This is a genomic window from Sphaerimonospora mesophila (assembly GCF_001417795.1).
Classification (GTDB): Bacteria; Actinomycetota; Actinomycetes; order Streptosporangiales; family Streptosporangiaceae; genus Sphaerimonospora; species Sphaerimonospora mesophila.
Map to the genome: position 1 here is coordinate 22026 of NZ_BCBX01000054.1, position 41242 is coordinate 63267.

Consider the following 41242-nt stretch of genomic DNA (forward strand, 5'->3'; position numbering starts at 1 on the left):
GAGCCTCCAGGCCGCTGCCGGTCACCGGGTCGGGGTCCCAGAACGGCACGAACTCGAGCACCCGGTGCGGGTCGCCGAGTTCCTTCTCCAGCCGGTTGATCGCCATCCAGCTGTAGGGGCTGCGGAAGGAGAAGTGCACCCGTGGCCCGCGCTTCACGACGGCGCTCCGGTGAGCGCCGCGAGCACCGGCGGGTCGAGCTCGGCGAGGCGGCCCGCCTCGGGACCCCGGCTGACCGCGTAGCCGTGCAGGATGCGGGCGGTCGCCACGTGCACCAGCCGGTCGCCGCGGCGGACGTGACAGTCCATCCGCGCGTCGTAGCTGACGCCGCCGAGCACCTCCTCGACCCGGAACGTGGTCAGCAGGGTCTCCTCCATGTGCGCGTCGGCCAGCAGCGTGACGCGCGACCTGGAGACCACCGGGATCCAGCCGCGTTCCACGAGCATCCGGCCGACCGAGATGCCACGGTCGGCGAGGAACCGGTCCACGGTCTCCTCCAGCGTCCGCAGATATCCGGAGTAGGCGACCCGGTCGGAGAAGTGGCAGTGGAAGTACGGCACCCGCCGCGACCAGCCGAAGGCGGCGGGGTCCCGGCCGAGCAGCGTCTCCATCGGGTCGGCCCCCGGCGGCAGCGCGAGGTCGGCGGCCTCCCCGCCCGCGCCGGCCACCCCGTCGGTCACCATCGCCGCCACCGGGCCGTCCGGGAGGGGGGCCTCGCCCGGCGCGTCCCGCTCACGCACGAGTACGACGGTCGCCTTCGCCCGGCAGATCGTCACCTCCTCGCCCGGCTCTCCTCGCCGGACGGACAGTCGTACGGCGAAGCGGCCCGGTCTGACCTCTTTCGCCGTGGCGGTCACCTCGTCGTCGACGTCGAGCACGGCGGGCAGCAGCATCGAGCAGTCGGCGATCTCCAGCCCGAGGCCGAACTCGTGGTAGAGCCGGCCCGGCCCCAGGCCGCGGTCGCGGAACCACTGCAGGACGGCGGCCTCGACGAGATAGCCGAAGTGCTTGAAACCGACCCAGGTGCGGATGTTCGCCCCTTCGTAGCCGGGCCGGCCGCGCAGCGTGCTCGTCCGGTCGGCCCCGACGGTCACCGTCACCGGTTCTCCTCTCTGGTCGGCACGCCCGGCGGGGCCGGGACGCGCACTCGCTCGGCGAACGACCGCACGTGCGCGGCCACCGCCTCGGCCTGGTTCACCTGGCAGAAATGGCCGAAGTCCGGCTCCACGGCGATTTCGCCGTACGGCAGACGCCGGCCGAGCGCGGCGGCCCGCCCGCCGTCGAGCGCGGGGTCGAGCCCGCCGGCGATGACCAGCGACGGCACGGTCACGGCGGCGAGATCGAGCTCGGCAGTGGCGAGGAACTGGTCGAACAGCACGGTGAAGCCCACCGGGCCGATCCGGTCGATCATCTTGGCGAGCATCGACTCGGCCACGTCGGGATCGATCCGGCCGAGGCGGCGGCCGAGGCGCAGTTCGAGCCCCTCGCGGATGATCTGCTCGAAGTCCCGCAGAGCGCGTTCGAAGACCGGCCAGGAGATCTCCAGTTCGGGCGGGCAGTAGAACGGCGTCACCAGCACCGCGCGTGCGGCCGCCGGGGACGGCCCGCCCGTGAGCGCCTCCAGCACGGCGTTGGCCCCGAGCGAGTGCCCGATCAGCAGGTCGGCCGGGGCGTCCAGCGATGCCAGGGCGGCGCGCAGCCAGCCGCCGGGGGTGCCGTACCTGCGCCAGGCGTGGTCGGAGCCCGCCTTCCACGGCATCTCCGCCGCGTAGAGCCGCCAGCCGGGGTCGAGCAGCCCGGCGAGCGCGGTCCAGCCGCGCCACTCGTCCTCCATGCCGTGGACGAGCACGACCACGTCGCCGCCGTCGTCGCCGCGAGTGAGCGGATGCAGCCGCGGCCACGCGGGCGGCGTACCGGGCGGTGTTCCACCTGGCGCTCCCGGCGGCGTTCCCGGCGGTTGGGACAGCGGTGACCTGGGCGGCGCGGTCATCGCGGCCTCACCAGCAGCTCGCGCCGGCCGTCCTCGGGGTCGCCGCAGATCACCCGGGTGGGGCCGCCGCCGCCTTCGACGTCGGCGACGGCGAGCCCGGTGAGCAGCACGCCCGCCGCGCCGTAGGTGTCGCCCAGGTCGCCGGCCAGCTCGCCCGGCGTCCACGCGGCCGGCGCGTCCTCCCGGCCGGCGAAGCGGCCGAGCTCGATCACGGGGGCGCGGGCCGCTTCGGCGGGTTCGAGCACGAGGCAGGCGGCGGCCGCCCGCAGCGGGACGCCCGGCGGCGCGCCGGCCCTGGCGGCGTGCAGCAGCGCGGCGTCGGCGTCGTCCGGCTCGACGCCGACGACCACGACCCGCCGGGCCCGTCCCGCCCGCAGCAGCAGGCAGGCCAGCCGGACGGCGTCGAGTCCCGCCGTCGCGCCCGAGCAGACGGTCAGGTTGGGCCCGCCGAGCCTGAACCAGACGGCGATCGCCCCGGCGATCACGTTGCTCGACGCGCCGGGCGCGTCCATCGGGCTGACCGCGCGCGGCCCCTGGTCCAGGGTCTCCCTGGCGATTTTGGCGACGGTCGCCACGTTGCCCAGGTTCGAGCTCACCACGACGGCGGCGCCGGGGTCGGCCGGGCCGGTCGGGCGCGGGGCGCGCGGCGGCCGGCCGAGCGCCCGGTGCACCGCGCACAGCGCCAGCCGGGTGGCCTGGTCCTTGGCCAGCAGGCCCTTGCGCCCGAGCAGCTCGGCCGCCTCCGGTCCGTCGCAGGCGGGCCCGCGCAGCGCGGCGGGCAGCGTGCCGGGCTTGTCCCCCGGCACGTGCAGGGCGTAGGCGGTGACCGCGGCCGACATTACGGGCGGCGCGGGCGCGGGGGACGGCGCCGCCATCTCAGGCCGCCTCGATCAGGGCGACCGCGTTCACACCGCCGAAGCCGAAGGCGTCGATCTGCACGGTCGACGCCGCGGTGCGCATCGGGGCGTCGCGCACGAGCCGCAGCCCCGCCGCCTCGGGCAGCGGCCGTCGCAGCCCGCTCACCGGGGGCACCACCCCCGCCTCCAGGCCGTGTACGGCCATCGCCAGGCTGAGCAGCGCCGATCCGCCCGAGGTGTGGCCGACCGCGCCCTTGACGGCGGTGACGAGCGGGCCGGGGTCGCACTCGCCGAAGAGCTCGGCGAGCGCCCTCGCCTCGGCCGGGTCGTTGAGCGCGGTGCCCGTGCCGTGCGCGTAGACCACGCCGACGTCGCCGGGGGTCCGCCCGGCCCGGTCGAACGCGTCGCGCATGGCGCGCAGGATGCCGGTGTGGTCGGGCGCCGTCTCGTGCCAGGCGTCGCAGGACAGGCCGGTGCCGAGCAGCCGCACGTGGCCCGCCCGCCCGGCCGCCCCGGCGGATCCGGCGGGGTCGTCGGGGACCAGCACGACGGCGACGGCGCCCTCTCCCAGGAGGACGCCGTGGTCGTCGGCGTCGAAGGGCCGCACGCGGGTCGTCGGCGTCTCGGCCACCCGGCCGATCATCGCCAGCATCGAGACCGTCATCGCGTCGGTGCCGCCGACGAGCACGGCGTCGGCCTCGCCGAGCTCGATCAGGTCCTGGGCCAGCGCCAGCGCGTGCCCGCCCGCGCTGCACGCCCCGGCCAGCGTGTGGACCTCGCCGATCCCGGGGGCTGCGCCCGCGAGCGCCGCGCCGAAGTGCAGCGACTCGGTGTGGAAGCGTGCCTCGCCCACGGCCATGGCCTCGACGGCGGGCAGCTCGCGCAGGCCGGTGCCCACGATGGCGGTCGTACGGCGGGCCGCCGGGTCGACTCCGGCCGCGGCGAGCGCCTCCCGCGCGCAGTCGGCCAGCCAGGCGCTCGCCCGGAACGGACCGGGCGTGGGGTCGTGGATCTCGTAGCCGTACTCGACGCCCGACCGGGCGGGGTCCTGGTGGCGCAGCGGACGGGCGCCGCACTCGGCGCGCAGCAGCGCGGCGAAGGTGGCCGGGCCGTCCCCGAAGCAGCTGCGCACTGCGCTACCCGCGATGCGTACCGGCATCCCGCCATCCCCTCACCAGGGCGGCGGTGACCGCCCCGTCGGCGCCGCGGCCCGTGATCACGGTGAGCCCGCCGTCCGGCGCGTCGCCGCACCTGTGCTCGGCCAGCACCCGGGCCAGGGCCACGGCCTGGGTGGCGGCGCGGCAGTCGCCGAGCGCGTCGCCGACGCCGAGGTGCGCCACCGGGCGGCCGAGCACGGTGGTCACCGCGTCAGACTCGGCGGTCTCCCCCGGCAGGTCGCCGGTGGCCATCGCGCCGACCTCGTCAGCGCTGACGTTCGCCCGGGCGAGGGCCCGGCGGACGCATCCGGCCAGCGTCTCGGTGACCGACGGCCCGCCGGTGGGGCTGAAGCCGGTCGTGACGGCCAGGACCTCGCCGAGGGCCGGGCCGCCGGCCCGGGCGTGGCGGTCGAGCACGAACACGGCGGCCGCCTCGCCCGCCGGCCGTGCCCCCGCCAGCTCGGCGGCCCACGCCGCCTGCGGGGTGAACTCCTCGACCGCGCCGACCAGGATCGTGTCGGCGAAGCCGCGGTCGAGCGCGTTCATCGCGTAGCGCAGCGACTGGAGGAACGCCAGCGGCCCGCCGGCCACGGTGGCGTTGACCCCCTTGAAGCCGTACCAGATCGCGGCCTGGCCGCTGGCGCAGTTCATCACGGTGTTGGGGAAGAGCACGGGGTTCACGAGATAGGGCCGGTCCTGGACGAGCGTCTCCCGGGAGTAGTCCATGGTGGAGCCGAGGCTGCCCGTCGTGGTGCCGAGCACCAGGCCGATCCGCGCCGGGTCGGCGGTCTCGAGGTCGAGCCCGGCGTCCCGTACGGCATGGCCGCACGCCACGATCGCCAGGGCGGTCGCCCGGTCGAAGAAGCTGGTGCCCTTGCGGCCCAGGGTCGCCCGCACGTCGAAGCCGGCGATCGCCGAGGCGGTCGGGCGGGGCAGGTCCTCGTACAGCCCGGTCACGTCCACGCGCACCGCCGGGGCGCCGGCGGCGGCCACGGCCGGCGCGGCGAGCGCGGCCGGTCCCTCGCCCGCGGCGGTGAGCACCCCGCACCCCGTGATCGGCACCCCGGTCATCGCACCGCTCCGAACATCGTGATCGCGTTGTTGCCCCCGAAGGCGAACCCGTTGTTCTGCGCGACCCGCACCTCGGCCGGCCTGGCCGTGTTGGGCACGGGATCGACCCAGGGCATCCCGGGATCGGGGGTGGTCCAGTTGATCGTGGGCGGCAGGAAGCCCTCGGCGATGGCCAGCGCGGTGGCGATCGCGCCGAATCCGCTGGCCGCGCCCATCGTGTGCCCGAGCATCGACTTGATCGAGCTGATCGGCGGCGCGCCGTCGCCGAAGACCTGGCGTACGGCCCTGGCCTCCACCAGGTCGTTGGCCGGCGTGCCGGTCCCGTGCGCGCTGATGTAGTCCACGTCCTGCGGGCGGATCCCGGCGTTGCCGTGCGCGATGCGCATGCAGGCCGCGATGCTGTCCTCGTCCGGCGCGACCATGTGTCCCGCGTCGCAGTTGACGCCGTAGCCGAGGACCTCGGCGTAGACGCGCGCGCCGCGTGCCGCAGCGTGGTCGGCGTTCTCCAGCACCAGCACGGCGCCGCCCTCGGCCGTGAGGATGCCGCTGCGGCCCGCGTCGAAGGGACGGCACTCGCGTTCGGTGAGCGCGCCGAGCCGGTAGAAGCCGGCGTGCGCCCAGCGGCACACCGAGTCGGCGCCGCCGGCCAGCATCACGTCGGCCTCGCCACCGGCCACGCAGTCGTAGGCGTAGCCGATGGCGTAGTTGCCCGCCGAGCAGGCCGTGGCCAGGGTGAGCGCCTCGCCGGTCAGGCCGAGCTCCTCGGCGACCGCGTAGGCCAGCCGCTCGGCGGGCAGCCGCCTGATCGCCTCGGGGTCCATCCCGGCGAAGCCGTCCGCGAGCTGCTGGGCGACCAGCAGCTCGACGACCTGCGACTCGCCGCTCGTGGTGCCGATGACCGCGCCGGCGCCGCCCGTCCACGAGCCGCCCGGGTCGAGCCCGGCGTCCCGTACGGCGAGGCGTGCGGCGGCCGCGGCGAGCTGCGAGGAACGCCCCCACGCCTCGGGCTTGAGCCGCCGCAGCACGGCCTCCGGCCGGAAGTCCTTCGTCTCCCCCGCGTGCCGGTGCGGGAAACCCGACGCGTCGAAGCTCTCGATCGGGGAGACGCCGGAACGCCCGGCGCGCAGCCCGCCGAGGAATGCGGTCACCCCGATCCCGATGCTCGACACGGGACCGAGGCCGGTGACCACGACCCGGCTCATCCGATCATTCCCCCCAGCCCGCGTACCGGGCGACGACGTCGTAGACGGCCTTGAGGTTGCGCATCTCGTTCAGCTCCGACTGCGGGATCTCGACCTTGTACCTCTTCTCGATGCGGGCCAGGATCTCGATCGCCCGCAGCGAGTCGGCCTCGTACTCCTCGACGAAGTCGCCGCCGTCGGCGACCTCCTCCGGCTCCAGTTCGAGGACCTCGGCGACGATCTCGCGCAGTTCCTCCAGGTGTCCGGCGGGCTGGCTCATCTGCTGCTCCTTCTGTCGTGAGGGTTGTCGCCGTCGGCCGCCCCTGCGGCGAGCACGACGTCCGTGGGCCGGATGACCGCCATCAGCGAGGCGTAGGACGCCACCCGGGAGGAGCCGACCCTGCTCTCCCCGCCGGCGAAGGCGGCGCCGTCGACCACCTGCTCCAGGCGGACCAGATGGCGCACCACGTCTCCGGGGTGGACGGGACGCTCGATCACACAGTCGCGGGCCGCCGCGAACATCGGCACCGATGGCGGAGCCGGCTCGGCGCGCGGCACCGACAGCAGCCACAACAGCGCTGCGGCCTGCCCGAACGACTCGATGAGCAGGCTGGCCGGATAGGCGTGTCCCGCGGGCCCGGCGTCCTCGGGCAGGGACCGGTAGCAGGGCTCGCAGGCGCTGATCGCCTTGACCGCCACCAGCGACTCGCCCGGCACGAACGTCTCGACCCGGTCCACGAGCAGCATCGGATGGCGGTGCGGCAGCAGGTCGCGGATGGCCGCGTGGTCGAGCCTCCGGGACAGGTCAACGGCCATCGGCCACCTCCGGTGCGAACCGCACGCGTACCGTCGCGACGAGACTCCCGTCGTCCCGCTCGCAGCGGGCGTCCACCTCGAAGCCGTCGTCGCCCGGCGTGATCACGGCGGTCAGCCGGAACGCGTCACCGTCCAGCAGGGGGGACAGGAAGCGGACCGACCGCAGCCGGGTCAGCCGCAGCGGGCCGCCGAGCGCGGCGGCGGCCGCCTGCTCGACACTCTCCAGGATGAACACGCCGGGATAGACGGTCAGCCCGGGGAAGTGCCCGGTCATGTACGGATCCGCCGACGTCACGGTCTTTCCGGCCCGGACCGTCAGCCTCCCGTCGGGCTCGCGGTCCCACTCGACGTGTTCCACGGCGGTCAGCGGCGGCGCCGTCACAGGACCATCCCCCCGTCCACCTGGATGACCTGGCCGGTGATGTAGGAGGCGCGATCGGACAGCAGGAAGGCCACCAGCTCGGCGACGTCGGCCGGCTCGCCGAACCGGCCGAGCGGGATCTTCTCCAGGGCCTGGGCGCGGAGCCTGCCGGAAAGCTCCTCGGTCATGTCGGTCTCGACGAAACCGGGCGCGACCACGTTGACCCTGATGCCGAACCTGGCGACCTCCCGCGCCAGCGACTTGCTGAGCCCGATGATCCCGGCCTTGCTCGCCGCGTAGTTCGACTGCCCGGCGTTGCCGTGCACACCGGCGATCGACGACAGGTTGACGATCGCCCCGGCCTTCCGCTTCACGAAGCGGAAGGCGACCGCGCGGCACAGGTGCCAGGTGCCGGTGAGGTTGGTGCCGAGGACCGTGTGCCAGTCCTCCGGCGACATCAGCACGGTCGGCCGGTCGCGGGTGACCCCGGCGTTGTTGACCAGCGCGGTGAGCGGCCCGACCGCCGCCTCCGCCTGCCGTACGAACTCCTCGACCGCCTCGTCGTCGCGCACGTCGCAGGCCGCGAAGTAGCCGCGGGTCCCGAAGGACTCGATCTCCGCGCATGCCTTGCGCGCCGCCTCCGTGTCGGTGCTGAAGCAGCCGGCGACGCGGTAGCCCTCGGCCGCGAGCCGTACGGCCACGGCCCTGCCGATGCCGCGCGACACCCCGGTCACCAGTACGGATCCCGATTCCCGGGCCTCCGTGACGGTCTCGCTCAATCAGATCGCCCCCAGATCGCGTAGCCGGGCGCGGGCCGCGCCGTCGAGGCCGAGACCGTCCAGGATCTCGGCGGTGTGCGCCCCCGGCTCCGGCGCGCCGGCCCGCACCCGGGACGGGGTGCGGGAGAACTTCACGGCCGGGCCGGTCAGGGGGGCGGCAGAGCCGTTGCTCAGCCGGGTCTCCTGCAGCATCTCCCGCTCGGCGACGTGCGGGTCCTTGGCGACCTCGGCGAACGATCGCACCCGCTGCGCGGTCAGGCCGCGACGGGTCAGCGCGGCCTCGACCTGCTCTGCCGTACGGCCCGCGCACCAGTCGCCCACCAGGGCGTCGACCGCCTCGCGGTTGGCGACACGCTCGGCATTGGTGGCGAACCCCGCGGCCCGGCCGAGCTCGGGCCGGCCGAGCTCCTCGGCGAAGGCGCGCCACTCCTTGTCCAGCCCGATCGCGATGTAGACGTGGCCATCGGCGCACCCGTAGGCGCCGGCCGGCACGACGAAGCCGGCCGCGTTGCCGGTGCGCTCCAGGCGGGCGCCGGTGGCGGCCAGGGTGAGGTTTCCGTCGCTGGTGGCGAGCATCGCGTCCAGCATCGACACGTCCACGTGCTGCCCCTCGCCGGTCGCGTCGCGGTGGCGCAGCGCGGCGAGGGCGCCGATGACCGCGTGCAGCCCGGCGAGGTCGTCGGCGAGGAACGTGGGCGCCTTCAGCGGGCCCCCGTCCGGCTCGCCGTTCAGCGACATCCAGCCGGCGGCCGCCTGCACGGCCGGGTCGTAGCCGGGGCGGCGGGAGTGCGGGCCGTACTGCCCGAAGCCGGAGACGGAGACGAACACCAGGTCGGGCCGGACCGCGCGGCACTGCTCGTACCCCACCCCCCAGGCCGCCAGCGTGCCGGGCTTGTAGTTCTCCAGCAGCACGTCGGCGCTGGCCACGAGCCGCAGGAACACCTCGGCCGCCCCCTGTTTGCGCAGGTCGAGGCCGATGCTGCGCTTGCCGCGGTGCACGATCTGGCGCCACCAGGGCAGCCCGGTGCCGGGCAGCTCGGGCAGCGCCTGCCCCTCCCGGTTGCCGGGCATCTCCACCCTGATGACGTCGGCGCCGAGGTCGGCGAGGATGCTGGACGCGTACGGACCGGACCAGACCTTGGTCAGGTCGAGCACGCGCACGCCGTGCAGCGGCCCGGGCAGGTCGCCGCGCGCGTCTCGGTAGAAGGTCTCGCGGTCCACGGCTAGACCCTGGCCAGGATCGAGGCGGTGCCCAGCGAGCCGCCGCAGCACATCGTGGCCAGCGCGGTCTCCCCGCCGGTGCGTTCCAGCTCGTGCAGCGCGGTCACCAGCAGGCGCGTCCCCGAGCAGCCGAGGGGATGACCGAGCGCGATCGCGCCGCCGTTGACGTTGACGGTCTCCAGGTCCGCCTTGTCGTACGCGGCGGCCCAGGCCAGCACGACGGCGGCGAACGCCTCGTTCACCTCGAACAGGTCGATGTCGCCGACGTCCATGCCGGCCCGGTCGAGGATCTTGCGGGTGGCGACCAGCGGTCCGTCGAGCAGATAGTAGGGATCGGCGCCGGTGACCACCTGATGCAGCAGCCTGGCCCGCGGCCGCAGGCCGAGCGCGTCGGCCCGCTCGCGCGACATCCACAGGATCGCGGCCGCGCCGTCGGAGATCTGGGAGGTGGTGCCGGGCGTGTGCAGGCCGCCCTCGACGTTCGTGCGCAGCCCGGCCAGTGCCTCGGCCGAGGTGTCCCTGAGCCCCTCGTCGGCGGTCACGCCGTCGATCGGGACGACCTCGCGGTCGAAGCGTCCCGCGTCCCACGCGGCACGCGCGCGCCGCTGGGACAGCAGGCCGTACTCGTCGAGCTCGCGCCTGGTGAAGCCCTCGCGCGCCGCGATGCGCTCGGCCCCGCCGAACTGCGCCTCCGGCGGGTCGTCCCAGGGATAGTCGGGGGTCTTGTAGTGGCCGGGGCCCTGGTAGAGGTTGGTGCCGATGGGGACACGGCTCATCGACTCCACGCCGCAGGCGATGCCGACGTCGATGACGCCGGCGGCGATGAGTGCGGCGACCAGGTGGTTGGCATGCTGGGCGGAGCCGCACGAGACGTCCACGGTGGTGCAGGCCACCTCGTAGTCGAGGCCGGTGTTCAGCCAGGCGTTCCTGGTGACGTTCAGACTCTGCTCTCCCGACTGGGTGACGCAGCCGCCGATGATCTGCTCCACCTGCCCCGCTTCGAGGCCGGCCCGGCGGATCACCTCGACCAGCACGTGGCGGAGCAGTTCGACCGCCTTGCGACCGGCCAGCGCTCCGCCGCGCCTTCCCATCGGGGTGCGGACCGCCTCCACGATCACCGGTTGTCCCACAGGCACTCTCCGATCCGATGGAGTATCTGCTATTCCGATACCCGCTTCGCCACACTAACCCGACCTCGCCAGCGCGAACAAGGTGCGTTTCTTGTGTTCTCGGCCATTGCCTAAAACGAAGATAGAAGACAATACTTGGGGCATGTCCACAGCCGTGTCCGGCCTTCCGCCCAGGTTCGACGCGCTCGATCCCGAGGTGGCCGCCGACCCCTACCCGGTCTACCGGGAGCTCAGGCGGGCGGGCCCGCTGTGCCGGATGGGGCCCGGGAGCTTCGGGGTGACCCGGTACGACGACGTGGTCCGTCTGATGCGCGATCCCCGTCTGGGCAGCCGGTTCCCCGAGAGCTACCACCGCATGTCGGCCGGTGACGGCGCCGCCGGAGCGTTCTTCGGGCGGATCGTGCTCTATCGCGACCCGCCCGAGCACACCCGGCTGCGCCGCCTGATCGGCAAGGCGTTCAGCCCCTCCCTGGTGCGGGCCTTCCGCCCCGACCTGGAGCGCATGGTCGACCGGCTGCTCGACCCCGTGGCCGCGCGCGGCTCCTTCGACGCCGTGGCCGACCTGGCCTTCCCGCTGCCCGTGATGGCGGTCTGCGCGCTGATGGGCATCCCCGAGGCGGACCACGAGCTGATCCGGCCGCACGCGGTCGACCTGGGCAAGGCGTTCGCCGCCATCGTGCCGGACGCCGATCGGCCGGCCGCCGACGCGGCCGTCGCCTGGCTGCGCGGCTACCTCGGCGAGATGCTGGACCGGCGCCGTTCCTCCCCCGGCGACGACCTGCTCACCCGCATGCTCCAGGCCGAGGAGGGCGGCGACCGCCTCAGCCACGAGGAGATCGTGGACAACGCGGTCTTCTCCTTCTTCGCCGGCTTCGAGACGACCACCAACCTCATCGCCACCGGCTGCGCCGCGCTGCTCGACCACCCCGGCCAGCAGCGGCTGCTGCGCGCCGATCCCGGCCTCGTGCCCCGTGCCGTCGAGGAGTTCCTGCGCTACGACTCCCCGATCCAGGGGATCGCCCGCATGGTCCGCGAACCGGTCGAGGTAGGCGGCCGTACGATCCGGGCCGGCCGCGTGCTGATCCTGCTGCTCGGCAGCGCCAACCGCGACCCGTCCCGCTTCGACGACCCGGACGAGCTGCTGGTCGCCCGGGACCCCAATCCGCATCTGGCCTTCGGCGGCGGCACGCACACCTGCCTCGGCGCCGCGCTCGCGCGGGTCGAGGCCGACGTGGTGTTCCGCGCGCTGCTGCGCCGTTTCCGCGTCCTCGCCCCCGCCGCTCCCGCCACCCGGCGGGACGGCACGTTCCGGGCGTACGCCCGGGTGCCGATCGAGGTCGAGGCCGCCGACTCATGACCGGGACCGTACGGTCCGGAAAGGCAGGGATCATGGCGACCGCGGACGGGCAGCCACAGGCGCCCGAGTCCGGCGAGGGCACCGGGCCGGACCGGGGAGCCCGGTCGGTGGAGGCCCGGCCCACCGGCGCCCGATCTCCGGGGGCGCCGAGCCGGGCGCCCAGGTTCAACGCGCTGGACCCCGATGTGATCGCCGACCCCTATCCCGCGTACGCGGAACTGCGGGCCGCCGGACGGGTGTGCCGGGTGCACCCGGCGAGCTGGGGCGTCACCCGGCACGCCGACGTGGCCGCGCTGCTGCGCGACCGCAGGCTGGGCAACGAGTTCCCCGCCGACGACCCGCAGTTCCGGATGGCGGAGAACCTCGCGCGCGACGTGTTCCGACGGATCATCCCCACCCGCGACGCCGCCGACCACGGGCGGCTCCACCACCTCGTCATCAAGGCGTTCAGCCCGGGGGTGGCCCGGCGGATGCGCGCCCGCATCGTCGAGATGGTCGACGAGCTGATCGCCCCCTCGCTGGACACCGGCCGCCTCGACGCCGTGGCCGACCTGGCCTTTCCGCTCGCCGCCACCGTGGTCCTCGAGCTCATCGGCATTCCGCGGGAGGCGCGGGCGGAGATCTGGCCCCGCTCCACCGCCCTGGCGAAGGCGTTCACCCCGTTCCTGCCCGAGGGCGACCGCAAGGAGGCCGACGAGGCCCTGGAGTGGCTGCGCGCGTACGTGCACGAGCTGGCCGGGCGACGCCGCCCCGACCCCGACGGCGACCTGCTCGGCCGGCTGCTCGCCGCCGGAGCGGACGACCCCGGCTCCTACAGCCGCGACGAGATCGTCGACAACGTGCTGTTCCTCTGCTTCACCGGCTACGAGACGACGATGAACATGGTGTGCACCGGCTGCTCGGCCCTGGCCGCCAACCCGGGCGAGTGGCTGCGGCTGCGAGAGACTCCGCGGCTGGCCACGACCGCCGCCGAGGAGTTCGTCCGCTACGACGCGCCGATCCAGTACACCGCGCGGCTCGCCCTGGAGCCCATCCGGATCGGCGACCGGCTCATCCGCAAGGGGAGGTCGGTCTTCCTGCTGCTGGGCTGCGCCAACCACGACGAGGAGGTCTTCGAGCGCCCCGACCGGCTCGACATCGGCAGGAGCCCCAACCCGCACGTGGGGTTCGGCGGCGGAGTGCGCGGCTGCCTCGGGTCGGCGCTGGCCCGCGTCGAGGGCGGCGTCGTCTTCGAACGGCTCGCCGCCCACGTGGCCACCATGGAGGCGGCGCGCCCGCCGGTGCGGGTGCCGAGCACCCTGTTCCGGTCCTACTCCAGCATTCCGCTCGCCGTCACCCCCGCCTGACCACGCGGACCCGACGTGATCGAACACCTGCTCCCGCCCGGCGTCGCCGGCGCCCACCTGCGCGACTTCTCCACCGCCGGGCCGCTGCCCGCGGCGGAGGAGACGTCGCTCGGCCCGGTCGGCCCCGCCCGGGCCGGGGAGTTCGCCGCGGGCAGGCACTGCGCGCGTGCGGCGCTGTCCGCACTCGGCCGGCCGGGGGCCGAGCTGCCCCGCCGGGGCGACCGCGCGCCCGGCTGGCCGGCCGGCACCGTCGGCTCCATCACCCACTGCCGCGGCTACTGCGCGGCCGCCGCCGGTCCGACCGTGTCGTACCTGTCCATCGGCATCGACGCGGAACCGAACGAGCCGCTGCCCGCCGTGGTGCTGCCCCGGATCTCCAGCGCGGCCGAGCGGCGCTGGATCGGCGCCGCGCCCGGCGGCGTGCACTGGGACAGGCTGCTGTTCTCCGCCAAGGAGAGCGTGTACAAGACCTGGGCGCCGCTGACCGGCGCCTGGCTGGGGTTCCTCGACGCGACCGTCACCGTCGAGCCCGCCGAGATCACCGAGGTCGCGGGCGCGCACGTGACCGGCCGGTTCCGCGTCGCCCTGCACGTGCCGCCACCGCGTATGAACGGCGTGCCGCCGCGCGGCTTCGACGGCCGCTTCCTGGCGCTGCCCGACCTGCTGCTGACCGCGATCGTGTTGCCGCGACCCGGGGCTCCCGGCGTCCGGGAAGGAATGTCATGAGCCTGATCGGACGGTCCGTCCGGCGTACGGAAGACCGGAAGCTGCTGACCACGGGCGGCGTCTACACCGACGACATCGTGCTGGCGGGCTGCCTGCACCTGGTGCCGGTGCGCTCGACGGCGGCACACGCCCGGATCGAGGCGATCCGCACCGAGGCCGCGGCAGCCGTCCCCGGCGTGGTGGCCGTGCTGACCGCGGCCGACGTCGACCTGCCCCCGCTGCTCCCCCCGGCGAGCACGCTGCGCCAGGACATGCCCCAGCCGCTGCTCGCCGGTCCGGTCACCCGCTATGTGGGGGAGGCGGTGGCGGCGGTCGTCGCGGAGAGCCGGGCGGCGGCGGAGACGGCCGCGGCGCTGGTCGCGGTGGACCTCACTGCGCTGCCGCCGCTCGTCGACCCGGAGGAGGCGGCGGCCGACACGCTGCTCCTCCATCCGGAGGCCGGCACCAACACCGCGCTCAAGCTGGCCTTCGCCCGCCCGCCCGGCCGCGCCGACATCTTCTCCGGCTGCGAGATCGTGGTGCGCCAGCGCATGGTCAACCAGCGAGTCGCCGCCTGCCCGCTGGAGACCCGCGGCGGCATCGCCCGATGGGAGGACGGGCGGCTCGTCTACCAGGCCGGCGGGCAGGCCCCGCATCTGTGGCGGGACGCCCTCGCCGCCGCCCTCGGCGTCGAACCCTCCGCCGTGCGGGTCGTCACCCCCGATGTGGGCGGGGCGTTCGGCTCCAAGGCCTTCCCCGCGACCGAGGACGTGCTGGTCTGCTGGGCCGCCCGGCGGCTGGACCGGCCGGTGCGCTGGCGCGAGAGCCGTACGGAGAACCTGACCGTGGGCGGACACGGCCGGGGCCAGGTGCAGGAGGCCGAGCTGGGCGGCACCCGCGACGGCCGCATCCTGGCCTACCGGCTGTCGGTCGTCCAGGACGCCGGGGCCTATCCGCGCATCGGGGCCGTGCTGCCGTTCTGGACCAGGACGATGCTGACGGGTCCGTACGTCATCCCGAAGGCGCGGTTCACCTCCTCCAGCGTGGTCACCACGACCGCGCCGGTCGGCTCCTACCGCGGCGCCGGTCAGCCGGAGGCGGTGGCGGCGCTGGAGCGGATGGTGGACCGCTTCGCCGCCGAGATCGGCATGGACCCGGCCGAGGTGCGGCGCCGCAACCTCATCCCCCGCGACCGGTTCCCCTGGACCACGCTCACCCGGGCCACCTACGACAGCGGCGACCACCACGCGGCGCTGGAGCGGCTGCTCGCCGCGGCAGGCTACCCCGCCCTGCGGGCCGAGCAGCTCCGCAGGCGAGAGCGGGGCGACACGCTGCAGCTCGGTCTGGGCCTGTCGGTGTTCGCCGAGCTGACCGGCGCCGACATGCGGCCCGAGCACGCCGAGGTGACGCTCGGGGTGGACGGCCGTTTCGTGGCGACCGTCGGGACCTGCGGCCACGGCCAGGGGCATCCGACCGCATGGGCCGTGCTCGCCGCCGAGGCGCTCGGCGTCGAGCCCGGCCAGGTGGAGGTGCGGCAGGGCGACACGGACGCGCTGCCGGAAGGCGGCGGCACCGGCGGCTCGCGCTCGCTGCAGACGGGCGGCCTCGCCGTACACCAGGCCGCGCTCGCGCTGGTGGAGGAGGCCCGCATGCGCGCGGGAAAGCGTCTCGGCGTCGACGCCGAGCTGGTCGCCTTCGACGGCGGGCGCTTCCTCACGCCGGGGCAGGACGGGGCCGAGCCGGGCCGGGAGGAGCTGAGCTGGGCGGAGCTGGCGACGGACGGGCCGATCCGCGGCTCGGCCGTCTATCGGCCCGGCGGCGGGACCTGCTCGTCCGGCGCGCATCTGGCGGTGGTCGAGGTCGACGTCGAGACCGGGAGGACCCGCCTGGTCAGGCTGGTCGCCGTCGACGACGCCGGCGTGCTGCTCAACCCGCTCCTCGCCGAGGGCCAGGTGCACGGCGGTCTCGCCCAGGGCATCGGACAGGCCCTGTTCGAAGAGGCGGGATTCGGCCCCGACGGCACACCGCTCCACCCTGACCTGCACCACTACGCCTTCGTCTCGGCGGCGGAGCTCCCGTTCTTCGAGACGCTGGCCATGCAGACCCCCGCGCCGGGCAACGCCCTCGGCGTGAAGGGGATCGGCGAGTCCGGGGCCGTCGGCGTGCCGCCCGCGGTGCAGAACGCCGTGGTGGACGCGCTCTCCCACCTGGGCGTCACCCACATCGACATGCCCGCGACTCCCGAACGCGTCTGGCAGGCGCTCCAGAACGCCACCCCCACCCCATAGAGCATCGGTCACGTAATGTCACCGGTATCCGGCGGCTTCGGTCCCTCCACCCACGAAAATTCCTCGCAGGCTCGGAATTTCCGCGGGGCCCGGGATGCGCCGGGAGGAAGCTCCGGTCCGCTGCGAAACCCGCCGGTCGCGGGTTTCGCGTGCGGTCCTCGCTCCCTACCCCCGGATATCGGTTACCTGGCGGGAGTTCTAGACGTTCTCCGTCCGCGACCTGATCGGGCAGACGCTCCCGCCGGGTTCGCCGGGATACCGTTGATCGCTGTCCCGACCGCTGCGGGCAGGCGGATCGGCTCGTCCACGGCGAACTCTTCCAGGAGACCGGCGGTCTCGCTGCATGTCTGGGAGGACGGGCGGCTGACGACCCACACGCGGGCGCTCCCGGTCTGACCTCCACCTATCGGCGCCCCTGGCCGACTCGGGGATCACCCGGTCGTTCGAGGGGAGAGCGGGGGTGGTCAGTCGGAGGCGACCGACAGGGCCTGCTTGGGGCAGCGTCCGACGGCGGTGCGCACCCGGTCGGCCACCGCCCCCTCGACCTGCTCGGTCAGCAGGTGGACGCGGTCGTCCTCGCCCACCTCGAACACCTCGGGCACGAGGCTCTCGCAGACCGAGTGCCCCTCGCACAGCGCCCGGTTCGTGATCACACGCATCTCGCAGACCTCCTACGGGCCGCCGCCGCTCAGACGGGACGGATCTCCAGAATCGGGAACATCATGGTGGGCACGGTCCGCTCCAGCCGCAGGCCGGCCTGTGCCAGCATCTCCTCGATCCGCTCCTGCGACCGGGCGCCGCCGCCGACCATGCACAGCAGCAGCAGGTCGTACAGCTTGCCGACGTCGAACTCGTTGCCGGGCCGTACGACCGGTTCGAGGATGAGCAGCCTGCTGTCCTCGCGCATCGCCCTGCGCACCGTGCGGAGCAGGACGAGCGCCTGCTCGTCGTCCCAGCCGTACAGGATCCGCTTCAGCATGTAGCCGTCGGCCCCGGCGGGGACCTCCTCCAGGAAGCTGCCGCCGCGCACCTCGCACCGGTCGGCCACGCCGTACTCCGCCAGCCGCTCATGGGCGCCGGCGACCACGTGCGGCAGGTCGAAGACGGTGCCGTGCAGATCGGGGAAACGGGCGAGGATGCCGCCGAGGAAGGCGCCGTTGCCGCCGCCGACGTCGACCAGCGTCCGCATGGACCCCCATTCGTAGGCGGGCAGCGCGGTCCGCAGCTCCAGCCGGGTGGCGGCCTGCTGGGACGCGTCGAACCTCGCGCTGTCCTCGGGGTGCTGCTCCATGTACTCCCAGTAGCCCTGGCCGTACACCTGGTCGAAGGCCGCCTTGCCGGTACGGACGCTGTGGTCGAAGGCCGCCCACGCCTCGATGTCGGGCACCAGGAGGGGATAGGCGGCGCGCAGCGACACGGGATGGTCGGAGCGCAGCGGCTGGGCGAGCGGGGTGAGGTCGAAGACGCCGTGCGTCACCTCGGTGAAGATGCCCTTGGCGGCCAGCGCCCGCAGCGCACGGTGCAGCGACGGCGCGTGGGAGCCGGTCGCCTCGGCCAGCTCCTCGACCGGGCGCGGCCCCTCGGTGAGGTGGTCGGCCACACCGAGGTCGCAGATGGCGCGGATGGTGAACGGGACGATGTAGTCGGCCAGCTCGGTCAGCCGGAAGACGGACTGGATGTCAATGCGCGGGCGGGTCTTCACGGTCATCCCGTCATCTCTCTTCCTGTCGAGGGGTGGGGCACGTGCCGTTCGGGCGCGCCTCCAGGAGCGTGAGCGTCGGAGTCGGGACCGCCCGCAGCAGCTCCAGGCCGGCCCGGGCGAGCAGCCGGCCGAGCTCGTGCCTGTCCCGGTGCCTGCCGCCGGTGAGCACCATGGTGTGCACGTCCACCAGCTTCGCCACGTCGAAGCCGTCGCCGTCCGGGATGATCGCCTCGAGGAGGACGAGCCTGCTGTCCCGGCGCATCGCGGCGCGCACGTTGCGCAGGATCCGCTCGGCCGGTTCGTCGGGCCAGCCGGGCAGCACGGTCTTGAGCACGTAGAGGTCGGCCCCTGTGGGCACCGAGTCGAAGAAGCTGCCCGGCACGACCTCGCACCGGCCGGCCAGGCCCGCCTCGGACAGCAGCGCGGGCGCCGCGGCGACCACGTGCGGCAGGTCGAGCAGTACGCCACGGGCGTCGCGGTGGCGGGACAGCAGACCGGCCAGGAACGCTCCGTTGCCGCCGCCCACGTCGACGACCGTGCGCGCACCCGACCAGTCGTAGGCGGACAGGACCGTGCGCAGATGCAGCCGGTTCAGGCTCTCCATCCACCGGTCGACGGCCGCGCCCTCCTCCGGGTTGGCGCCGAGATAGGCCCAGTAGTCCCGGCCGTACAGCAGGTCGAAGGCGGCCTCGCCGGTCCTGAGGGTGTGGCCGGTACGGCCCAGGGCCCTGATGTCGGCGGGCAGCAGCGGGTAGGCGTCCCGCAGCGACAGCGGATGGTCCGACCGCAGCGGCTCGGCCAGCGGGGTGAGTCCGAAGACGCCCGGCGCCACCTCGGCGAACACCCGCGTGCTCGCCAGCGCGCGCAGCAGGCGGTGCAGCGACGGCGGATGCGTGCCCGTCTCCTCGGCGAGCTCGGCCACCGGGCGCGGGCCGTCCGTCAGCAGGTCGGCCAGGCCGAGGTCGCAGGCGGTGCGGATCGCGAACGGCACGATGTAGTCGGCCAACCGGAGCAACTCGGCGATCGCGTCGCCGTCGGCTGCCTCAGCCGGCCGTACCGTCATCGCACCCCCGTCCTCGCCTCGGACCATACTCGTATCTTGTCTTTGAATCCAAGAAAACACTAGCGTGTGAGTGTCCGTCCTGTCATCGAGTATCTGTGGCTCTTTTCCTGCGAGAGGTCGGAGGTAACCATGCTGCAGGGGTGCGTGCCGTGGCCCGAGGAGGCGGCCGCCCGCTATCGCGCCGCCGGCTACTGGCGGGGCGAGGTGCTCGGCGGCCTGACCGCCGAGACGGCCAAGAGCGATCCCGGCAGGATCGCGATCGTCGCCGGGGGCCGGCGGCACACCTACGCAGAGGTGAACGAGCGGGCGGACCGGCTCGCCGCGGGACTGCACGCGCTCGGCGTGCGGGCCGGCGACCGAGTGGTGGTGCAGTTGCCCAACTCCGTCGAGTTCGTGGTGCTCTGCCTCGCTCTGTTCCGCCTCGGCGCCCCTCCCGTGCTGGCCCTTCCCGCCCATCGGCGCAGCGAGATCGGCTACCTCTGCTCGCTCACCGAGGCCGTCGCCTACGTCTGCCCCGACGTGGTGCAGGGTTTCGACTACCGCGAGATGGCCAGGGAGATCGGGCGGGACGCGCCGGGCCTGCGGCACGTGCTCGTGGCGGGCGACCCCGCCGGGTTCCGCTCGCTCGACGAGGTGGCCGAGGCCGTCCCCGCCGAGTTGCCCGCCCCGGATCCGGGCGAGGTGGCGTTCTTCCTGCTGTCCGGGGGCACGACCGGCCTGCCCAAGCTGATCCCGCGCACCCACGACGACTATGCGTTCCAGATCCGCGCCACCGCCGAGGCCATGGGATTCGACGAGAACGGGGTCTATCTGGCCGCGCTGCCGATCGCGCACAACGCCGCGCTCGGCTGTCCCGGCGTCCTCGGCGCGCTGCGCGCGGGTGGTACGGCCGTGCTCGCGGGCAGTCCCAGCCCGGACGAGGTGTTCCCGCTGATCGCCCGCGAGGGGGTCACGCTGACCACGCTGATGCCCGCGTTCCTGCCGCTCTGGCTCGACCTGGCCGACCTGTTCGACGTCGACCTGTCCAACCTGGTGATCGAGGTGGGCGGGGCGAAGCTACAGCCGGAGATCGCCGCGCGCGTCCGGCCCGAGCTGGGCGCCACGCTCACGCACTGGTTCGGCATGGCCGAGGGACTGCTGTGCTTCACCCGCCCGCAGGACCCGCCGGAGGCGCCCGTGCACACCCAGGGGCGGCCGCTGTGCCCGGACGACGAGATGCGCGTCGTGGACGAGGACGGCCGGGACGTGCCCGCGGGCGCCGTGGGCGAGCTGATCGCGCGCGGGCCGTGTCTGCTGCGCGGCTACTACCGCGCGCCGGAGTACAACGAGCGGGCGTTCACCCCCGACGGCTACCTGCGCACCGGAGACCTGGTCAGCCTCACCGAGCGGGGCGAGCTGGTCGTCGAGGGCAGGATCAAGGACGTGGTCAACCGGGGCGGAGAGAAGGTGCCGGCCGAGGAGGTGGAGGAGCACCTGCTCGCCCATCCGGCGGTGCGGGACGTCGCGGTCGTCGCCGTCCCCGACCGGGCGCTGGGCGAGAAGACCTGCGCCGTCGTCGTCGCCGCGGCGGGCGCCGAGCCGCCCACCCTGGGCGGGCTGCGCGACTTCGTCCAGGCCCGGGGGCTGGCGGAGTACAAACTGCCGGACCGGCTGCGGTTCGTGGACGCCCTGCCGCGCACGAGCATCGGCAAGATCGACAAGGTGACGCTGCGGCGGCGGTTCGCCGACCGGGCGGATCCCGCGCAGAGACGCTGAGACCGGCCGCGACGTCGTCGCGTACGGCTCCCGTACGTCCTCCGGCTCGAAGCCGAAGAGCCGGAGGACGTACGGGAAGACCTATGGGTGGACGTCGGCCTGGTCCAGGAGCCGGTAGAGCCGGTGGAAGCGGTCCCCCACGGGCAGTTCCCGCACGTCGCCGAACCCCGCCTCGCGGGCGAGCGATCGGACCGCATCGGGGCGCAGCACCGTGCCCGTGCCGCCCGCCCTCGAGTCCGTACGGCTGACGGGCAGGCAGTGCAGCACGCTCGTCGCGTACTGGAACCGCTCGATCTCGTCGCCCGGCGCGGTGAACCGTTCCGCCACCCGGGCGTCGAGGACGAGCACGACGCCGTCCGGCGCGCGCAGCTTTCCGCAGGCGCGCAGCACCTCGACCGGCCTGCTCATCTCGTGCAGGGTGTCGAACACGCACACCAGGTCGTAGCCCTCGCCCGGATCCACGGCCGCCGCGTCCGCCACGTGGAAGGCGGCCCGGTCCCGCACCCCGGCCTCGGCCGCGTTGGCCGTGGCGGCGGCCACCGTCTCCGGGTCGAGGTCGAACCCGTCGACGGCGACCCACGGGTAGGTCTTCGCGAGCGTGACGGCCGCCCAGCCCGCGCCGCAGCCGACGTCGGCCACGCGGGCCGGTCCCGCCCGGAGGCGGGCGTGCAGTTCGGGCAGGGCCGTACGGATCCATCCCGGCAGGGCGTGCGTGAACAGCGCCCGGTTGGCCCCGGAGTGCCCGTCGCGCCAGTCGTCGCCGTACGCCGAGTCGGGCACGCCGGCCCCGGTCCTGAAGGCGTCGAGCAGCCGCGGCAGCGCGGCGGCGACCCCGCCCAGCGGCAGCATGGTCAGCGAGACCATGGACAGCGGGCTGTCGGAGGCGAGCAGCACCTCGGCGTGCTCGGGCGGCAGCCGATAGCTGCGCGCCTCCGGGTCGGCCGACGGACCGCCGGACGGCGCAGCCGGCGGGTCGGCCGCCTCGATGAACCCGGCGACGGCCTGCTGCTCCAGCCACTCCCGGGCGTACCGTCGCGACACCCCGGCGCGGGCGGCCAGTTCGGCCGGCGTGGCCGGAGCCTGCGCGAGCGCCTGATAGAGGCCGAGCCGCACGCCCAGGTAACCCGACAGCAGTTCCTGGGTGTGCAGCATCGCCATGAACAGCCGGACGTTCAGGGCCCGGGCCCGGCCGCCGGGCGGCGGTGCGGTCAAGTCACTCCGCCAGTTCGCCGCGGGCGCGCAGGTTCGACACCACGTGCCCGGCCACCGCGTCGATCGTGGTGATCTGCCGGGCGGTGTTCTCGTCGATCGGCGGCAGGTCGAACTCGTCTTCCAGGGTGAAGGCCAGCTCCAGGAGCGCCAGCGAGTGGAAGCCGAGGTCCTCGACGAGGCGGCTGCCGGCCCTGGCCTCCGCCTGATCCGGGTTGGGCGCGAGCTCAAGGACGATCTCGCTGACGTACGCGCGCACGTCCTGCTCTGAGCGGCCCTCGACGGCGGTCGACTGATCAGTCATCTCTGCCTCCTGCTTGAGCTGTGATCACGGTTCCCGGCAGGCGTTCGTCGATGAACGCCTGCCACAGCTGGCGACGCTTGGGCTTGCCACTGGAGGTCCTGGCGATCGCCCCGCGCGGCGCGCTGACGAGCACGACCTCGGCCCCTTCCGTGCGCATGGACAGCAGCCGGGAGGCGGCCTCGACCCAGGACTGCTGCGCCTGCTCGAACATCGCCACCACGGTGGCGGTGCCCGATCTGTATCCGAGCAGCGCGGCCATGCGCTGCTCCGGGATGCCGGCGTGGTTCATGGCCAGTTCGAGGTCCTCGGCGAACAGCGCCCGGCCGCGCAGCTTGAGGCTGTCGCCCAGCCTGCCGAGGACGTAGAGCTGGCCGTCGTGCCGGAATCCGACGTCGCCGGTGCGCAGCACGCCGTCCTCGATCGAGGTGAGCGAGCCCGACCCTGCGGCGCACCCCGCCACATATCCCGGCGTCACCGACTCGCCGCGCACGACGATCTCGCCGACCACGCCGTCGGGCAGCGGCGCGCCGTCCTCGTCCACCACGCTCACCTGTACGCCGTCGAGCGGTCTGCCGCACCCGACGACCGGCTGCGCTCCGCCGGGGTCGGCCGCGCCACGCGGATCGGCGTCGGCGTCGGCGTCGGCGTGGGCGTCGGCGTGGGCGTCGGCGTCGGCGATCGCGGCGCCCAGGTTGAGGCTGGACGGCCGCACCCGCAGCATGCTCCAGCCCTCCCCCAGCGGCAGCCCGGTCACGGCCAGGGTCGCCTCGGCCAGGCCGTACGCCGGGAGGATGGCGCGGCGGTCGAAGCCGTACGGCTCGAGCAGCGCGCAGAAGCGCTCGAGCACCTGGGGGTCGACGCGCTCCGCCCCGACGATCACGGCGCGCAGCGCGGACAGGTCGAGGCCCGCCAGCGCGGCCGGCCTCGCCCTGCGCACGATGTAGCCCAGCCCGAAGCTCGGCATCGAGGTCAGCACGGCCTGAGGTTCGCCGAGGTCACCGGTTCCGGCGTCGAAACAGCGCAGGAAGCGGATGGGGTCGCGGACGAACTCCTCGGGCGGGAGCTGCCACAGATCGCCGCCGCCCACGACCGGTGTGATCAGACAGCCGATCAGCCCCATGTCGTGGTGGACGGGCAGCCACGACGCGGTGGCGTCGCCGGGGGTCATGCGCAGCCACGCGCGGATCGCCGCCACGTTGGCGGCCAGCGCGTGGTACGGCACGGCGACCCCACGCGCGTGGCCGCTCGATCCGGAGGTGAACTGGAGCAGGGCCACCTCTCCCGGGTCGGCCCGCACCGGCCCGTCACCGGCCGCGATCACCTCCTCCGTCGCCACCACCCGTACGGCGCCCGCCGTCGCGGCGATCTCCGATATCCGCGGGACGAGGTGGGCCTCGGCGACGACCAGCGCGGGGGCGGCGGTGCCGATCAGCCCCGCGACGTGGCCGCGGTAGACGTCGCGGTCGGTGAACGCCAGCGGAGGGGCGACGGGCGAGGCCGCCGCCCCGGCCAGCAGCGCGCCGAACAGGGTGGCCACGAAGTGCGGCCCGGCCGGCTGGACGACGGACACCACGTCGCCCCGGCGCACACCGTGGGCGCGCAACCCGGCGGCGACGCGCTCGGCCAGCCCGGCCAGACGCTCGTAGGACCAGAACTCCCAGTGGTCGTCGCGGGCGAAGCGGATGCCGCGCCGGGCGTCCGGTGCCGCGATCCACCCGAGCAGCGTCTCGTGTGCGTCCGTCTCGGTCGGCATGTCCCGCCCCCTCAGGGTCAGCGACAGAATACAACAAGCAAGATTTATCTAATATGCTGAGAAAATACCAGCGGCAAATCAAGATACGAGACCTCCGCGGTCTCGTCGGCCCGGTGGAGGCGCCCGGTGAGCGAAACCCTGTCCAACGTCGCCGAGGTCGCACCGCTCATCCGTGAGCGCGCGGCGGAGATCGAGCAGGGCCGGCAGGTGCCCGCCGACGTCGTCGGTCTGCTCGCCGAGGCGGGCTGCCTGCGCATGCTGGTGCCCGCCCACCACGGCGGCGACGCGCTGCCGCTGGCCGACGCGCTCCGGGTGATCGAGGAGATCTCCCGTGCCGACGGCTCGACCGGTTGGCTGATCGGCCAGATCGGGCTCGCGCATCTGCTGTTCGCCTGCTTTCCCGAGCAGGCGCAGAAGGAGATCTACGCCGGCGGCCCGGACGTCGCGGGCGCCGGCGCGGTGGCGCCCAAGGGCAGGGCCGCCGCCGACGGAGACGGCTGGCGGGTCACCGGACAGTGGCCGTTCGTGACCGGATGCACCCACGCCGAGTGGGTCTATCTCAACTGCATGGTGGTCGAGGGGCGCACGCCCCAGGTCGGGCCGGGCGGCGTGCCGCTCACCAGGATGGCGCTGTTCCCCGCCGCCGAGCTGGAGATCCTCGACACCTGGGACGTCGTGGGGCTGCGCGGCACCGCCAGCCACGACGTCCGCGTCAGCGGCGCCTTCTGCCCGGGCAGGCGCGGGTTCAGCCTGCAGGGCGACACACCGGGCGTACGGCAGGCCGTCTTCTCGATCGCACAGGCGGGGCTGCTCATCGCCGCCGTCGATCTGGGCATCGCCCAGGGCGCGCTCGACGAGATCGCCGAGCTGGCGGAGGGCGGGCGGCGGCGCTCGTTCAGCCGGGGCTCGATGGCCTCCTCTCCGGTGTTCCAGGACCGGCTCGGCGAGGCCTGGCTCACCGTACGCGCCGCCCGGGCGCTGCTGCACGAGGAGGCGGGCGCGGCGTGGGAGACCGCGACGGCCGGGCGGGTGGCCGAGCCGCTGGGCCGGGCGTGCCTGCGCGCGACGGCCGCCAAGGTGACCGACCTCGCGGCCCGGGCCGTACGGACCGCGCACGAGCTGGCCGGAGGGGCCGCCGTCTACCAGACCTCCCCGCTGCAGCGCCGGCTGCGGGACATCCACACGGCCACCCAGCACTTCGTCAACGGCCGCGACTTCTACGCCACGGTGGGCGCCCTGCTCGTCGGTGAGAAGGTCGACCCGGCCGGCTTCTGAGATCCTCCAGAACATCGGTCGAGTAACGACACCTTGAGGAAGTCCCTTATCGGTTCCGGTCGCTGCGCCGGGAGGAAGCTCCGGTCCGCTGCCAGGCCCCGCCGAGCGGGGCCCGGCGTGCGGTCCTCGCTCCCTCCCGCTCCGCTCCCTGCCGTTCCGCGCTCCGCTCCCTGCCGTCCCGCGCTCCGTTCCCTGCCACCCCGGCCGACGACCACGTGACCGCCCCGCTGGACGGGTCCGGACGGGCTCGGGGCTCAGGGCGTGGGGACCGCCTGCACCCCGGTCACGCCGGCGCCGAAGTAGCGCTCCCGCAGGGTCTGCTCCGCCGGGTCGTAGGCGGTGCGGAACAGGCCGCGCCGCTGCAGCTCCGGGATGAGGAGGTCGCAGATGTCGTCGATGCCCTGGCTGGTCGGGCACGGGATGAGGTTGAACCCGTCGACGTCCGCAACGGTCAGCCACTCCTCGATCCGGTCGGCGACCTCCGTAACCGTGCCGAAGAGGGTGACCGGGCTGCTCCGGCGCGGCCGCCGCGGGGTCGCCACCAGGTAGCGCACGTCGCCCACCGTCCACTCACGGCCCGGGCCGAGCCGCTTGAGGAAGCCGACGAAGCTCTGGCTGCCCTGCCCGGCCACCTCGGAGACCGGCGTCTCATCGGGGTAGGCCGCCAGGTCGACGTCCATCCAGCCGCACCACTTGGCCAGCTGTCCCTCTCCGCTCCACAGCGTGACGTACTCCTCCGCGCGGCGCCTGGCCTCCTCGCGGGTCTCGGCCACCATCACCATCGTCCCCTGCAGGGCCTTGACCGAGCGGGGGTCGCGGCCGGCCTCCGCGGCCAGGCCGCGCAGCCGGGAGACCTGTTCCGCCCCGTTCTCGGGGTCGGAGAGGGTGAGGAAGACGACCTCGGCGTGCCGCGCCGCGAAGGCGAGCCCGCGCGGCGACGACCCCGCCTGGTAGAGCACGGGCGTGCGCTGCGGCGACGGCTCGCACTGGTGCGGCCCGCGCACCTCGAACCAGTCGCCCTTGTGGTCGATCTCGTGCACCTTCGCCGGGTCGGCGAACACGTCGGCGGCGGCGTCCCTGACGACCGCGTCGTCCTCCCAGCTGCGCTCCCACAGCGCCCGCGCCACCGCGACGTACTCGTCGGCCCGGTCGTATCGCCTGTCGTGGTCGAGATAGTCGCCCAGTCCGTTGGCTGTGGCGGAACGCAGATACGAGGTGACGATGTTCCACGCGATCCGGCCGCCGGTCAGGTGGTCGAGCGAGCTGAACAGCCGGGCGCACTCGTACGGCGCGTGATAGGTGGTGGAGTACGTCACGGCGAACCCGAGCGACCTGGTCGCCGCCGCGGCCGCCGGGATGACCAGCACGGGATCGATGGACGGGATCTGCACCGCGTGCCGTACGGCCGGCCCCCACGAACCCCGGTAGTTGTCGTAGACGCCGTGGATGTCGGCGAAGAAGAGCGCGTCCACGCAGGCGCGCTCGAGACGCCCGGCCAGCTCCGTCCAGTACTCCAGCGAGCGGTACCCCGTGGCCGTGCGGTCGGCCGGATGCCGCCAGAACCCCTTGAACTGCGGCGAGGGAGAGCACTGCGTGAATACGTTCAGGTGCATGACACAAACGCTACATACGGACCGTCGCCGAAGATACCTTCCGGACCAACATTCTCGTATCTTGTTACCAGTGTCGTGTCTTCGGGAGAGGAAACCAGCATGCCGGTACGGCCCCGCATCGACATCACGTCGGTCGTCCAGCTCACCGAGCTCGCTGACTACATCGTGCCGTTCGCGATCAGGGTCGTCTGCGATCTGGCGGTGGCCGACGAGCTGACCGAGGGCCCGCGCACGGTCGAGCAGCTGGCCGAGGCGACCGGCGCGCACGCCCCGTCCCTCCACCGTGTGCTGCGGGCGCTCGCGGGCCGCGGCATCTTCACCGAGACCGCCCCCGGGACCTTCGGTCTCACCCCGCTGGCCGAGCCGCTGCGCTCCGACCATCCGTTCTCGGTGCGGGAGTGCTTCCCGCTCATGCCGCCCGACATCCACTCCTGGGCGCGGCTGTCGGACGGCATCAGGACCGGACGCACATCGTTCGACGAACTGCACGGCACCCGCTACTACGAGTGGATGGCCGACCACCCCTACGAGTGCCTCCGTTTCGAGCGGTCGGCCGAGAGCGTGAACCCGCTCGTGCTGCGGACCCTCGTGCCCGCCGTCGACTGGTCGGGCATCGGCACGCTCGTCGACGTGGGCGGCGGCCACGGCACGTTCCTCGCCGGAGTCCTCGGCAGGCTGCCGGGCACCCGTGGGGTGCTGCTCGACCTGCCCCACGTCGCGGCCGAGGCCGCCCGGGTGCTGGCCGACGCCGGGTTGGACGACAGGTGCGAGGTCGTCGGCGGCGACTTCTTCACGTCGGTGCCGCCGCTGGGCGACGGCTACCTGCTCAAGACGATCCTGCACGACTGGGACGACGAGCGTGCCTCGCTGATCCTGCGCAATGTGCGTACGGCCATGCGCGACGACAGCCGGGTGCTCGTCGTCGAGTCCGTGCGCCACCCGGGCGACGGCTACGACGTGGGGAAGATCATGGACGTCAAGGCGCTGGCGCTGTTCGGCGGGCACACCCGTACGCCCGAGGAGTTCGAGGCACTGTTCGCCGGCGCCGGTCTGCGGATGACCCGCGTGACCGAGACCCCGACCATGTCGGTCATCGAGGCGACCGCCGCCTGAACACGGCCCCGTCCGCCCTGGCGCGCGTAAACCACGAACCGGAGACCACGAGCCGGAGACCACGGGCGGGAAGCCGCGGACCGGAAACGAGAGACCAGAACCGAGTCGGGCCCCACGGCCGGCACAGCACGGAGGAGCAGCCATGCCACGCCTTGACGGCGCCACCCACATCAACCTGACCGTCACCGACCTCGACATCAGCGCCGAGTGGTACGGCAGGGTGTTCGAGATGGTGCAGGTCAACGACGTCACGCCGCCCGGGTCGGGATTCCGTTTCCGCACCCTGGTGCACCCGGCGTCCTTCGCCTCGGTCGTGCTCGGCCGACCGGAGGAGGGCGCGGCGGGCGGGACCTTCGACGAACGCCGGATCGGGCTGCACCACTTCGCCTACCACGTGCCGGAGCGCGCCGACCTCGACCTGTGGGCCGACCACCTCGACGCGGTCGGCGTCGGCCACTCCGGCATCACCACCTCGGCGCACGAGGCGGGATCGCAGATCTGGCTGCGCGATCCGGACGACATCTGGCTGGAGCTCTACTGGGTCAACCGCGACTTCTTCGCGGGGCGGCTGCGCGAGCAGTGGCGGGCCGCACGCCGGGCCGGCGCCCGCCACCCCTTCCTCCCCACCCCCCTTGCCCGTGATCTTGCGAATTCTCGCAGATCACCCTCCTGACCTGCGCGTACCCATCGCGTGATCTTGCGAATTCTCGCAGACAAGCCCTCCGACCTGCTCCTACATGTTTCGTGATCTTGCAGTTGGACATGGAATGCAAGATCACGAACGACGTTTTCGCTGCTCAACGGCCAGGTCTGCGAGAAACTGCAAGATCACGGAAGGAAAAGCGCCTGCTCGCGGCACCTGTGTGCGAGCATTCGCAAGATCACGGGGTGGGGAGGTCGTCCTCGCTCCGGGCGACCAGGGTGTCCCCCAGGACGAGCAGGTCCAGCTCCTTGCCGCGGACGAACGTCGAGACCGCGTCCGCCGCGGAGGCGACGATCGGCTCGCCCGCGAGGTTGAACGACGTGTTCACCACCGCGGGCACCCCCGTGATCTCGCGGAACGCGTCGATCAGCGACCAGTAGTCGGGGTTGGTCTCCCGGTGCACGGTCTGCGGCCGGGCCGAGCCGTCCACGTGGGTCACGGCGGGCACGGTGAGCCGGGCGTCGGCGCGGACCCGCGCGGCGGCCAGCATGAAACGCGACGGCGGGCCGACCGGCCCCTCGATCAGGCTCTCGACGTGCTCGGCGAGGATGCTCGGCGCGACCGGCCGCCACATCTCCCGCCCCTTGATCACGTTGAGCCGTTCCAGGCTCTTGCGGTCGCGCGGGTCGGCGAGGAAGCTGCGCGTGCCGAGCGCGCGCTGGCCGATCTCGCCCCGTCCGCGAGCCCAGGCCACGACCTTGCCTTCGGCGAGGCTGCGGGCCGCCGCCCGCGCCAGGGCGTCGCGATCGAGGCGCCGGGCGACGAGCCCCGCCTCGGAGACCGAGGCCGCCGCGCCGGCCGGATCGATGTCCAGCGACCAGTACGCGTGGTCGATCACGGTCGGGCTGAAGTTCTCCGCCTCGGCTGCGACGACGAGCGCCGCGCCCAGCGACACCCCCGCGTCGGTCGGCACCGGCGGCACGTAGACCGTGTCGAAGAGGCCGCTGCGCACCAGCCGTCCGACCATCGTGCAGTTCATCGCGACCCCGCCGGAGAGCGTGAGCACCGGCACGTCCGTACGGCGGCGCGCCTCGGCCGCCAGCTCCAGCACGGCATCCTCCAGCGCCTCCTGCACCGACGCGGCGAAGTCCGCGTACGCGATGGGCTCCTCACCGGTGCGGGGGACGAAGGGGAAATGACGGGCGAAGGCCGGATTCACCCCTTCGGCGACGACCGGGTAGTAGGCGAGCAGCGGCCCGGCGGCCGACCTGCGCACGCCGGCCTTCCCGGCCTGCTCGTCGTGCCTGATCTCGTAGCCGCCCGGCACGGCGCGCAGCGGCATGTCCTGCCCGGCACGGCCGTACGCCGCCAGGCCCATGAGCTTGCCGGTGCCCCAGTAGCCGAGGCCGGCCCACTCGGCCGCCGCGTTGTAGAAGAAGCCGAGCGACTGGGTGACCGGCCACTCGCGCAGGATCTCTATGTCGCCGTCGAGCGCGCTGCCGACCGAGGTCGCCTGGGTCTCCCCCGCTCCGTCGATGACCAGCACGGCGGCGTCGCGGACCCCCGCGCTGTAATAGGCGCTCGCGGCGTGCGCGATGTGGTGCTTGACCCAGCGCACCGGCGGCATGACCAGGTCGTCGGCCCCGGGGAACAGCATGGCCCGCAGTCCCTCGTCGGTGAACCGCCGGTTGCGGCCGAGCGGGAGGACGCGGAAGTCCCATCCGATGGCCACGGCGTCCAGGTCGGCCGGGCCGATGCCTTCGGCGGCCAGACAGGCGGCGACCGCCTCTGCCGGGGGCTGGCCCACCGCGTGCTTGCGCCGGCTCAGCCGTTCCTGCTCGATCAGCACCCGCAACGCCCCGTCCCGCAGCAGCGCGGCCGAGGAGTCATGAAAGCCGATGTTCACTCCCAGCACGTAGCCCGTCGGCATCGCGATCTCCCTTCACCGCCGAGTCCGGCCCGCCGCGGGCGGCGACTGCCAGCACGGCACGGATGATGTTGTGGTAGCCGGTGCACCTGCAGAGGTTTCCGCGCAGCCCGCAGCGCACCTCGCGCTCGCCCGCGTCCGGCTGCTCCCGCAGCAGGGACACCGCGGCCAGCACCATGCCCGGCGTGCAGTAGCCGCACTGCAGCGCGTGGTGCTCACGGAAGGACTCCTGGACGGGATGCGGCCGGTCGTCGGCGGCCAGGCCCTCGGCGGTCACCACCTCGCGGCCGTCCGCCTGGGCCGCCAGCACCGTGCACGACTTGACCGACCTGCCGTCGAGCAGCACCGTGCACGCCCCGCACGAGGTGGTGTCGCATCCGTGGTTGGCGGCGGTCAGCCCGAGCCCGTCGCGCAGGTGACCGAGCAGGGTCGTGCCCGCCTCGACGTCGGCGACCTGCCGTGACCCGTTCACCGTCAGCGTGACCGTGAGCCTGGTCCGTCCGGGCGGCTCGCTCATGGCGCCACTCCCCTCCCCGCTGTCTCCACGCCGATCTCCTCGAGCGCCCGGCGCGTCAGCACCCGGGCCAGATGCCGGCGGTAGCCGCCGCTCGCCCGTACGTCGTCGGGCGGGGCGGTGCCGGCGTCGGCCAGCGCGGCGGACGCCTCGGCCCCCTCGCCCCGCGCGAGCGCGGCCTCGGTCTCCCCGGCCCGTACGACCGTCGGGCTCATCCCGGACAGCGCCACCCGCGTCGTCTCCCCGGCGACCGCCAGCACCGCGACGACCGCCCATTCCAGCGCGTCGCGGCTGAACTTCCGGTAGCTCCAGGCGGCGGGTACGGCCGGCGCCGGGACGCGTACCTCGACCAGCAGTTCACCGGGGGCGATCACGGTGCTCCCCCGCGCGCGGGCGAACCCGTCGAAGGGCAGCACGCGGCGGCCCCCCGGCCCGTCGAGCACGACGCGCGCGTCCAGCGCGAGCGCGGCGACGGCGAGGTCGGCCGCCGGGTCGGCGTACGCGAGCGATCCGCCGATCGTGCCCATGTGGCGCACCTGCGGGTCGCCGATCGCGGCCGCCGCCGCACGCAGGGCGGGCAGCCGGGCGGCCAGCAGGCCGCTCGCGGCCAGTTCGTGGTGACGGGTGGCGGCCCCGATCGCGATGTGGTCGCCGCGGTCCTCGACGAACGACAGCTCGGGCACCCGGCCGATGTCGAGCAGGACCTCGGCGCGGGTCCGTCCGGCACGCAGGTCGGGCAGCAGCGACTGGCCGCCCGCCAGCGGCGTGACCCGCCCGGGGTGCTCGGCCAGCACGGCGAGCGCCTCGGCCAGCGACTCGGCGCGGTGGTAGGCGAAGCTCACGGCCCTCCCCCTTCGCGGTAGGCGAGCGCGGCCACGCCCGCCGTGATCGCCTTCAGCACCGAGGCCTGCTCGGAGACGAGATAGAAGTGGTCGCCGGGGAAGGCGGTCAGCGTGAATTCGGACGACGTCCAGGCCGACCAGCCCCGCGCCTCGTCCTCGGTGACCTCCGGGTCGCGGTCGCCGTAGAAGGCGAGCACCGGCACCGGCAGCGGTGCGGCCGGGCCGGGCAGATGGGTCTCGGCGACCTCGTAGTCGGCGCGCAGCGTGGGCAGCGACAGCTGCCGCAGCAGGGCGCTGCCGAGCACGTCCTCGTGGGTGCCGCCGAGCCTGCCGGTCTCCGCCCACAGCGTGTCGTCGTCGGCGAGGTGCACGGTGGTGGCGCGCAGCCGGTGCGGGGCCGGCCGTCCCGAGACCACGAGCGCGGCCGGTGCCGTCCCGCGTGCGGTCAGGCGGCGGGCGACCTCGTGCGCCACCGAGGCGCCCAGGCTGTGGCCGAACAGCACGACCGGCCCCCGCCGGGCCAGCGGGGCCACGGCGAGCGCGGCACGGTCGGCCATCTCGGTCATCCGCCGGACCAGCGGCTCGGAGGCGCGGTCCATGCGCCCGGGATACTGGACGGCGAGCAGCTCGACGTGGCCGGGCAGGAGGGGCGCCCACGGCCGGTAGAAGGCGGCGCTGCCCCCCGCGTGCGGGAAGCAGATCAGCCGTGCGGCGGCGAGGGGCCGGGGCAGATAGCCGCGCAGCCAGTCGTGGCCGGTCGCCGGGCCCATCTCGATCTTCATGACGCCCCCTCGGCCGCCGTCGCCAGTGCCTTGACCGCGTCGGGCCCGAGCATCCGCGGTTCCTCGCCGCGCACCAGTTCTGGCGGGCCGAGCAGCGCGGTGATGTCCTGCCAGAGCCGGCACAGGGTGAGGTGGTACTGCCCCTCCCGCGCGGGAGACGTGCCGGCCGACGCGGCCGCGTGCAGCCGCCGGAGGGCGTGCTCGATCCCCTCCGGCCACACCGTGTCGAAGATCCGCCGGTAGCTCGGCGCCTCGGCCGGGCCCAGCGGTACGGCACTGGGCACGTCCAGGTGGTCACCGGCCGCGCCGGAGTCCGCGCCGCCCGGCGGGCCCTCCGCGAAGTGGACGGTGCCGGTGGCGGCGTCCTGGACCTCGCGCGGGAAGTCCGGCCGCGGGCTCCACACGACGGGTCCGTGCGTGCCGACCAGAGTGAGATTGCCCGCCTCCGTGCCGATCGTGATCCGGTGCAGGAGATGGGCGTGGTTGTCCGGATCGGCCGGGTCCAGCTGGTTCTGCACGCGCAGCGTCAGCGGCACGCCCGCGAGCACGCCGTCGAGGCCGCGGAACGGGACGTCCAGCGTGGTCAGCCGGGCCGCCGCCGCGTCACGAGGCGCCGGCGGCGTGAACGCCCAGGGCCGTACGCCGCCGAGCGACCGGCCGAGGATGTCGAGCAGCGCGTAGGCGACCTGGAAGCCGCAGGCGGCGTCGACGTAGCGGGCCGGTCGCCGGGCCAGCAGTTCGGCCGCGGCGGCCAGGAAGCGCCGCACGGGGGCGACGTTCACGTAGAAGGAGTTGAGGTGGTAGACGACCCCGGCGCGCTTCGCCGTGCGCAGGCACGCCGCCAGCTCGTCGTGGTGCAGCGGGTGCTCCTGCAGCACGTGGACGCCGCGTTCCATGAGCGCCTGGGCCACCTCTGCGCCGGGACCGCCGAGCAGCCCGCCGCGGATGACCACGCACGCCAGCCTGACGTCTCCGGGCACCTGGCCGGGGTCGGTGTAGAGCGGCACGCCGTAGTGCTCGGCGCAGGCCAGCGACCGCTCGCTTCCCCTGGCCAGGATCCCGGCGAGTTCGAAGGGGAAGCCGGGCCGGCGGAACGCCTGCAGGTAGACCTGGCCGAACTTGGTGCCCGCGACCAGCACACGGGGCCGCGGAACCCTGAGCGGACCCTCTTCCGACCCATCCGTCTGCCCGTTCAAATGGTGCCCTCCTCGTCCACCTCGTCCGGATCGCCGTCGAACACCTCGAGCGCGGTGACCGCCCGGCTGCCGCGCAGCAGGTCCACCGCCCAGCGCGGATCGAGCGCGTCGGCCAGGTGATGCACGCCCGGCCCGACCAGGCCGCCGGCGACGGCCAGCGCGGCCAGCCCGGCGGTGGTGCCGCTGAGCGCGCCCGCGCCGACGGCCCGCAGGGCGAGCGTCCTGGTGCGCGCTCCGTCCGAGAGGCCGAAGACCATGAGCTGATAGCGGTCGTGCCCGAAGCAGTCGAGCTCGGCCGCCGCGCGCAGCCCGTCGGCGGCGGCGCGCAGCGCCGCCTCGTCCCCGGCTGCGCCCCTCGACAGCGCCGCGACCACGTGCTCGCCGGGGAAGGCCGACCACCAGTCCACCCGGTCCAGTTCCAGCCGCGCGGCCAGCCGCTCGGTCTCGGTGCTCAGGTACGGCACGGCCGTGACCCGATCGGGAAACCGGGGCGGCCGGACGCCGGTGCGGGTGCCGAGCGCGCCGGCGACCCGGCGTCCGTCACGCCAGGCCGCCCTGGCCGCGCCGTACCCCGCGCCGGACGCGCCCAGATAGTCGAGCGCGGCGGCGGCGGTGAAGGTGTCGCGGCCGCCGACGTACGCCTCGAGCGTCCGCCCTCCGCTTCCCGGGACGAGCGGGTCGGCGAGCAGCCTGGGCAGCAGGCCGCTGAGCCCCGGCATCATCCCCGCCGACACGACGGCCGGGCGGCTCCAGGACAGGGCGCCGAGCGCCGCGTGCAGCGGGTCGTCGCCAGCCGCGTCGACGTAGGCCGCCCCGGCCGCGTGCGCGGCCGCCGCCACCCTCGTCCCGATCACCCGGGCCGGGCCGGCGCAGTTGACGACGATGTCGCACCCGGCGCAGAACCGGGCCAGGGCGGCGGGGTCGGCCGCGTCCACCCGCAGCGCCCGCGCGCCGCCGAGTTCCTTGGCCTGTGACTCGGCGCGTGCGGCGTCCCGCCCGCCGAGGCGCAGCCGTCCGGCGCCGGCGTCGCGCAGCCAGGCCGCCGCCGCGGCGCCGACGTCTCCGTAGGAGCCGACTATGCCGATCTCCGCTTCGGTTCCTCCCGGCGCGGGGGGAGCACCCGGGCCCGCCGTCATCGGCCGGTCTCGCCGTCCAGCGCCCGCCCGATCTCGGCGGCCTCGTCGGCGGCGCGGCGTACGGCGCATTCGCCCAGGCAGGCGTCCCGCCACCAGCGCACGGCGGCGGAGTCGTCCGGCGTGTCCGGGGCCAGGATCAGCGCGACGTCCCCGGCGTAGACGGAGGCGGGCTCGTCACCGGCCGGCGGATCGACGACGGTGAGCGCCGTCACCTCGATCCCGCTCTCGGTGAGCTGACGGGCGAGCTCGAGGGCGAGCGGGCCGCCGCTGCCATACCCCACGACGTGGTAGGCGTCGTCGCGTGGCACCTCGGCGACCGTCTCGGCGACCACCAGCTCGCGCAGCGTCGGCGCGGGCAGATCGCCGCGGCCGGCCGCTGCCTCGCCGGAGACGCCCAGCACGGCGCCGCGTTCCCGCAGGGCCCGCAGCAGCCTGGGGTGCCCGAGAAGGCTGCCGGACGCGTCGTGTGCGAGCAGGTAGCGGGCCGGGCCGCTGCCGCCGAGCGGCACCAGCGCGGCCTCGGGCCCGTCGTCGGCGGGCGGCCCGCCGGGCACGCCGAAGGCCGGCGCGTCGGCGTCCGCCTGCCCGGCCAGGTGAGCGGCGAGCGCCCCGACCGACGGGTGTTCGAGCACCTGCCGCAGCAGCTCGTCGAAGAACACGCCCGCCGCCTCCGGGACCTCGTCGACGATGCGGGCGCTCAGCTTGGCCGCCTGCAGCGAGTCGCCGCCCAGCGCGAAGAAGTCGTGGTCGCGGGCCACCTGCTCGACGCCGAGCACGTCCGCCCAGATCGCGGCGACCCGCCGTTCCAGGTCGGTGCGCGGCGCCTCCCCGCCGGCCGGCGCGGCCGGCCCGCCGCTCGGCAGCAGACGACCCAGTGCCGCCCGGTCGAGTTTCCCGCTGGAGTTGTACGGCAGCGCGTCGACGATCTGGATCGCGGCCGGGACCATGTAGTCCGGCAGCCGCTCGGCGAGGTGGTCGCGCAGCCCGGCCGGGTCGAGCGGCGTGCGGTCGGCCTTGAACCTGGCCGCGAACACGCGGATGCCCACCTCGGCCATCGGGTCCCCGGCCTCGGGCAGCCGTACGGCGGCCTCGGCCCCCGCCCCGGCGAGCACCTCGGCCCACTGGTCCTCGCGCAGGAACGTCTGGTCGGCGCCCCGCCGCAGGTCGGCGAAGTCGCCCAGGGTCTCGTCGAGGCGGACGAGCAGCTCCAGCGACGTCATGATCTGGTAGTGGTCCCGGGTCATCTCGACGAAGACGAGCCATCCGCCGGGCGCGAGCAGTTCCCTGAGCCTCGACAGCGTCTCGGAGACGTCGCGGGTGGCGTGCAGGACGTCGCCGGCGACGATGACGTCCACACTGTTCGGCGACAGCCCCTGGGCCGGGAAGTCGGCGTCCAGGTCGAAGGCGGCGAAGCCGACCTGCGGGTGGTGGCCGAAGCGGCGCCGGGCCTCGTCGAGGAAGAACGGCGACAGGTCGGTGACCAGATAGTCGTACGGCACCCCGTCGAGCAGGTCGAGCACCTCGGCGGTCGTGCCGCCCGCGCCCGCGCCCACCTCGAGGATCCGCACCGGACGGTCCCCCGCGAGATCGTCGGCGAGACCGCGCACCAGGGCGGCGGCCGTACGAGCCGCCCAGCGGTTGAACAGCGTCCCCGCGTACAACCGGTCGGAGACGTCGAAGCGGCCCTCGGGGAACAGCAGGCGGGCGGGGTCCTCCTCGCCGCGCAGCAGGGCGGGCAGGTTCGCGGCGTTGTCGCGGAAGTAGCCGAGCAGGTCGGCGTCGGCCCGCCCGGCCGCGGCCGGCGCGTCCCCCACACGCCGCCAGGCGGTCGCGGTGTCGGCCGCGGCGCCGGCCGGGGTCAGCCGGTGACCGTGGTGCGCGTCGCCGGTGAGCAGCCCCTCCTCGGTGAGCGCGCGCAGGAAACGGCGGACCAGCCGCCGGTGCCGGGGGGTGACGCCCGCCTTGGCGTTGATCTCGTCGAGCGTGTGCGTGTCGGACTCGGTGACGAACAGGCCGCTCGCGCGGAAGGCGTCGAGCATCGTGCCGAGCGACACCTCGTCGAGCCGGCGCAGGTGGTCGAGATAGGCCGGCAGGTCGACGCCGCGCAGCGGCTCGCGTCCGGCGGCGACGGCGGGTCCGGTGAGCCCGGCGGCCTCCGGCAGCGGCGGCGGCTCACGCCTGGCCGTCTCGGCGAATCCCACCAGCCGGCGTTCGAGCGGCTGGTCGCCGTGTGCGACCACGGCGCATCCGGCCACGCCGGGATGGGCCGCGAGCGCGGCCTCGATCTCGGCCGGCTCGATGCGGTGGCCCCGGATCTTGACCTGGAAGTCCTCCCTGCCGAGGAACTCGATGGCCCCGTCGGGCAGATAGCGGCCGAGGTCGCCGGTTCGGTAGAGCCGCTCGCCGGTGACCGGGTGGGTGACGAACCGCTCCGCCGTACGGCCGGGGTCGTTCAGGTAACCCTCGGCCAGCCCCGACCCGCCGATGTAGAGCTCGCCGGGCACCCAGTCCGGGCGGGGGCGCATCGAGTGGTCCAGGACGTGGAAGGTCTGGTTGGCCAGCGGCACGCCGTACGGAATGCTCCGCCAGGCGGGATCGACCGCCTCGATGGGGTGATGGATCGACCAGATCGCCGCCTCCGTCGCCCCGCCCAGGCTGACCACCCGCAGGCCGGGCAGCCTGCCGCGGATCTGGTCGGGCAGCGGCACCGGGATCCAGTCGCCGCTGAGCAGGGCGAGCCGGAGCGTGGGCAGCTCGACCGCCGGCGCGGCCCGCAGATAGTCGGCGAGCATCTGGAGCTGCGCGGGAACGGAGTTCCACAGGGTCACCCCGTGTTCGGCGATCAGCTCCGCCCAGTGCACGGGGTCCCCGCGGCGCGCCGGGCTGGGCAGCACCAGGCGGGCGCCCGCGGCCGGCGGGCCGAAGATGTCGTAGACCGACAGGTCGAAGCCGAGGTTGGCCAGGCCGAGCACCCGGTCACCGGAGTTCACGCCGAAACGGTGGTCGATGTCCGCGACCGTGTTGAGCGCGGCCCGATGGCTGATCATGACTCCCTTGGGGGAGCCGGTCGAGCCCGAGGTGTGGATGACGTACGCCAGGTCGTCCGCGCTCACCCGCCGCTCCGGCAGCCGGTCGGGCATGCGGCCGCGCAGGCCGTCCACGGCGACGACCCGGCAGTCCCCCGGCCACGGCCCGGCGGCCAGATCTTGCTGGGTGAGGACGAGCCGGATGCCCGCCGAGCCGATCATCAGGTCGCGCCGGGCGGGCGGCTGGTTGGTGTCGATCGGCACGTAGACCCCGCCGGCCATCAGCGTGCCCAGCACGGCGACGATCTGCTGCCACCCCTTGTCCGCCACGACGGCGACGAGCTCGCCGGGCGCGAGGCCCTGCCGCAGCAGCTCGGCCGCGACGCCGTCGGCCCTGACGACCAGGTCTTCGTAGCTCAGCGTGACCTCGCCCGCCACCACGGCGGGGTCGCACGGCGTGCGCAGCGCCCGGTCGAGCAGCCCCTCATGCAGCAGGTCCCCGGGGGAGTGCCCGGGCAGCGTCGCAGCGGTGTCGTTGACCCGGGCCCGCCGGTCGCGCTGGGCCTCGGGCAGCGGCACGGGGGCGATCTCCCGCCAGGGCGCGTCGGCGGCGGCCAGCCCGCGCAGCAGCGTCTCGTACGCGTGGAACATGTCGTCGGCGAGCCCGTCGGGGAGGACGCCCTCCCGGATGTCCCAGTTGGTCCACAACTCGCCGCCGCGCTCGATGTTCTGGCAGTCGATCCACACCTGCGGCGTCTGGCTGATGCCGTACCCGAGGCGGGTGAAGCCCTCCCGGCCCCTGCCGTCGTCGAGGCCGATGGCGCTGGTGAAGACCACGGGCATGAGCGCGGCCGCCGCGCCACGCCGTCTGGCGATCTCCCGCACCACCTCGACTCCGGAGAACAGCCGGTGGTCGAGATCGGTCCACAGGGTGGCCTGTGTGCTCTTGGCGCGGTCGGCGAACGTGGTGTCCGGCCGCCGCTCCACCGCGAGCAGGTCGACCGAGGTGAAGTCGCCGACCAGCCGGTTCACCTGGGGGTGCACCGGCGGCCGGTTGAGCAGCGTGATGTCGAGGCTGAAGTCGGGCTTGGTGCTCCAGACGCCGATGACCTCGGCGAAGGCGGCCAGCACGGCGCCCGAGGGGGTGATGCCGTGCTCGCCGGCGCGGCGGCGCAGCTCCGCCCACTCCGCCTCGGGCAACGTGAGCGCCAGACGGCGGAACCGCGGCGGGGACGGCTCGGCGCCCGGCGTCCTCGATCCCCCCGCGGCCGGCGGCAGCTCGGGCGCGGGCGGCAGCTCGTCGATCCGGGACAGCCAGTAGTCGCGGTCACGCTCATATCGCGGCCCGGAGCGGGTGCCCGCCTCGGCGAGCAGGCAGTCGCGGAAGGTGATCTCCAGGGGCTCCGGCGGCTCGTCCGGGTGGCGGTAGGCCTGGTAGAGCTCGTCGAGGAGGATCTGCAGGCTGACGAAGTCGCAGATGAGGAAGTCGATCGAGAAGTGCAGGACCGCCCGGTGCGGCCCGCGGGTGACGCGCAGCGTGAACAGCGGCCACTCGTCGGTGCGGTAGACCCGGTGATCCAGCTCGGCCCGGTTCTCGGTCAGGGTCGCCTCGAACCCGTCCTCGCCGGTCTCGTCCACCCGGATGCGGTACGGCTCCGCCTCCGGAAGGACCCGCTGCACGCCGCCGGGGTCGATCACCGCGCGGAGCATGTCGTGCCGGGCGATCACCGTGTTCCACGCGGTTTCGAGGCGCGCCGGGTCGAGACCGGTGACGTCGATCTCTCCGTAGCCGTGGCAGCCCACTCCGCCGTAGGCGAAGCTGTCGCGGCGGCCGAGAAGATAGGCGCTCTGCACGTCGGTGACGGGGAACGGCTCGTGCCGCTGCTCGGGGTGGGGGACGGCGACCGGCCCGCGCAGCGCGTCGAGCACCGCGTCGCGGTTCGCGCGCAGCGCCTCCTTGCGCTCCTCGGTCATCACGCCGCTCGGCGCCCGGAAGCGGAGCCGCCCGTCCTCCTCCCACAGCCGTACGCCAAGGGAGTCGAGCTCGAGGATCAGCTTCTCGACGCTCACAGCAGGCCCTCCTCGTAGTCCACCGGGTCGGTCTGTTTGAGCTGCTCGGCGACGACCTCGGCGAGATCGGCCACCGTCGGCCGGTCGAAGAGGGCGCGTAACTGCACCTCGGCCCCGTAGCGCGTCCGCACGGCGGCGATCACGCGGGTGGCGGTGAGGCTGTCGCCGCCGAGTGCGAAGAAGCTCTGCCCTCTGCCGCGCACCGGCGTGCCGAGCAGCTCGGCCCACAGCCCGGCCAGCTCGGCCTCGATGCCCTCGCGCGGGGGCTCGTCGGACGGTTCCTCGTCTCCCGCCTCGATCAGCCGCTCGATCGCGGTTCTGTCGATCTTGCCGTTGTGGTTGAGCGGGAACGCCTCCAGCACCAGCACCCGGTCGGGCAGCATGTACGACGGCAGCCGCTCGCGCAGGAACTCCTCGACCCCCGACAGGTCGGCACCCGGCTCGGTGACCACGGCGGCGGCCAGTTTGCGGGTGGCCTGCCCGACCGCGATCACCACGGCGTCGCGCACCCCCGGGTGAGCGGTCAGCGCGGCCTCGATCTCTCCCAGCTCGATGCGATGCCCGCGGATCTTCACCTGGAAGTCGGCCCGGCCCAGGAACTCCAGCGTCCCGTCCGGCCAGTAACGCCCCAGATCACCGGTCCGATACCAGCGCACCCCGCCCGAGGTCACGAACCGCTCGGCCGTCCGCTCCGGATCACCCCGATACCCCAGCGCCACCCCGGCGCCGCCGATCCACAGCTCGCCCGGCACCCAGTCGGGACGGTCACGCCCACGCCCGTCCACCACCCGGAACATCTGGTTGCGCAGCGGCACGCCGTACGGAATCGACCGCCAGTGCGGCGGCACCTCCCGCACCTCGTGGTAGTTGGACCAGATGGCGGCCTCCGTCGCGCCGCCGAGTGCGATCAGCCGGGCGTCCGGGGCGAGCGCGGTGAGACGGTCGCGCAGGTCGAGCCCCACCCAGTCACCGGAGACGAGGGCGAGCCTGAGCGGTCCGAGCGATTCCGAACCCGCGGCGACGAGGAGCATGTCGAGCAGGGCGGGCACGGTGTTCCACACC

General features: G+C 74.1%; 35 protein-coding genes. 8 read left to right on the top strand and 27 right to left on the bottom strand.

Features of this window, described 5'->3' with window-relative positions; genetic code table 11:
- Positions 1 to 153: 153 nt before the first annotated feature.
- Genes AP234_RS30980 through AP234_RS31035 form a run of 12 tightly spaced genes read right to left on the bottom strand, consistent with a single transcriptional unit; the run spans position 154 to position 10561 of the window.
- Complete coding sequence (locus AP234_RS30980; RefSeq protein ID WP_200926797.1) at positions 154 to 1098, bottom strand: acyl-CoA thioesterase; 945 nt, start codon at positions 1096 to 1098, stop codon at positions 154 to 156.
- Complete coding sequence (locus AP234_RS30985) at positions 1095 to 1988, bottom strand: alpha/beta fold hydrolase (protein WP_152990720.1); 894 nt, start codon at positions 1986 to 1988, stop codon at positions 1095 to 1097. Before AP234_RS30985 ends, AP234_RS30980 begins: the two co-directional genes overlap by 4 nt.
- The gene (locus AP234_RS30990; RefSeq protein WP_055483304.1) at positions 1985 to 2863 is read right to left on the bottom strand and encodes a beta-ketoacyl synthase N-terminal-like domain-containing protein; all 879 of its coding nucleotides are present in this window, start codon (positions 2861 to 2863) and stop codon (positions 1985 to 1987) included. The genes AP234_RS30985 and AP234_RS30990 overlap by 4 nt, the downstream gene beginning before the upstream one ends.
- A gap of 1 nt (position 2864) precedes the next feature.
- A complete protein-coding gene (locus AP234_RS30995; protein WP_055483305.1) occupies positions 2865 to 4004 on the bottom strand; it encodes a beta-ketoacyl synthase N-terminal-like domain-containing protein in 1140 nt (379 codons plus the stop codon).
- Positions 3982 to 5073 (bottom strand): beta-ketoacyl synthase N-terminal-like domain-containing protein, encoded by a 1092-nt coding sequence (locus AP234_RS31000; protein ID WP_055483306.1) that lies wholly within the window; start codon positions 5071 to 5073, stop codon positions 3982 to 3984. Before AP234_RS31000 ends, AP234_RS30995 begins: the two co-directional genes overlap by 23 nt.
- Positions 5070 to 6275 (bottom strand): beta-ketoacyl-[acyl-carrier-protein] synthase family protein, encoded by a 1206-nt coding sequence (locus AP234_RS31005; RefSeq protein WP_055483307.1) that lies wholly within the window; start codon positions 6273 to 6275, stop codon positions 5070 to 5072. Before AP234_RS31005 ends, AP234_RS31000 begins: the two co-directional genes overlap by 4 nt.
- 4 nt (positions 6276 to 6279) lie before the next feature.
- Positions 6280 to 6534: an acyl carrier protein gene (locus AP234_RS31010; protein ID WP_055483308.1), complete on the bottom strand. Its 255-nt coding sequence runs from the start codon at positions 6532 to 6534 to the stop codon at positions 6280 to 6282.
- Positions 6531 to 7070 carry a 3-hydroxyacyl-ACP dehydratase FabZ family protein gene (locus AP234_RS31015; RefSeq protein WP_063843154.1) on the bottom strand — a complete coding sequence of 180 codons (540 nt, stop codon included), beginning with the start codon at positions 7068 to 7070 and terminating at the stop codon, positions 6531 to 6533. The genes AP234_RS31010 and AP234_RS31015 overlap by 4 nt, the downstream gene beginning before the upstream one ends.
- On the bottom strand, positions 7060 to 7452 hold the full coding sequence (locus tag AP234_RS31020; protein WP_055483309.1) for a FabA/FabZ family ACP-dehydratase: 393 nt from the start codon (positions 7450 to 7452) through the stop codon (positions 7060 to 7062). Before AP234_RS31020 ends, AP234_RS31015 begins: the two co-directional genes overlap by 11 nt.
- Entirely contained in the window at positions 7449 to 8210 is a 762-nt protein-coding gene (gene fabG, locus AP234_RS31025; RefSeq protein WP_200926798.1) for a 3-oxoacyl-[acyl-carrier-protein] reductase, read from the bottom strand. Before fabG ends, AP234_RS31020 begins: the two co-directional genes overlap by 4 nt.
- The gene (locus AP234_RS31030; RefSeq protein WP_055483310.1) at positions 8211 to 9431 is read right to left on the bottom strand and encodes a CaiB/BaiF CoA transferase family protein; all 1221 of its coding nucleotides are present in this window, start codon (positions 9429 to 9431) and stop codon (positions 8211 to 8213) included.
- Between the two features lie 2 nt (positions 9432 to 9433).
- Positions 9434 to 10561: a steroid 3-ketoacyl-CoA thiolase gene (locus AP234_RS31035; protein ID WP_055483311.1), complete on the bottom strand. Its 1128-nt coding sequence runs from the start codon at positions 10559 to 10561 to the stop codon at positions 9434 to 9436.
- Positions 10562 to 10703: 142 nt separating this feature from the next.
- Between AP234_RS31035 and AP234_RS31040 the strand changes: the two genes are divergently transcribed.
- From AP234_RS31040 to AP234_RS31055, 4 genes are read left to right on the top strand one after another with little or no spacing between them, the layout of a single operon-like run.
- Positions 10704 to 11918, top strand: coding sequence for a cytochrome P450 (locus AP234_RS31040; protein ID WP_055483312.1), 1215 nt, complete (start codon positions 10704 to 10706; stop codon positions 11916 to 11918).
- 32 nt (positions 11919 to 11950) lie between these two features.
- Positions 11951 to 13264 carry a cytochrome P450 gene (locus tag AP234_RS31045; protein ID WP_083502598.1) on the top strand — a complete coding sequence of 438 codons (1314 nt, stop codon included), beginning with the start codon at positions 11951 to 11953 and terminating at the stop codon, positions 13262 to 13264.
- Between the two features lie 15 nt (positions 13265 to 13279).
- Entirely contained in the window at positions 13280 to 13990 is a 711-nt protein-coding gene (locus AP234_RS31050) for a 4'-phosphopantetheinyl transferase superfamily protein (protein WP_055483313.1), read from the top strand.
- Positions 13987 to 16257, top strand: coding sequence for a xanthine dehydrogenase family protein molybdopterin-binding subunit (locus tag AP234_RS31055; RefSeq protein ID WP_055483314.1), 2271 nt, complete (start codon positions 13987 to 13989; stop codon positions 16255 to 16257). The genes AP234_RS31050 and AP234_RS31055 overlap by 4 nt, the downstream gene beginning before the upstream one ends.
- Positions 16258 to 16721: 464 nt before the next feature.
- Here AP234_RS31055 and AP234_RS31060 read toward each other — a convergent pair whose 3' ends face one another.
- The 3 genes from AP234_RS31060 to AP234_RS31070 are packed head-to-tail and all read right to left on the bottom strand — an operon-like array spanning position 16722 to position 19022.
- Positions 16722 to 16916, bottom strand: coding sequence for a ferredoxin (locus AP234_RS31060; protein ID WP_055483315.1), 195 nt, complete (start codon positions 16914 to 16916; stop codon positions 16722 to 16724).
- Positions 16917 to 16945: 29 nt separating this feature from the next.
- The gene (locus AP234_RS31065; RefSeq protein WP_055483316.1) at positions 16946 to 17965 is read right to left on the bottom strand and encodes a methyltransferase; all 1020 of its coding nucleotides are present in this window, start codon (positions 17963 to 17965) and stop codon (positions 16946 to 16948) included.
- A 4-nt stretch (positions 17966 to 17969) separates the two neighbouring features.
- The gene (locus tag AP234_RS31070) at positions 17970 to 19022 is read right to left on the bottom strand and encodes a methyltransferase (protein ID WP_055483317.1); all 1053 of its coding nucleotides are present in this window, start codon (positions 19020 to 19022) and stop codon (positions 17970 to 17972) included.
- Between the two features lie 129 nt (positions 19023 to 19151).
- Here AP234_RS31070 and AP234_RS31075 point away from each other — a divergent pair, with 129 nt between their 5' ends.
- Positions 19152 to 20777, top strand: a complete 1626-nt coding sequence (locus tag AP234_RS31075; RefSeq protein ID WP_055483318.1) for an AMP-binding protein — start codon at positions 19152 to 19154, stop codon at positions 20775 to 20777.
- Between the two features lie 81 nt (positions 20778 to 20858).
- On the opposite strand, the gene AP234_RS31080 is transcribed toward AP234_RS31075, so the two are convergent.
- From AP234_RS31080 to AP234_RS31090, 3 genes are read right to left on the bottom strand one after another with little or no spacing between them, the layout of a single operon-like run.
- Complete coding sequence (locus AP234_RS31080; RefSeq protein ID WP_055483319.1) at positions 20859 to 21989, bottom strand: methyltransferase domain-containing protein; 1131 nt, start codon at positions 21987 to 21989, stop codon at positions 20859 to 20861.
- A gap of 1 nt (position 21990) precedes the next feature.
- Positions 21991 to 22290: a phosphopantetheine-binding protein gene (locus AP234_RS31085; protein ID WP_055483320.1), complete on the bottom strand. Its 300-nt coding sequence runs from the start codon at positions 22288 to 22290 to the stop codon at positions 21991 to 21993.
- Positions 22283 to 24043, bottom strand: coding sequence for an AMP-binding protein (locus AP234_RS31090; RefSeq protein WP_055483321.1), 1761 nt, complete (start codon positions 24041 to 24043; stop codon positions 22283 to 22285). Before AP234_RS31090 ends, AP234_RS31085 begins: the two co-directional genes overlap by 8 nt.
- 126 nt (positions 24044 to 24169) lie before the next feature.
- On the opposite strand from AP234_RS31090, the gene AP234_RS31095 reads away from it, so the two are divergent.
- Positions 24170 to 25318 carry an acyl-CoA dehydrogenase family protein gene (locus AP234_RS31095; RefSeq protein ID WP_055483322.1) on the top strand — a complete coding sequence of 383 codons (1149 nt, stop codon included), beginning with the start codon at positions 24170 to 24172 and terminating at the stop codon, positions 25316 to 25318.
- Between the two features lie 254 nt (positions 25319 to 25572).
- Here AP234_RS31095 and AP234_RS31100 read toward each other — a convergent pair whose 3' ends face one another.
- The gene (locus tag AP234_RS31100; protein WP_055483323.1) at positions 25573 to 26931 is read right to left on the bottom strand and encodes an LLM class flavin-dependent oxidoreductase; all 1359 of its coding nucleotides are present in this window, start codon (positions 26929 to 26931) and stop codon (positions 25573 to 25575) included.
- 99 nt (positions 26932 to 27030) lie between these two features.
- Here AP234_RS31100 and AP234_RS31105 point away from each other — a divergent pair, with 99 nt between their 5' ends.
- Both AP234_RS31105 and AP234_RS31110 read left to right on the top strand, forming a co-directional pair.
- Positions 27031 to 28044 carry a methyltransferase gene (locus tag AP234_RS31105; RefSeq protein ID WP_055483324.1) on the top strand — a complete coding sequence of 338 codons (1014 nt, stop codon included), beginning with the start codon at positions 27031 to 27033 and terminating at the stop codon, positions 28042 to 28044.
- A gap of 142 nt (positions 28045 to 28186) precedes the next feature.
- The gene (locus AP234_RS31110) at positions 28187 to 28717 is read left to right on the top strand and encodes a VOC family protein (protein ID WP_063843155.1); all 531 of its coding nucleotides are present in this window, start codon (positions 28187 to 28189) and stop codon (positions 28715 to 28717) included.
- A gap of 208 nt (positions 28718 to 28925) precedes the next feature.
- On the opposite strand, the gene AP234_RS31115 is transcribed toward AP234_RS31110, so the two are convergent.
- The 8 genes from AP234_RS31115 to AP234_RS39730 form a co-directional block, all read right to left on the bottom strand.
- The gene (locus AP234_RS31115) at positions 28926 to 30617 is read right to left on the bottom strand and encodes a carbamoyltransferase C-terminal domain-containing protein (RefSeq protein ID WP_055483325.1); all 1692 of its coding nucleotides are present in this window, start codon (positions 30615 to 30617) and stop codon (positions 28926 to 28928) included.
- Positions 30574 to 31131 carry a (2Fe-2S)-binding protein gene (locus AP234_RS31120; protein ID WP_055483326.1) on the bottom strand — a complete coding sequence of 186 codons (558 nt, stop codon included), beginning with the start codon at positions 31129 to 31131 and terminating at the stop codon, positions 30574 to 30576. The genes AP234_RS31115 and AP234_RS31120 overlap by 44 nt, the downstream gene beginning before the upstream one ends.
- Positions 31128 to 31970 carry an FAD binding domain-containing protein gene (locus AP234_RS31125; protein WP_055483327.1) on the bottom strand — a complete coding sequence of 281 codons (843 nt, stop codon included), beginning with the start codon at positions 31968 to 31970 and terminating at the stop codon, positions 31128 to 31130. Before AP234_RS31125 ends, AP234_RS31120 begins: the two co-directional genes overlap by 4 nt.
- A complete protein-coding gene (locus tag AP234_RS31130) occupies positions 31967 to 32752 on the bottom strand; it encodes an alpha/beta fold hydrolase (protein ID WP_235558485.1) in 786 nt (261 codons plus the stop codon). The genes AP234_RS31125 and AP234_RS31130 overlap by 4 nt, the downstream gene beginning before the upstream one ends.
- The gene (locus AP234_RS31135; protein WP_055483328.1) at positions 32749 to 33948 is read right to left on the bottom strand and encodes a Gfo/Idh/MocA family oxidoreductase; all 1200 of its coding nucleotides are present in this window, start codon (positions 33946 to 33948) and stop codon (positions 32749 to 32751) included. Before AP234_RS31135 ends, AP234_RS31130 begins: the two co-directional genes overlap by 4 nt.
- Positions 33945 to 35084, bottom strand: coding sequence for a saccharopine dehydrogenase NADP-binding domain-containing protein (locus AP234_RS31140; protein ID WP_055483329.1), 1140 nt, complete (start codon positions 35082 to 35084; stop codon positions 33945 to 33947). The genes AP234_RS31135 and AP234_RS31140 overlap by 4 nt, the downstream gene beginning before the upstream one ends.
- Entirely contained in the window at positions 35081 to 40180 is a 5100-nt protein-coding gene (locus tag AP234_RS31145; protein ID WP_055483330.1) for a non-ribosomal peptide synthetase, read from the bottom strand. The genes AP234_RS31140 and AP234_RS31145 overlap by 4 nt, the downstream gene beginning before the upstream one ends.
- A partial coding sequence (locus AP234_RS39730) for a non-ribosomal peptide synthetase (RefSeq protein ID WP_152990721.1) occupies positions 40177 to 41242 on the bottom strand: 1066 nt, incomplete at its 5' end. The genes AP234_RS39730 and AP234_RS31145, both read right to left, overlap by 4 nt.

Excerpts from the sequence above, each read along its gene's own strand:
- AP234_RS31115 (WP_055483325.1), bottom strand. The coding sequence starts at position 30,617 with ATGCCGACGGGCTACGTGCTGGGAGTGAACATCGGCTTTCATGACTCC.
- AP234_RS31010 (WP_055483308.1), bottom strand. The coding sequence starts at position 6,534 with ATGAGCCAGCCCGCCGGACACCTGGAGGAACTGCGCGAGATCGTCGCC.
- AP234_RS31085 (WP_055483320.1), bottom strand. The coding sequence starts at position 22,290 with ATGACTGATCAGTCGACCGCCGTCGAGGGCCGCTCAGAGCAGGACGTG.
- AP234_RS31065 (WP_055483316.1), bottom strand. The coding sequence starts at position 17,965 with ATGACCGTGAAGACCCGCCCGCGCATTGACATCCAGTCCGTCTTCCGG.
- AP234_RS31055 (WP_055483314.1), top strand. The coding sequence starts at position 13,987 with ATGAGCCTGATCGGACGGTCCGTCCGGCGTACGGAAGACCGGAAGCTG.
- AP234_RS31075 (WP_055483318.1), top strand. The coding sequence starts at position 19,152 with ATGCTGCAGGGGTGCGTGCCGTGGCCCGAGGAGGCGGCCGCCCGCTAT.
- AP234_RS31090 (WP_055483321.1), bottom strand. The coding sequence starts at position 24,043 with ATGCCGACCGAGACGGACGCACACGAGACGCTGCTCGGGTGGATCGCG.
- AP234_RS31140 (WP_055483329.1), bottom strand. The coding sequence starts at position 35,084 with ATGACGGCGGGCCCGGGTGCTCCCCCCGCGCCGGGAGGAACCGAAGCG.
- AP234_RS31005 (WP_055483307.1), bottom strand. The coding sequence starts at position 6,275 with ATGAGCCGGGTCGTGGTCACCGGCCTCGGTCCCGTGTCGAGCATCGGG.
- AP234_RS31015 (WP_063843154.1), bottom strand. The coding sequence starts at position 7,070 with ATGGCCGTTGACCTGTCCCGGAGGCTCGACCACGCGGCCATCCGCGAC.
- AP234_RS30990 (WP_055483304.1), bottom strand. The coding sequence starts at position 2,863 with ATGGCGGCGCCGTCCCCCGCGCCCGCGCCGCCCGTAATGTCGGCCGCG.
- AP234_RS31130 (WP_235558485.1), bottom strand. The coding sequence starts at position 32,752 with ATGAAGATCGAGATGGGCCCGGCGACCGGCCACGACTGGCTGCGCGGC.
- AP234_RS31000 (WP_055483306.1), bottom strand. The coding sequence starts at position 5,073 with ATGACCGGGGTGCCGATCACGGGGTGCGGGGTGCTCACCGCCGCGGGC.
- AP234_RS31110 (WP_063843155.1), top strand. The coding sequence starts at position 28,187 with ATGCCACGCCTTGACGGCGCCACCCACATCAACCTGACCGTCACCGAC.
- AP234_RS31100 (WP_055483323.1), bottom strand. The coding sequence starts at position 26,931 with ATGCACCTGAACGTATTCACGCAGTGCTCTCCCTCGCCGCAGTTCAAG.
- AP234_RS31105 (WP_055483324.1), top strand. The coding sequence starts at position 27,031 with ATGCCGGTACGGCCCCGCATCGACATCACGTCGGTCGTCCAGCTCACC.
- AP234_RS31070 (WP_055483317.1), bottom strand. The coding sequence starts at position 19,022 with ATGACGGTACGGCCGGCTGAGGCAGCCGACGGCGACGCGATCGCCGAG.
- AP234_RS30985 (WP_152990720.1), bottom strand. The coding sequence starts at position 1,988 with ATGACCGCGCCGCCCAGGTCACCGCTGTCCCAACCGCCGGGAACGCCG.
- AP234_RS31060 (WP_055483315.1), bottom strand. The coding sequence starts at position 16,916 with ATGCGTGTGATCACGAACCGGGCGCTGTGCGAGGGGCACTCGGTCTGC.
- AP234_RS31045 (WP_083502598.1), top strand. The coding sequence starts at position 11,951 with ATGGCGACCGCGGACGGGCAGCCACAGGCGCCCGAGTCCGGCGAGGGC.
- AP234_RS30995 (WP_055483305.1), bottom strand. The coding sequence starts at position 4,004 with ATGCCGGTACGCATCGCGGGTAGCGCAGTGCGCAGCTGCTTCGGGGAC.
- AP234_RS31120 (WP_055483326.1), bottom strand. The coding sequence starts at position 31,131 with ATGAGCGAGCCGCCCGGACGGACCAGGCTCACGGTCACGCTGACGGTG.
- AP234_RS31040 (WP_055483312.1), top strand. The coding sequence starts at position 10,704 with ATGTCCACAGCCGTGTCCGGCCTTCCGCCCAGGTTCGACGCGCTCGAT.